The following is a 57,323-nucleotide window of genomic DNA, read 5'->3' as shown; positions in this document are numbered from 1 at the left end:
CCCCCCTCAAGATGAGATATCCCATCGCAAGAGTAAGACCCCTTGAAGACGACGAGGTAGATAGGGCAGAGGTGGAAGCACAGTAATGTGTGGAGCTGACTGTCACTAATAGGTCGAGGGCTTAACCAAGACGGTTTAGGAAATACAGAAATACGGATGATTCAATGTGCAGTTTTGAAGGTATATGAAGAGAGGAGAGCTGTGTTCCAGAGATGGAACATGGCTTTTTTTGTGTTATAAGGTGTTACAAAATGGTGTTTTGGAGCAAGGCATAACTGGACTGGTTAAAATAATAAAAACTGGATATTTTCACAATACCATTTATGCGTATAATGTAACCATCGGACGCACATCAATCCCGGGAAAAGAAAACGATGCGCCGGAGAAAGGCGAAGAGAACGATGAAAGAGAACAGATACGAACTGAACAAACAGCTGGCACAGATGCTCAAGGGTGGAGTAATTATGGACGTGACGACACCGGAGCAGGCAAAAATCGCTCAGGAAGCCGGTGCATGTGCAGTCATGGCACTTGAGAGAATCCCGGCGGACATTCGCGCCGCAGGCGGAGTTTCCCGCATGAGTGATCCGGGAATGATTCGGGGCATTCAGGAGGCGGTCAGCATTCCTGTTATGGCGAAGTGCAGAATCGGTCATTTCGTGGAGGCACAGATTCTCGAAGCGATCGAGATCGATTACATCGACGAGAGCGAGGTGCTGACCCCGGCAGATGATGTGTATCACATTGACAAGACACAGTTTAAAGTTCCGTTTGTCTGCGGAGCACGCGACCTCGGTGAGGCGCTCAGAAGAATCGCGGAGGGCGCATCGATGATCCGAACAAAGGGCGAGCCGGGAACCGGAGATGTCGTTCAGGCAGTTCGCCATATGCGTGCAATGAATTCCGAGATTCGCCGTGTGCAGAGCCTCAGAAAGGATGAGCTTTTCGAGGCAGCAAAACAGCTTCAGGTTCCGCTCGATCTTCTGACCTATGTGCATGAGAACGGCAAACTTCCGGTTGTAAACTTTGCGGCAGGCGGAGTTGCAACTCCGGCAGATGCAGCACTGATGATGCAACTCGGAGCAGAGGGCGTCTTCGTCGGTTCCGGAATCTTCAAATCCGGCGATCCGGCAAAGCGTGCGAGTGCGATCGTACAGGCCGTGACGAATTACAAGGATGCCAAGCTGATCGCAGAGCTCTCGACCGGACTCGGTGAGGCGATGGTCGGAATCAATGAGCAGGAAATCAAGATCCTGATGGCAGAGCGCGGAAAATAAGATAGAACTTCAGGTGGAATTTCAGGTAGAACTTACGCACCGGGGAAGTTGGCAGGCGAATGCCAAAACAAGTGACAAAGGAGTGGCAAAATCATGACAGTAGCAGTGTTGGCTCTTCAGGGAGCATTTGCAGAACATGAGGAAGTGCTGGAGAGACTGGGAGTCGATCATTTTCAGATTCGCCAGAAACGCGATCTGGAAAGACCGTTTGACGCACTGATTCTTCCGGGCGGGGAGAGCACGGTCATCGGAAAACTCCTTCGCGATGAGGGTATGTTTGAGGACGTGCGGACGAGAATTAAGAATGGACTTCCGGTCTTTGGAACGTGCGCCGGAATGATTCTTCTTGCGGAAAAGGTCGAGGGCGGAGTGCCCTGCCTTGGAACGATGCAGATTCAGGTAAAACGAAATGCCTACGGTCGTCAGCTCGGCAGTTTCTACACCGAAGAAGTGTTTGGAGAAATGAAAGAGCCAGTGCCGATGACATTTATCCGCGCCCCTTACGTTGAGAAGGTTTGGGGAAATGCACAGGTACTGGCTGTGGTGGATGGTCACATCGTGGCGGTGCGCCAGGGAAATCAGCTTGTCACAGCGTTTCATCCGGAGCTGAATCAGGATGTTCGGATTCATGAGTATTTCCTGAATATGGTCGCTTCTGCCGGTAATATTCCGTCCAATACTCTGAGCAAAGCCGGATGAACTCCTTAAGCGGTTTACTCAAGTAAGAACGCTTGGAGTAGCAGAAAGCGACATCCCAGTGAGGATGAGACGGAAGCGAAAACAAGCTGATGTCGTTTCGCTCAAGCGCGTAAAATTCGGGGATAAAGCCACAGCAGAGTCCGGAGGACACAAAGTAGGCGATGCTTCCGGCATTTGAAGTCTCGAAGAGAACATTTGGTGTGATGCCTGCCTCCCCGAAGATTGCATCCGTCAGGAAACGACAGCTCGATCCCGGATACATCAGAACAAATGGTTCCTCTTGAAGCGCGGAGAGCGCGATCTCGGGAATTTGACCGGGAGTTCGAGAGATCGATTTGCTCAAGGGATGGGTCGTCGGAAGTGCGACGAAAATCTCTTCTGAGTAAATCGTATGGTAGTTGCTGTTAATTTTCTGGCTGTCTCCGATCGTGAGAAAACCGAGATCGAGTTTTTCGTCGGCGATCAGAGACTGCTGGCGGTAACTGCTCATCTCAATCGGAGAGATCGAGACACCCGGAAATTTTTCCAGAAACTTCGGATAGACATGGGTAAACATGCGGATGCCACGGCCCGGAGCGATTCCGAGGGTGAAATGTCTCGATTCGCTTCCGAGCACATCGGCGATCTGGTTGTAGGCGGATTCCTTTAAACCAAGGATTTCCCGGGCAGTGCGGACATAGATTTCCCCGACTTCCGTGAGTTGCCAGTTGTTTCGTGTGCGGAAAAAGAGCGGTGCGCCGAGATCTTTTTCCAGTTTCAGGAGTTGCTGATTCAGCGCAGACTGGCTGATAAAGAGCTTTTCCGCCGCCCGCGATACATTTTTTTCATCTGCAATTTTTACGATATATTCAAGTTGTTTTAAGTCCATAATAATCTGATACTCTTTTCTGATTTTTATTATCTTTTTTCAGGTTTTTTCCTTTTTTTATTCTTTCAGGTTTTCGTTTTTTACTCTTTGTTTCAGGTCTTTTGTTTCCTTCTGAGACCTTCAGAACTTCTTTCAGAACGCTTTCATTTTTTCTTTGTCTCATCACGTTTTTTCTCCTTCAACTATATCGAAAAATGCAAGAAAAAGTCAAGTAAATCCATGTATTTTCCCTTGTATTATCGGTTTTTCTAATACCCGTATTAAAAGGATATATTTTACATCAAATTTGATGTGAGATATAATCAAACCATACAAAAGGTCAGACGCAACGAGCTTGAGAGTCGAAGAAAAAGACAGTTGCGTTTTACGAAAAAAGGAGGAGTTGAAATGTCTGCACCGCTTTACATTAAGGTAAAACCGCAGGATAACGTCGCAATCGCGGTTCATGACATCCCGCAGGGAACTGAAGTAATGCCGGGTATTCATGCAAATTGTGACATTCCGCAGGCACACAAGATTGCCCTGCAGCCGATTCCGAAGAATGAGCCGATCGTTCGTTATGGCGTTGTTCTCGGATACGCAAAAGATGACATCCAGACCGGAGACTGGATCAATGAGCATATGGTGATTCTGCCGAAGAGTCCGGCACTTGATGATATGCCGTATGCAACCCACATTGTGCCGAAGGAGGATCTCCCGGAGCCGACTGTTACGACTTGGATGGGTTACAAGAACGAGCATGGTCCGGCAGGAACAAGAAACCTTCTCGGAATTATGACGACCGTACAGTGCGTGGCTGGTGTTGCAAAGGTTGCCGTTGAGAGAATCAAGAAGGAACTGCTTCCGAAGTACCCGAATGTGGATGGTGTTGTTGCGGTCACTCATCCATACGGCTGTGGTGTTGCGATCAATGCGCCGATGGCATACATCCCGATTCGTTCCCTTCACAACATCATTCATCACCCGAACTTTGGCGGTGAGGTCATGGTTCTCGGTCTGGGATGTGAGAAGCTGACTTATGAGCGTCTCATGGACCCGGAGGACATCACTCCGGAGAACTGCCTGACGATTCAGGAGTGCCACGGACATGATGAGATGATGAATCAGATCATGGCAATGGCTGAGAAGAAACTGCAGAAGCTGAATCAGCGTAAGCGTGAACCACTTCCGTTAAGTGAGCTTGTAATCGGTATGCAGTGTGGCGGTAGTGATGCATTCAGCGGACTGACTGCAAACCCGAGTGCCGGATATGCGGCAGATATGCTGGTTCGCGGTGGTGGTACCGTGATGTTCAGTGAGGTAACTGAGGTGCGTGATGGCGTTCATATGCTGGCAGCACGTTGCGTCAACAAGGAAGTTCGCGATCGCCTTGCTCAGGAGATGAAGTGGTACGACGACTATCTTGACGAGGGCGGTGTAGACCGTGATGCAAACCCGACTCCTGGTAACAAGAAGGGTGGTCTTGCAAACATCGTTGAGAAGGCAATGGGATCGATCGCAAAGTCCGGTACTTCCCCGATCGTCGAGGTAACGGGTCCTGGTGAGAGACCGACCAAGAAGGGTCTGATCTACGCAGCAACTCCGGCATCCGACATCGTATGCGGACCGTCTCAGATTGCAGCAGGTATCGGCTTACAGTTATTCATGACTGGTCGTGGAACCCCGTATGGTCTGGAGATCGCTCCGGTTATCAAGGTATGTAGCCGTAACGAGATGAAGGACAACTGGTTTGACATGATCGATATCTCCGCAGGTCAGGTTGCAACCGGCGAAAAGACGATTGCAGAAGTTGGAACCCAGATCTTCAACTACATGATCGATGTTGCTTCCGGACGGAAACAGCCTTACAGCGATCAGTACGGATTCCACAACGACATGTGCATCTTCAACCCGGCACCGATAACCTGATGAATGATCGGATGATCGGATTGCGGATAGATAAATATTTGAAGTGATTTTGTAACAGTTCAGTATCTTCGCAGTTACATGATTTTATAAAATTTAAAGACAGCTGATTTCATGGACATCCCCACATTTATGTCCGGAAATCAGCTGTCTTTTTGTATGATAGGAATTGCGAAAATATCGGTGTCCGTTTATAATGGGGAAAGCACATTGTTTGATGACATGCAGAATCATAAGAGAAAAGCAAATTTATAAGAAAATAAGAAATGGAGGTTTCAAATGGCTGAAACAGAGAAAAAAACGCCCGTCTATGTGGAAGACAGCTTTTCAGAGACTTGCTCTGCGATTTCCAGCGGAGTCATCACCTTTTTTCTGATGTTGATCACAACGGTATTTCCGCTGATCTATCACAATTCCTATATCGATATTCTGGAGACGAAATATAAGGCGTACTACATTCCCATGCTTGCGATGCTCGGAATCCTTCTGGTTCTTGGGCTTGTCATGATGCTGATTGATTTTAAGGAATGGGAAGGAGAGCACACGAAAGAGCTTTTTTCCAGGTTGAAACCGAAGAACTGGAAGGAGACGTTCTGTATCGCAGATGTGGCAGTTCTTTTGTTCTGGGTGATTGCTCTGATCTCAACGCTTCAGTCTGACTACTTCTACGAGTCGTTCTGGGGAAATGAGGGTCGTTATTCCGGACTCTTTCTGCTGACAATCTATGTGGTTGTCTACTTTGTCGTGAGCCGTTTCTGGAAGGTGCAGGGATGGATTCTCCAGCTCTTTCTGATTTCCGGAATGATCATGTGCGTGATCGGAATCACCGATTACTTCCAGCTCGATCTTCTGGATTTCCGCGGAAAGATCAAACCGGAGCAGTCGACGATCTTCACCTCAACCGTTGGAAATATCAACACTTACACCGCCTATGTAGCGATCATCATGGGATTTTCGGGTGCGCTTTTCACACAGGAACAAAACCGTTTTAAGATGATTTGGTACTATGTCTGCATGACGGTATCGTTCTTTGCGATTATTATGGGATGCAGTGACAATGCCTACCTTGCAATCGGTGTGATGTTTGCGTTTCTGCCATTTATGGTGCTGAAGAGTCGTCGCGGAATTCTGCGCTATCTCGTGATGATTTCGACGTTTGTGACCGTGATTCAGTGTATCGACTGGATCAATCAGGCATTTGTCGATATCGTCATCGGTCTTGACAGCCTGTTTGGAATCATCTCAAACTTTAAGGGACTTTTCCCGGTCATGATTCTGCTCTGGGTGCTGACTGCGCTCTGGTACTGGTTTATGGTTAAGGGCGTGCAGAATTCGGACGAGTTTGCGCCGGGAAAACTTCTTAGACGAATCTGGGGAGGACTTCTGATTGCCGGAGCTGTGGCACTGATTTTCATGATCTACGATGCAAATGTGGGCGGAAACGGTGCGCGCTACGGCAGTCTGGCGGACTACCTTGTCTTTAGCGATAGCTGGGGAACGAACCGAGGTTATATTTGGAAGGCATCCTTCCGTATGTATCAGAAACTCAAGCCGATTCACAAGGTGTTCGGTTTTGGTCCGGATACCTTTGGTATCATGACGACCGACAAGATCATGGCAGAGATGATCGATGCGACGGGTCAGATTTTCGACAACGCGCACAATGCTTATATCCAGTATTTTGTGACAATCGGACCGATCGGAGCACTCGCCTATGTGATCTTTCTGATCTCCGGAATCGGCAGGATCACGAAGAAGCGTGCGCGAAATCCCTATGCGCTTGCATGCGCCGTAGCCGTGCTCTGCTATGTATGTCAGGCGATGGTCAATCTGGATCTCCCGATTGCGACCCCGATGATGTGGTTGCTGATGAGTGCCGGAATGGGGATTGCAGGAAAACGCAAAGGAAAATAAATCTGCCAGATATTAATAAAAAAGTAAATAAAACCTCAGAGTTTCCTAAAAAGGTGAGGTTGCGTTATTATTTACAGAATGATATACTGTATTGAGGTTTCCTGGGCTTTTCGCAGGAAAGATGCAATGGAAGGTTAGATAGAAAGAAAAGAAACATTATGAATAATTTTGAACAGTACAAAAGACTGATAAAGGTCGGATTTTCGGTGGTCCTGATTGCACTGCTTACAGGAGTATACGGAATGATCTGGACAGGCTGGTATAACAAAATCATCTGGGCCCCGTTTTTCAGGCGGGGCAACTGGATGATGATTTTTATTTATGGACTCCTGCTGGTGTTCTTCATGCAGACATACGGCGGATTCAAAGTAGGCCAGCTCAAAAAAGGAAATCTGATTTATTCTCAGATTCTGTCTGTGATTTTTGCAAATATTGTTACATATTTTCAGATTTCGGTACAGCATAAGCACTTTATCACACCGCTTCCTCTGGTTCTGGATGTAGTGGTTGGAGCGGTTGTAATTCTGGTCTGGACGCTTCTGTTCCAGTGGTTTTACAACAGCATGTTTCCGCCGAGAAGAATGCTCCTGATTTCCGGAGAACATTCGGATTATCATCTCGTGGAGAAGATGAATGCCCGAGAGGATAAGTACATGATCAGCGAGATCATCAGCTACCGCGTCGGGATGGAGCGTTTGAAACAGGAGATCGCCAAGTATGACGGAATCATCGTCGGTGATATGCCGTCCCATGAGAGAAATCTGATTATCAAATATTGTTTTTCACAGAGAATCCGTACATACAGCGTTCCGAAGATCTCGGATATTCTGCTTCGCAGTTCTGTGGAGCTGAATCTCTTTGATTCTCCGCTTCTTCTGTCCCGCAACACGGGGCTTCAGATTGAGCAGGAGTTTTGCAAGCGGGCAATGGATATCGTTGGTTCTCTGATTGCTGTGATTCTGACGGCACCGTTTTTCCTGATTATTGCGATCAGCATCAAGCTGACGGACGGCGGTCCTGTGATTTACAAGCAGACGAGACTCACAAAGGACGGAAAGACATTTGAGATTTTCAAGTTCCGCACAATGATTCAGGATGCGGAAAAATACAGTGGAGCGGTACTTGCCTCGGAGCATGATCCGCGAATTCTTCCGGTCGGACGCCTCTTGAGAGCGACCCGTCTCGATGAGCTTCCGCAGATTTACAATATTCTTCGTGGAGAGATGTCGATCGTTGGTCCGCGCCCGGAACGCCCGGAGCTTGCAGAGGAGATCGAGAAGGAGATTCCGGAATTTTCCTACCGCCTGAAGGTCAAGGCCGGTCTGACCGGTTACGCGCAGGTCTACGGAAAATACAACACGACTTCCTATGATAAGCTGAAACTGGATTTGACCTATATTCGCAATTATTCCCTTTTCCTTGATTTGAAGCTGATTATCATGACGCCGAAGATCATGTTTATGAAGGAAGCAACCGAGGGTGTAAAAGAATAGGAAGAGAAATTCATAATAAAAAGTGGTAAAGATAGCAAAGAATTTAGCAAGAAATTTAGTAAGAAAACTCAGTAAGAGAACTTAGCGAGAAACTTAGCAGGAATAAAATAAGATTTGGCAAGAAGAGATAGGGAAATAGAATAGAAAACAAGCAGGAATTAAAGAATGAGAGAGACACCTGATATTCGTATTTTTATCGCCTGCCACAAGCCGACTTATGTACCGGAGAATCCTCTCTTGTATCCGGTACAGGTGGGATCGGCGCTGGCAAAGACGCATTTCGAGGGAATGCAACGCGATGATGAGGGAGACAATATCTCCGTGAAGAATCCGGAGTATTGCGAACTGACTGCCCAGTACTGGGCGTGGAAGAATGTGACCTGTGATTATTACGGCTTTTTCCATTACCGGAGATATCTGGCATTTGACGGAGTCTGTCCGGTTGACGAGCAGGGACATTTGAAGACGGGAAAAGGAAGAAGACCGTACACCGAACTGGATTCGATCTGGGAGGACTTGGCACCGTACCGCCTGCACTCAGATTGGATGAACAGTCAGATCCGTCAGTATGATTTGCTTACGGTATTTCGGGAGAGAATCAACACGACGGTGTACCGGCAGTTTTGCCAGTATCATCCGGCGGAGACTCTCGATCGGATTTTAAATATTTTGAAGAGACGCCATCCGGAATATGCAGACTCGGCAGATGCCTATATGAATTCAAAAGAGATCTATTATATGAACATGTACATCATGAAGAAAGACCTCTTTCAGACGTATATGGCATGGCTGTTTGGAATTCTGGAGGAATTTGATCAGGAAAATAGGAGTTCCGACAGGCCGTCACAGCCTCGTCTGATGGGCTACTTAGCGGAGCGTCTGTTTGGCATTTTTTATTTTTATCAGAGGGCAAACGGCGCGAAATGCGCAGAACTGCCTTATCTGAAATTTTATAACACAGAGCCGGGAAAGGAGGCGTGCACGTCCAACGTTCGGACATTTCGGCTGAAACCCACGAAATTAGAGATTAAGATTGATATGCGCAAACTGAACCGTATGTTTCCGGCAGGAAGCCTGCGGAGAGTGATCCTGCGCAGTATCTTTTTGCGATAGTAGATAGTTGTTACCGTTTGTGCAACTCATGAACGAACGGTAACGTTAATTGTAAGAAATAAAGGAGTGCGTATGAATTTATTTTTAAAACGACTTGGCGGTTTTTACAAGTACCGTTTTCTGATGGAACAGCTTGTGACGAAGGACATCAAGCTGAAGTACCGCAGAAGTTTTCTCGGATACCTGTGGAGTATCCTGAATCCGCTGATGATCATGATCATCATGGTAATTGTATTTTCCAACATGTTTCGCAACAATATTGAAAACTTTCCGGTATATCTGATTATCGGTCAGACCCTGTATAACTTTATGAGTGAGTCGACGACGCAGGCAATCTTCTCGATCACGGGAAATGCGTCGCTTCTGAAAAAGACGTATGTGCCGAAGTATGTCTTTACCGTCTCGAAAGTGACGAGTTCTTTTGTAAACACGCTGTTTGCGCTCGGTGCCCTCGTTGTGGTATTCGTTGTGTGCAGAGTGACCCCGAATATTTATTATCTGTTGATTCCGGTGATCCTTTTGCAGGAGTATGTCTTCTGTCTGGGACTTGGAATGTTGCTGGCTCAGGGATCGGTATTCTTCCGTGATATCCAGTATATTTACAACGCACTGTTGACTGCATGGATGTATCTGACTCCAATGTTCTACCCGATTACCTTACTTCCGGATGTTCTGCGCCGTCTCGTCATGACGTTCAATCCCATGTATTTTTATATTACAGAGTTCCGCCAGATTGTTCTGGAATGTAGAATGCCAGATCCATATCTGCTTGTAGCCGGAACAGGCGCAGCGATTCTGATGCTGGTGATTGGAACAGGCGCATTTTTGAGAACTCAGGATAAGTTTATTCTGTACATCTAAGAAGGAGGGGGCATCATGGCAGAGAACAGTGATATTATGATTAAAGTGACCGATGCAACCGTCCGGTTTAACATGGCATCGGAGAAGATTGATAATTTAAAGGAATATTTTGTAAAACTGATTAAGAGAGAGCTGATGTTTCAGGAGTTTCTTGCGCTCAAGGATGTAAACTTTGAGGTAAAGCGCGGAGAGGCGTGGGGACTGATCGGAACGAACGGTTCCGGCAAGTCAACGCTGTTGAAACTGATTTGTGGAATCTTAAAGCCTTACAAGGGTACGGTTGATGTCCGCGGAAGCATTGCCCCGCTGATCGAGCTCGGTGCAGGATTCGACGGCGAGCTGACGGCGACCGAGAACATTTACTTAAACGGTGCGGTTCTCGGATACAGCAAGGAATTCATGGACAGCCATTACGATGAGATCGTCGATTTCGCGGAGCTCAAGGATTTCATGAATATGCCGATCAAGAACTATTCTTCCGGTATGGCAGCGCGCCTTGGATTTGCGATTGCGACGATTGTACAGCCGGAGATTCTGATTGTGGACGAGGTGTTGGCAGTCGGAGATGCTGCTTTCCAGGAAAAGTGTCAGGAGCGCATGCACAAGATGCTCGACAACGGAACGACACTTCTGTTCGTCTCACACACGATGGCAACCGTGCGAGAACTCTGCGATCACGCAATCTGGTTAAATAAGGGAAGTGTGATCATGCAAGGAGAAGCTGAAGGAGTCTGCGACGCATATATGAATAGCTTATCTCTTTGAATTTGATTAATAAATAGCCATTCAGTATTCTGAGGTATGTAGAATGCTGGATGGTTATCTTATAATAATTGCAGAAAAATGATAAATGTTAAGGAAGGATATACGATGGAAAAGAACGGAGAAAAAAATCCAAACATCAAAATCTATGTGGTTTGCCACAAACCCTCCTATGTGCCGGAAAATCCTTACCTGTATCCGATTCAGGTGGGAACGGCTCTTTCCGGAAAGAAGTTAGAAGGAATGCTTCACGACGATGAAGGCGACAATATCTCTGAAAAGAATAAGAGTTATTGTGAGTTGACGGCTCAGTACTGGGCGTGGAAAAATGATGATGCCGATTACTATGGCTTTTTCCATTATCGGAGATATTTCTCCTTCGACCCGAATCTCGACCGCGATGATGGTTGGGGAAATATCGCCTACGATCGGATTACCAATGAGGTGATCGAGGAGCTTCGCTTAAAACCGGAGCAGATGCGGGAACTGATTACAAAGTATGATGTAATTTCCGTGAAGGGGAGACGGTATCCGCGAATTCAGGAAGGCGGAGCGCTGATGGATGTCTATCGGGAGTACGGAGTTGTTCCGTTCCAGCATCGGGGCGATCTCGACATCACTCTGAACGTGCTGAAAGAAAAGTATCCGGAATTTGCACAGACCGCGGATGAGTATATGAGGTCCACGACGGCTCATGAGTGTAATATGTTCATCATGAAGCGGGAGATCTACAAGAAGTACTGCGAGTGGCTGTTCGACATTCTGTTTGAGGCGGAAAAGCGGATTGACATGACCTGGTACAGCGTGGAAGAGTATCGTGTGATGGGGTATTTGGCAGAGCGTCTCTGCGGAATCTATTATATGTACTTAAAGAAACAGCAGGGAATCCGCTCGTTTGAACTTCCGAAGACTCTGTTTCAGGATACCGCACCGAAGTCGATCCTTGAGCCGGTGTATGAGGACGGCGTTCCGGTCGTTCTCTCTGCGAACGATCGTTTTGCCCCGTATCTCGACATCATGATCCGCTCGATGATTGCGAATGCATCTCCGAGCCGGAATTATGATTTGATTGTCCTCTATAACGACATTTCTGAGAAAAACCGGAATTTGATCACGATGGCAGGGCGCGGAAAAGAAAATATTTCGATCCGTTTCATCCGTGTCTGCGAGTATTTTGATGCGAGCAAGCTGTTTGTCGATCAGCACCTCTCGGTCGAGACTTACTATCGCCTGATCATTCCGGAGATCATGCCGAACTATCACAAGATTCTCTATCTCGACTGTGATATGGTCGCAGATCACGATGTCGCAGAACTTTACGATATGGATTTGAAGGGAGCTGTTATCGGCGCAGGAAAAGACATCGATGTTGCCGGACAGGTCAACTTAAATCAGAACGACTGGAAAAAGTATGCGACAGAGACGCTTGGTCTTGACTGTGCATTTGACTATTTTCAGGCAGGTGTGCTGATCCTTGACCTCGATGGTCTGAGAAAGACTGCGACTTCGGAGGAAATGATCCAGATGGCGTTGACGCACTCATTCCGCTGTCACGATCAGGATATTTTGAATATCATCTGTAAGAACAAAGTAACTTACCTCCCACAGCAGTGGAATACGCTGATGAACTGGCAGGAGCCGGGACGAAGCCGGATGCAGATTTTAAAGATGGCGCCGAGACAGCTGTTTGAGGAATACAGCAAGGCTCGCAAGTGTCCGTACCTGATTCATTTTGCCGGATACCAGAAACCGTGGGATGTCGTGGACTGTGACTTCGCGGAGTACTTCTGGGAGTATGCAAAGCTGTCCCCGTACTATCCGATGCTTCTGCGCCGAATCAAGCGCTGTTTCGATGATGAGGCAAACACACCTGTTTCTGCTCCGATGATTGCAAAGATGGGGGAAGATCCGGGAATGCGCAAAATCGCAAACAAACTTCTTCCGTTTGGAAGCAGACGCAGAGAATGGGTGAAAAAGGTAGTCAAGTCGATACTGGGACGATAGATGAAAATTCACATATAAGTTGAGGAAACATAAATGGAAAATAAACCAAAGATATCAATAATTGTACCGGTTTATAATGTTAGCCGCTATATAGAAAAATGTCTTGATAGTTTGGTAAATCAAACGCTGAAAGATATTGAAATTATTTGTATTGATGATTGTTCATGTGATGGAAGTAGTCAAATTATTGATTTTTATGCAGAAAAAGATAATAGAATAAGAGTAATTCATTTAGAAAAAAACTCTGGAACAAGTTATGCGAGAAAAATTGGTGTGGCACAAGCAAATGGTACATATATTATGTTTTGTGATGCAGATGATTTATTTGCGTTGGATGCTTGTCAAAGAATTTGGGAGGAAATGTCGCAAAATCCGGTTGATATATTGCAATTTGATACAGAGGTAGTATTTCATAAGAATTATTCAAACCAGGAGAAAAAAGCGCTTAAAGATGTTTTAAAACCGTATAATAAGTCATATTCTGGGGACTTATGCAAGGCATGTTTTAAAGAAGAAAAATGGAAATTTACTTTATGGAATAAGGCATATGATTCTATTGTATGTAAAAAAGCGTATAGTGAATTAAAAGATACATATATTGTAGTATCTGAGGATTTATATGCGTTCTTTTACATTAGCCTTTATGCTACGACTTATAGAGGAATCAAAGATAAACTATATATTTATAATTTCGGTATTGGTATTACAGATAATAACCGGATTAATTTTAATCAATTTAAAAAACATTGTACAAAATTAGAGGTTTTATCCGCATTGTCAGAATTTGCAGATAAGAAATCTTTAGATGAAAGCCACAGAGAGATTATTAGAATTATTAAAAATAACATAATTGAAGATATTATCTATCAATGGTATAATTGTTTATCGCTTTCAGAAGCTAGATTAGGATATGAATTGTTAATTGAAAAATTGGGTGCAAGTGCAGTTGTTTCAGAATTAGCAAAGAAATATTGGGATAATAGTGAAGAATTATTAGATAGATTAGTTAAGCGAGATAGAGAAATTTTAATAGGTAAAAAAGTTAAAAATATAGGCGTTTATTATCATCGAATGAGAAATGGTGGAGTAGAGAAAGTACTATCTAAACTGTTATTCATGTGGATAGATATGGGATATCAAGTTATCTTATTTACAGATGAGAAAGAAACAGATGATGATTATGAAGTGCCAGAGAATATTGTTAGAATTGTTTTGCCTAAGTTTTCAGACTGCCAGAAAGAAAAATATAAAAAAAGAGCTCGGTTTTGGGAGAAAATGATAAGAAAGTACGAGCTGGATACAATTTTATATCATTCTTGCACGTGTATGACATTATTATGGGATGTCTGTTTAATTAAAGGATTGAAATGCAATCTTTTGGTGGAAACACATTCTATGTTTTGCGGATCAATGTGGTATGATGCTCATTTTTCAAGCTATCTTCCACGTATTTATCGGATGGTAGATCGAATTGTTGCATTATCGCAAGTTGATGTAGGATTCTGGAAAAATTATGCGCCGACGTATTATATCCCTAATCCGATAGATGTGATACCTGAAGAAAATATGTCTGATTGTACATCAAATAATATAGTTTGGGTTGGACGATTATCAGAAGAAAAAAACCCGTATGATATGTTGGAAGCGTTTGCTATTGTATATAAATCAATTCCGACAGCAACTTTGACAATGATTGGCGATGGAGATACGCCAGACTGGATGAATGGATTGCAGGAACGAGCAAGGAAACTTGGAATTGAGCAGGTTGTTGATTTTTGTGGATATGAGCTAGAGACAAGTCCTTATTATAAAAAAGCATCAGTATTTGCGATGACATCTTTGTGTGAAAGTTTTTCAATGGTTTTAGCAGAGAGTAAGGGGCATGGTCTTCCTACGGTTATGTATGAGTTACCTAATTTGGAATTAGTTCGCGATAATAAGGGGATTATATCGGTTCCGCAGGGAGATGTATTAGCTCTTGCAAATGGAATTATTGAATTGTTAAAAGATGATAAGAAGAGAAAGTACATGGGAAAAGAAGCACGTATTAGCTTAAATCATTTTTTGGAGTTTAATATTTCAGATGCGTGGAAAGAAATATTTGATAGTTTTGAAAGAAATATAAATTATGATGTAGATAAAAATAATGTATTAATATTAGATATGTTATTTGAAAATGTATTGCGTGGTGTTAAACGTATTGAAGAACGTTCTGGAGATTGTGCATATGGGAATGCACGATATGAAGAAGTATTGAATCGTCATGAAGAAGTATTGAATCGTCATGAGGAAGTAGTAAATCGTCATGAAGCATCTATTAATCATCAATGGGAAATTCAAAAATGGCATGAAGAACGAATCCAAAAATTGGAAAAAGAACGTTCTATATTTACAAGAATAAAAAGTAAATTTTTGAGAATTTTAAAAGATAGAAAATAGATGAGAATCTGTGTTTGACAAAATTTTTGGGAGTGTATTAGGAAATTTGTTTTTTCAATACACTCCAAAAATCAAAAATTTCAGTTGAATTTAATAATAAAGTTTTTAGATGGATTTGCAATCGGAACAGGAGTATATGAAGTGAGTATTAATATTAATAAAGAAGAATGGAAAACTTGGGGGGTGAAATTGCTTTTAATAATAGCAATTTCTCTTTTTTTGCCATATACATTATTAAGTCAGTTTTTTTTAAAGCCTTTGACGGACACGACTATTCTAATTACAGATATTGCAGAAAAAAATGAAAAATCAGGTGGCACTGATGTAAGAATAAAAGATGTATTAATTAATGGAAAGCAAATTCCTTTTGATGATATGTTACAAGAGGGTGAGTGGAAGTTTGCAGATGGCGTATTAATGACTGTAAATCCGCAAACTCCTGCATATATAAGTTATTGCACAGATAATATTCAAACACTGGAAATTAATTTTCAGAAACATGATGGATCTGGAATAGTACAAATTTCTATAAATGGAAAAGAGATAAAAAAATTAGATCTTTATTCACCAGAGTGGGATGAAGTACATTTTAGTTATAAATTAAAAAATATTTCTATATATGATCATTTTAGCATATTTATAGAACTTTTAGTTGTTATTACATTATTAATTCAGATGATTCCATATTTTTGGAGAATGATAAAGGGTAAAGATAATATAAAAAAATATATTTTAACTATAGTTGGTATATATGGAATTTTGATTATTGCAACTAAAATATTTAGAGAAAGACATTTAGTAGTAGAGTGTGGAATATTAGTGGCAATTACAATTATTCTAGGGGGTGGAGTTTTAGAGTATTTTAAAGAAAAAAAACAAAAGATATGGTTTGAAATTTTAAAAGATGGATTTTGGATGCTTTTAGGGTCAGGATATATCTTTATTGCAACGGAAATCGTAGGGCAAAATAGTAATGGTATGGCAGAGCAATACGTTATAGGAAATATTGCAATTTATTTTTCGTTAATTTTAATTTTTTATATATTAACTAGAACAATGTTTGTGTCGATAATGTTAATCTCGATAGTATCATATATATTTGCTGTCGCTAATTATTTTGTACAAATATTTAGAGGAAGTCCTATTACACCTGGAGATTTTTTAGCAGCAGGAACGGCAAAAAATGTATTTTTAAATTATCATTATGAGTTTAATTGGAATATGTTTTTAGCCTTATGGATTCTTGTAATATTTTTAATTATAACGTGTCAGAATTATGGAAAAAGGCGAGATTCGTTAAAAATAGTTATGATATGGGTGATTCCGGAGGTGATTTTAATAAGTAATATAATAGCAAGTACTTTTTTTAAGCCAGAATTGGATTTGTGGAATCTTAATCATAATATAGAACAATATGGAATAGCAATGAGTTTTGTTTCAAATGTTCGGCGAATGCATTTACAAGAGCCTGAAGGATACTTTTCTGTAACTTCTGAAGAAATGATGAGAGAATTTATAGAACCAGTGGGAAGTGATAAAGGTTTTCATCCAAATATAATTGCAATTATGAATGAAAGTTTTTCAGATTTGAGTGTAGTAGATCCAGAGCTAGATAATGAAGAATATATGTCGTATTTTAATTCTCTTGATGGAAATATTGTAAAAGGAAAAATGTTGGTATATCCCATTGGTGGTGGAACAGCGAATACGGAATATGAATTTTTGACAGGAAATTCAATGTCATTTTTACAAGGAAGTGTTCCTTATCAACAATTTATAACTAGAAATGGGACATATTCTATTGCACAGATTTTGAAGGCGCGAGGGTATCATACAATTGGAATCCATCCATATGATAAAACGGGTTATAATCGATATCAGGTATATCCTAGATTGGGATTTGATGAATTTTTAGATATTGATGATTTTAGTAATCCGGATTTAGTTAGGGATCGATATATATCTGATAAAACATCATATGAAAAAGTAATTGAAGAATTTGAAAAAAACAAAGAATCAAATCAACCAGTATTTATTTTTAATGTTACTATGCAAAATCATAGTAGTTATGATACGGGGTATTTTGGCAAACAGGTTATACAAGTACCAAATCATGAAGGAGAATTTCCTAACACAGAAGAGTATTTAACATTAATAAAAGAATCAGATAATGCGCTCCCTACACTTTTAAATTATTTTAGTTCTGTAAATGATCCAACTATTATTGTATTTTTTGGTGATCATCAACCAATGGTAGAAATGGAGTTTTATGAGAGCATTGTGGGTAAGAAGTTGGATGATTGGTCTATGGAAGAAGTTCAGCGGCGTCATATTGTACCATTTTTTATTTGGGCAAATTATGACATAGAATCAGAACAAAATTTATTTATTAGTTCTAATTATCTTTCTGAGCTTTTGTTTGAAAAAGCAGAAATGAATTTAGTACCTTACCAAGAATTTTTAAAAGAAATGCGGAAGGATATTCCAGCAATGAATGGGAACGCATACTTAGATAGAGAGGGAAACTGGCATGCATTAAATGGGACTGGTTATATAGACCCAATGGGAGAATGGCATGCTGTAAATGAAAAAAATTTATTGAGAGAAGAGTACTGGAAACTCCAGTACCGGAACATGTTTGACAAAAAGATCCACTATTGACAAGCCCTGTTCTTTTTGGCATAGTGGGGAGAGAATGTTATTTTTCAGGAGGAAAAAATCATGTATGATTATCTGATAGTAGGAGCTGGTCTCTACGGCGCTGTATTTGCCCGTGAAGCCGTGAAAAAAGGAAAAAAGGTGTTGGTGATCGACCGTAGACCGAATATCGCAGGAAACGTCTATACGGAGGAGATTGAGGGCATCAATGTTCACAAGTATGGCGCGCACATTTTCCACACGAACAATAAGAAGGTCTGGGACTATGTGAATCAGTTTGCGGAATTCAATCGTTTCACGAACTCTCCGGTTGCAAACTACAAGAGAGAGCTGTATTCCCTGCCATTTAACATGTATACATTTAACAAGATGTGGGGAGTTGTGACTCCGGAAGAGGCATTTGCAAAGATTGAGGAGCAGAAGAAGGCAGCAGGAATCACAGAGCCGAAGAACCTTGAGGAGCAGGCGATCAGTCTGGTCGGAACGGACATCTATGAGAAGCTCGTGAAGGGTTACACGGAGAAGCAGTGGGGTCGCCCATGTTCCGAGCTTCCGGCATTTATCATCAAGCGTCTTCCGGTTCGCTTTACCTTCGACAATAACTACTTTAATGCACTCTATCAGGGAATTCCGATGGGCGGATACACGAAGATGGTTGCCGGTATGCTCGATGGCATTGAGGTGAAGCTGGGCGTTGACTATCTGGAAAATAAGGCAGAGTATGATGCAATGGCGGAGAAGGTGGTTTACACCGGCGCGATTGACGCTTACTTTAATTATTCACTGGGAACGCTTGAGTATCGCTCTGTTCGCTTTGAGACAGAGGTTCTCGACAAGCCGAATTTCCAGGGAAATGCCGCTGTGAACTACACCGATGCAGAGACTCCGTGGACGAGAATCATTGAGCATAAGTGGTTTGAGTTCGGCACTCAGCCGAAGACGGTGATCAGCCGTGAGTACAGTTCTGAGTGGAAGCCGGGAGACGAGCCGTACTATCCGGTAAATGATGAGAAGAACGGTGCGATGTATGAGGAGTACCGCAAGCTGGCCGAGAAGGAGAACAAGGTGATCTTTGGTGGTCGTCTTGGCGAGTACAAGTACTACGACATGGATAAGGTAATTGAGTCTGCGCTGAACATGGCAGAGAAAGAGCTGTAAATTCATAGTTAAACTCAGAATTATAAAAAGAGAGAGCTTCAAACTGACGAATCAAAACATCGTCAATTTGAGGCTCTCTCTTTTTCTGCTTCATTGAATCATAAATTGTAAATAAATGAATCGGGTCAGGCATCTAGTGAATCGAAAATGTCGGAGTCATAGAACTCCCGGATGGAGACACCGAGTGCATCCGCAATCCGGTTGATATTGACGATACCGGGGTTCCGACTTCTTCCACTGAGAATGTTTTTGTAGGTGGTCGGTGGCATCCCGGCGAGAAAAGCATTGCGGTAGGCGCTGATTCCTTTCTGTGCACAGAGCTCTCGGATTCGGCAGTTCGTGGCTTCACAGATATTCATACAGATATCCCCCTTTATTCATTATTCATCCTGATCCAGATTGTCAAAGACATCGGAATTGTAGAACTCTCGAATGGAAACACCGAGAGCGTCCGCAATCTTATTGATATTAACAATTCCGGGATTTTTACTTTTTCCATTCAGGATGCTTTTATAAGTAGATGGGGGCATTCCAGCGAGAAATGCAGTTCGGTAAGCAGTCTGTTTCTTTTCTTCACATAGTTCCCGAATTCGGGTACTGGTTGCTTCACAAATAGTCATCCGTCTCTCCTTTTTATGGTAATTTTAGGATAAATTTCCATATGAAAGGGTCGATATATCGTCCTATTTTGCGTTTTTATGTCAAAAAACTGTATAAATATTCTATAAAAATGTCTTTAATTGCAAATCCACCTGTAAATCCGCAGATTTTTGTCTGATTATAGTTACCTTGTACTTGTCTCGCTTTCTGCTCTTGAGTAAATCTTTCTCATGATGGTTTCCACATGAGGCTGGGAAAAGTTTGTGCACCGGGAAGCGTTTTGTGCGCCCATTTCTTTTAACTTCTGAGGATCGGCAATCAGCGAGAGAAGACCTTTTGCGAAACTGTCAGCATCGTCGGCTTTGCGGATCATGATACCTCCGGAGCAGAACTCGAGGTTTCCGTCTGTGTGCGATGGAGTGCCCATCAGGTCCTGATTTCCTCGAATGTCGGAACAGAGCACGGGACAACCGCATGCCATCGCCTCAAGCAGTCCCATCGGAAGCCCTTCCTGATAGGACGGGAAGACATAGAGATCACAGGACTGACAGAGATCTAAAATATCTTTTCGATAACCGGCAAAGAGGATGATGTCCGTGATGGAAAGTTTATTTGCGAGCTCTTTGAGATAGGCGTCAAGTTTTCCATGTCCGCAGATTACATAGCGGACAGACGACGGGAGTGTGCCGTCCTGTCTGAGTTTTGCGAGTGCTCTCAGGATGGTCTCGTGGTTCTTGCGTTTGATAAGTTCACCGGAAGAGAGCAGGAAAATTGCATCGTCCGGAATCCCAAGCTCTCTGCGCTTTTGAAGATTCTTTTCTTCGCTGTATTTCGGAATTCGGTTTAAGTCGATTCCGGCTCCGGGAATGTAGTCGACGTAGCGCGCATGAAAACAGCGCTTTGCGCGGTGGTAATCTTCCTGATTGATGCAGAGCTGTTGCAGGGTGAAACGTGACAGAAAACGTTCCATCGGGTAATAAAAGAGCCAGTTGATCAGCGGTGCTCCATGAAAAAAGTGGAAGCCGTGAGCCGTATAAATCACCGGACCAGTGTGGGTGTGGTGGGAGGCGAGACGAGCCATAACGCCACCCATCGGAGTGTGACAGTGAACTAAAGAAAAAGATTCTTCTTTCATAACCTGACAGAGCTGGCAAAAAATTTTGATATTTGAGGGATCAAAGGGACTGCGGACGAAATCAATCTGATGGCGGATGATTCCAGTCCCATCAAGACGGTGATTGTCATCGCCGTAGGATGGCATGTTGTAGTTTGTGGCATAATGAACTTCATATCCCATTTCCTGAAGAATCCGGACATTGTTCATCTCAAATTGAGGAACAAATCCGCTCACTGTGGTGACGAGAAGTGCCTTCTTTTTCGCATTGGTGGTAGTTGTAGTGCTCATATATGTGGAACCTTTCTGTTGTGGTTATTGATAATCGTATCGATTGTATCGCTTGTTTTTCTATTGCGCTCATTATATCATACTTTTAAAGCAAAATAAAAGGCGGGGCGCTGATTTGAAAGTTTGTGGAAAACTTGCGTGAGACTTGCTTGTGGAAAACGACTCTGATATGATGGAATCAAAGTGTTGAGGAAAAACGAGATTCTGAAAGAAGTGGGGATAAGGAAACAGAAAAACATTTGTGGAGGACAGGATTATGATAAAAAAGTGGGAAGTGTTGGAGCGGAAAACGGTTTTGAAAGATCGATGGATCGACATTGAGGCAAGCAAGTGCAGATTGTCGGATGGAACGGTGATTGAGCCGTTCTATGTAAATCACATTCCGGATTTTGCGGTGATTGTGCCTGTGACGGAGGAGGGAAAGATCGTGCTTGTGCGCCAGTATCGTCACGGGGTTGAGGAGGTTCTTTTGGAACTTCCGGCAGGCTGTATGGAACCGGGGGAGAAGCCGGAAATTTCTGCGCACAGAGAACTTGCCGAGGAGACCGGATATACAGGTGGAGACTGGGAATTCTTGTTTAAACTCTGTCCGGACGCATCGAAATCGAGCAACTATGCGTGGTGTTTTGTGGCAAAAGGAGTCAAGAAAACGCAGGGTCAGCATCTCGATGAGACGGAGGAACTTGAGATTGTTGAGATGACGATTCCGGAGGTGAAAAAGGCATTGCGAGAGGGAAAATTTGTGCAGGCGGTTCATACCGCGGCGCTCTATGCATTTATATGCGAATGCGAGTAAAATCATTGCGCATCTAGTCCCTATTCTGATTCTGGGGATGGATATACGAGTCGAGTAAAGAAAATGCCGGTGTTCAGGCTGTATATGATGTATGTATACAACCTACTGCACCGGCATTTTGTTTTGCTCTTCCTACTTATTGTTGATTATGATCTGATCTACGTATTATTTATTTCGTATCCATATCACTTGTTTCGTAGTTACTTATCCTTTGTCTGCTTCTGCTGTTTCTGAAGCTCTTCGATTTCTGCAAGATATTTCTTCTTTTCACCGAGCAGATCCCAGATCATGTCGTGCATCCAGTCGATCGTCTCCTGCTGTTTGACTGCCTCGGATTCCATCTGGGCGATGCGATCTTTATAGTGTGCCGTGACCGCACAAAACTCACATAAATTCTTCTCCGTGATAGGAGTTTCTGATTTCAAAACCTGAACGAGCATTTCAATGAAACGGGAATTGCTTGGACGTTTCTGGTTGTCAGAATCCGGTCCGCAGAAAAATTCTCTTCCGCCACTTTTCCAGATTTTCTCGATCATCGTGCGAAGATTTCTCTCCACGCATTTCAGACTCGTGTGATGGAAATCTGCGAGCTCAGGGTAAATGCATTTAGTGATGGAATTCAAAGATTCCGGGTGATCGAGAGCAATTTCGACCGCACTGATACAGAGTTTGTATCCGCTGTAATGTTCGCCGACACCGAACTGTCGGAGAAGAGTTTCTAGTTCCGTTTTTCTTTCGTACATGATAAAGCCTCCGCTTTCTGCTATTGCAATCTTATATGGTTCATATCTGGAAATCAAACAGAAGCGATCGACATTTTTCGACTGACACTTCCGGAGCATGAAGATTGCAAAAGGAATTTTTTTGCATGCTCTGAGTCTCATTAAATCAGACCGGATCTCAAAAGATGTATCATTGATGAGCTAGTTGGGGATCGCGGGAAGAATTTTGTGTGGGAAGTGTGGAAAATGCGGATAAGGGAGCGGTGTGGAAAAACCGGATTTGGAGGGATTCCTGATTGCCATGCAGAAAGAAATAAGATATAATTATAATCAGAATTAAAACGGGAACAGTCCAAAACTGTCAGGCTTTTTTTGACATTTTAGATTGTCTGCGGAACATCGATGATGAGGGGGAGACGGATGGATAAGGTATTATATGATTTAATGGATTGGGCAGGAATTGAGGAGATTGTGTACTCAGAAGCGGGAAATCCAGAGCGTCTTCTGGGACCGCATCTGACGGAAGAGGGACTGGTGATTCAGGTATTTATTCCGCGTGCAGAGGCAGTGACAGTGAAACTCACAACAGGCGGAAAAAAATATCCGATGGAACAGCAGGATGAGGCAGGATATTTTGCAGTCCGGATTCCGAGAAAGACCATGGCGAAGTATACGCTTCTGATCACCTGGGATACGGGTGCAGAGGAGGAGATTCACGATCCTTACGCATTTGGATCTCAGTACACGGAAGAGGAGAAGAAGAAGTTCTCAGCAGGAACTTACTACAACGTTTATGAGAAGATGGGCGCGCATCCGATGGTGATCGACGGAGTGAGCGGTGTCTTCTTTTCTGTGTGGGCGCCGTGTGCAATGCGTGTCAGCGTTGTCGGAAACTTCAACACCTGGGATGGTCGCCGTCACCAGATGAAACGACAGGGAGACTCCGGTATTTTTGAGCTCTTCATTCCGGGACTCCAGAGTGGAGAGATCTACAAGTACGAGATCAAGACACATCGCGGAGAGCCGATGCTCAAGGCAGACCCGTATGCGAATTATGCGGAGCTTCGCCCGAACAACGCTTCGATTGTCTGGGATACGAATCAGTTTGCATGGACGGACGATGAATGGATGGAGAAACGCGCAAAGACGGATTCTAAGGATTTGCCGATGTCCATCTATGAACTGCACCTTGGTTCCTGGATTCGCAAGGAACTCGGAGTTGACGAGAACGGACAGGAGGTAGTTGGTTCTGAATTCTACAACTATCGAGAGATCGCTCCGAGACTTGCCGAGTATGTAAAGAAGATGGGATATACTCATGTGGAGCTGATGCCGGTGATGGAGCACCCGCTTGATGCATCCTGGGGTTATCAGGTGACGGGATACTATGCGCCGACAAGCCGTTACGGAACTCCGGATGATTTCATGTATTTCATGAACTACATGCATGAGCAGGGAATCTCTGTGATTCTGGACTGGGTACCGGCTCATTTCCCGCGTGACAGCTACGGAATGGCATGTTTTGATGGAACTTGTGTGTACGAGCATCAGGACCCGAGACAGGGCTCTCACCCGCATTGGGGTACTCTGATTTACAATTATGGTCGTCCGCAGGTTTGCAACTTCCTGATTGCAAATGCACTGTTCTGGGCGGAGAAATACCACGCAGATGGAATCCGCATGGATGCAGTCGCTTCGATGCTCTATCTGGATTATGGAAAGAATGAGGGCGAGTGGGTTCCGAATATTTATGGCGGTCACGAGAATCTCGAGGCAGTGGAGTTCTTAAAGCATTTGAACAGCATTTTCAAGAAACGTGAGAAGGGAGCTGTTTTGATCGCTGAGGAGTCAACCGCATGGCCACAGGTGACCGGAGATGTGAAAGAGGGAAGCCTTGGATTTGACTACAAGTGGAACATGGGCTGGATGAATGATTTCACCGGATACATGCAGTATGATCCGTATTTCCGCAGTCATCATTACGGAGAGCTGACGTTCAGCATGCTCTATGCGTACAGCGAAGATTTCATTCTGGTATTCTCCCACGATGAGGTTGTACACGGAAAGGCTTCGATGCTCTTAAAGATGCCGGGTGAGACGTATGAGGATAAGGCAGCAAACCTGCGCACTGCTTACGGATTCATGTACGGTCATCCGGGACGCAAACTTCTTTTCATGGGTCAGGAGTTCGGTCAGATTTCTGAGTGGAATGAGAATGAGGAACTGCCGTGGAACATTCTGGAATATCCGCTCCACAAGAATATGCAGAATTATGTGAAGGCACTCAATGAGTTCTATACTTCGCATCCGGCACTGTATCAGAAAGACTTTGAACCGGAGGGATTTGAGTGGATCAATTGCAGTTCTGCAAATGACGATATTGTCGTCTTCCTGAGAAAGACGGATAAGCCGGAAGAGACGCTTCTGTTTGTCTGCAACTTTGCACCGGTGGAGCATGAAAACTTTGGTGTTGGCGTTCCATTCCATGGAAAGTACAAAGAGATCTTCAACAGTGATGCGACTGCATTCGGCGGAAGTGGAAAGGGAAATCCGAGAGTCAAGACGAGCAAGGCGGAAGAGTGCGATGAGCGTCCGGAGTCGATTGTGGTTGATGTACCGCCGATGTCTGTGACGGTATTCTCCTGCACCCCGGTAGCAGTGAAGAAGACGACTTCCACCCGCACAACAGCGAAGAAGAGCACGAAGAGTGTGAAGAGCACCGCAGAGAAAGCAGAAAAGGCAGAGCAGACAAAAACTGCGAAAACCACGAAGACCACGAAGACAGCGAAAACCGCAAAAACTACGAAAACCACAGAAACCGCAAAGGCTGTGAAAGAACAGCCGGTAGAGAAGGAACCTGCAAAGACCACAAAGTCGGTGACAGCAGAAGCGCCAGAAAAGAAAGAGGCTCCGAAGGCTGCGACGTCAGCAAAAACAAAGACGACGAAGACGGCTGAGCCGGTGAAGGCTGAAGAAAAGTCGGCAAAAGCTGTGGAAACTCCGGCTCCGGAAAAGGAAGCAGAGGCAGTAGTTGCTCCGGTGGTAGAAGAGGAAGCAAAAGCTGAGGCGAAAGTGGAAGAGCCGGTAAAGGCTGAATCAGAGAAAGAAAAGCCAGCAGAAGTTGTGGAGGCAAAAGCCGAGACAAAAACGGAGGAGCCGAAGCCTGTTGCAAAGAAACCGGCGAGAGGAAACCGTGCGAGAGCAAAAAAGAATTTAAAGAAGCACACAAAAAAGAATAAATAATAATAAGAGAAAGCCCATCCTCTCAATTTTTTGTGAGAATGGGCTTTTAAAATGCTGGATTAAATTTTTATTGCGGTTATATTTATTGGCTGTTATAATTAAAATAAGGGTGTTACCATATAACGGTAGGCGGTTAGTCCTTCAACAGAGGGACTGTGACCCTCTGATTACATAGAAACCTGAAAAGGAATCCATGGGAAAGGAGGGCTAAGCCAATGAGTATTGTAGATTTTATCGCAGTGGTAAGTTTCGGCTTAACCTGCTTTAGTGTCGGATACACATTAGGTAAAGATAATCATAAATCACAAAAATAGCCGCCCACGTCTGGTAAACTAAGCGACTATTTTTGTTTTCACTTATACTGGACTAACCGTCTATCGGTAGCACTCTCTTTCTTTAATTATACTATCATGAGTTATTAAAAATGTCAATTAGTGAACATTTTCATTTCTTTCCCATGCTATTTAAATTTAAAAATTAAAGGAATCCGTATCTGCGCGATAGGCAATTTCTCCATTGCAGATCGTGTAATGCACTTTTCCGAAGAGGGTCTCGCCGATGAACGGGGAGTTGTTGGATTTGGAGTGGAATTTCTCGACCGTCCATGACTCATCCGGATCAAACAGGACGAGATCTGCGTCGGAACCGGCGCCGATCCAGCCCTTTGTCGCCTCTAAGTGATAGAGGGTTGCCGGGTTCAGCGTCATCTTTGCAAGAAGCTCAGAGAGGGACAGATGACCGGCGCGTACAAGACTTGTGACACCGAGTGCAAGTGCAGTCTCAAGTCCGATGATACCGCTCGGACATTCGGTCAGCGGTTTGGACTTCTCCTCTGCGCTGTGTGGGGCATGGTCAGTTGCAATGACGGTGATGATGTTCTCCTTGAGTCCGCGGATGATCTCCTCACGGTCAGACGGAGTACGCAGTGGTGGATTCATCTTTGCGAGGGAGCCATGTTTGAGAACGGCACTCTCATCAAGTGTGAAGTGGTGCGGAGTGACTTCTGCGACAACATGAGCGCCGAGATCCTGAGCCACTTCGATGAGGCGGACGGAATGACCGGAGCTGAGGTGCTGGATATCAATGACTGCGCCGGTGTCGAGTGCCAGCATGCAGTCGCGGGCAACAAGGACATCCTCTGCGACAGCCGGAGAACCGCCGATTCCGAGTTCATCGGATACTGCTCCGTGATTAATGCCATTGTTTGTGATCAGAGCCGGATCTTCCTCGTGGAAGCTAAGCGGTACGTTCAGACGAACGGCTTCCTCCATCGCCTTGCGGACGAGGGCGGAACTCTTGAGCGGGATGCCGTCATCGGTGAAGCCGACTGCTCCATGTGCTTTCAGCTCTTCCATATTTGTGAGGGTTTCGCCTTTCATGCCGATTGTGATATTGCCGGCAGTGAGAACGTTGATTCCCGTTTTCTTGCCCTCGCGGATGACGTACTCGAGCGTTTCTACGTTGTCGACCGGCGGTTTTGTGTTTGCCATGCAGACAACGGTTGTGAAGCCACCGGCAGCGGAAGCCATTGCTCCGGTGTGAATGTCCTCCTTGTAGGTCAGTCCCGGATCGCGGAAATGTACATGAACGTCAATCAGTCCCGGTGCGACCACAAGACCGCGGGCATCGATAATCGGATCACAGTTTGGATAACGATCTGCCAGATCTTTTCCCATCTCTACAATTTTTCCATTTTCAACAGCTACATCCATGACGGCATCGGTTCCTGTCTTCGGATCGATCACCCGTCCACCTTGAATCAGCATCATAATCTTTTGTCCTCCTAACAATCCAATCGTTGAAACACTGAAAAAACAGCTCTATAAAAATTCGGAAACTGCCTGTGAATTTAGCATATCACGAAATTCGGAAAATGAACAGAAAGACAGGAAGAAAAGTGAAGAAAGAAAATAGATCAAAAGAACAAAAAGAATGTTACTGTACACGGGTAAAATTTTTTGAACAGACAGAAAAGAACCGCAGTCGCCCGTAAGAAACGTCAGGCAGACTGCGGTGGGATTACTTATTGTCAGCTGTTGCTGTCGGATGCGTAAAAACTGATCAGATAGAGACCACAGAGTCCGACCAGAGCGTAGATAATCCGTGAGAGCCAGGTCATGCTTCCAAACAGAAACGCGACCAGGTTGAAATTGAAAAATCCAATCAGACCCCAGTTGACAGCGCCGATGATGGAGAGTGTCAGCGCAGTGTAATCCATAGCTTTATTCCGCATGGCAAATATACCTCCTTTTACAGACAGTATGACACGGAACAAGCAAAATTATACATACACGAAATATGGATGATTCGCAGTGATACATTTGAGTTCGTTATAGGCAGGCGAAATCAAAATCTGTGAGAACCGTTTGTCTGCACGAATGTTCTGTTTACACTCAGGATTTTTGTGAGAGATTTCCGAGATAATCGCGGATCTCGCGAATGTAGATTTCTCCCATCTGGCTTAAAATGACATTTTTTTTGACGAGATAGCCGATCTCCATCGCGCCACCCGGATTGTCACTTTCACCCTCAAGTGGAACAGCGACGTACTCATCTCCGTTGAGTTCCTCGCAGATGATGCCGGAGCAGAGCGTGTACCCATTCAAGCCGATCATCAGATTCAGCATCGTCGCACGGTCACAGGCTTTGATGATTCGTGAGTATTCATTTGTGCTCAGAATCTCCTCCGCAAAATAAAAGGAGCCGTTGTCGCCTTGCTCAAATGAGAGGCAGGGATAGTCTGCAAGCTGAGCAAATCGGATCGACGGAAGAGAGGCAAGAGGGTGATTTCGCCACAAATAAACATAGGGTTGGCAGTCAATCAATTTGTGAAATTCCAGATTGTTGGAGTGGAAGAGTTTCGTGAGCACTGCCCGGTTGAAATCATTCAGATAGAGGATTCCAATCTCACTTCGCATTGTATTCACATCGTCAATGACATCGCGCGTCTTCGTCTCGCGGATCGCGAACTCATAGTCAGAAGTGTTGAAGTGTTTGACCATCTCCACGAAAGTCTTTACGGCAAATGAATAGTGCTGGGTGGAGACACCGAACTTTTTCTTCAGGTTTCCATTTTTTCCATATTTGCTCTGGAGAATCTCGTACTGGTGATAGATCTGGCGGACATAGCTCAAAAACTCCGCGCCATCATTTGTCAGCGTCACTCCGCGTCCGCTCCGGTGGAAGATCAGGATGCCGGTTTCGCGCTCCAATTCCTGAATTGCGCTTGTCAGGGACGGCTGTGCGACGTAGAGAAGTTCTGCTGCCTTATTGAAAGACCCTGTCTCGGAGATCGTGATCACATAATGCATCTGTTGAAGTGTCATAGAAAACTCCTTTCGTAAAAAATTCTTTTCATAAAAAAACGTCCCGCCCCGGTCATATGCCATGTATGGATATTCAAACCGGAGTGGGACGGATTGTGTAACAGTCTACTGTCAGCTAACGTGACGGACAGAAAGACGAGACGATGAAGCAAAAAATTTATTTGGATTTAACCTCTTTCCATGCCTCGTTGTAGAGATTATCTACCTCATCGCCGAGATATTTGAGAACTTCGCAGTTTTTCAGAGAATCCACATCCGGGAAGATCGCCTTGTTGTTCTGAAGATCTGCATCGAGCAGGTCAAATGCGCCCTTGTTCGGGGTGGAGTAGGTGATATACTCAAAGTTCTTTTTTGCAATCTCCGGACGGCAGAGGAAGTCGATCCATTTCTCTGCATTTTCCTTGTGCTTTGCATTCTTCGGGATCACCCAGCAGTCGATGAAGAGGTCGGTTCCCTCTTCCGGAATTACATAGATCAGGTTGTCGCCCTCATCGGCTTCGTTCTGAATGTAAAGCATTTCACCGGAGTAAATAATGCCGACAGCAGCCTCTCCGCCGATCATCTTATCGCGAACCTGATCGACAACATAAGCCTGAACAAGAGGTTTCTGTGCGATCAGATCGTCTTTTGCTTTTGTGATCTCATCCGGATTTGTGCTGTTCATCGAGTAACCATTCTTCTTGAGTCCGGTCATGAATGCACTGCGGATGCTGTCCTGCATCAGGATCTCACCGTCAAGGTGTTCATCCCAGAGATCCGACCACTTTGTCGGCGGTTCTACACCAAGTTCCTCAAGACGCTCCTTGTTGTAGAGGATGCCGATCGTGCCCCAGGTATACGGAACTGCGTACTTGTTTTCCGGATCGAAGGACTGTGCAAGCTCAAGATAGAGCGGGTCAATCTCCTTGAGATTCGGGACGTTGTCGAAGTTGATCTCAGCGAGAAGATCATGCTCACGCATTTTCTGAATCATGAAATCAGAAGGGCAGACTGCATCGTAGGCGATACCGCCAGCCTCGATAACCGGGAACATTTCCTCGTTTGTCTCATACATATCGTAGACAACTTCGATGCCGGTTTCTTTTTCGAAATCATCGATGACGCTCTCATCGATGTACTCGCCCCAGTTGTATACATAGAGCTTGTTATCATCATTACCATCTTTTCCCTGAGAAGATGATGAAGAGGAACCACAGCCTGCGAGAAGAAGGCAGGGGATAGTCAGTGCAGATGCAACCAGAAGCAGTTTTTTCATAATGTTTTTTCCCTTCCTAGTAGGATATATACTTTCGTATTTTCAATTTAATGTTGATATAACTCAGAGCGGATGTCCTCTCCTCTGATAGGTGGAGGAATCACGCGCTAAGTCTTTGTAAGCATCGACTTGAAATGAGATAGGCGACGGAGGTGAAAAAGTCAGGGCAAACCCGTGTGAGACGTCAGTGCTTAGATCGCGTAGTTTGCGATCTTATGCACTGCTACGTCGAACCCGGAGCGAGAGCGAGTTTGCACGACCTTTTTTCACCGTAGGAGCCGGGAGCTGGTAGTCAACCAGCCAATAAGTCAACCAGCTAACCAGCAAACCTTGCTCAAGAACAACTTAGTTCGACTTAACCTCTTTCCACAGCTCATTGTAAACAGAGTCAACCTCATCACCGAGATATTCATAAACTTCGCTGTTCTTGAGAGAATCGATATCCGGGAAGACAGCCTTGTTGTTCTGGATCTCCTCATCGAGCAGATCGAACGCGCCCTTATTCGGGGTGGAGTAGGTGATGTAGTCAAAGTTCTGCTTTGCGATCTCCGGACGGCAGAGGAAGTCGATCCACTTCTCTGCATTCTCTTTGTTCTTTGCGTTCTTCGGGATTACCCAGGAGTCGATCCACAGATTCGTTCCCTCCTCAGGAATCACATACTCGAGATCGTAGTCAAGACCGAGATCTTTCACCTCGTTCTGGATGTAGAGCATCTCACCGGAGTAGACAACGCCGACAGCAGCCTCACCGCCGATCATCTTGTCACGAACCTGATCGATGACGTAAGCCTGAACAAGCGGTTTCTGATCAATCAGATCCTGCTTTGCCTGCTGAAGCTCATCCTCATTATCCGTGTTCATCGAGTAGCCGTCTTTCTTTAATGCGACCATGAAGGCATCGCGCACGCTGTCCTGCATCAGGATCTCGCCGTCAAGGCGCTCATCCCAGAGATCTGACCACTTTGTCGGAGCATCCATGCCGAGCTCCTCAAGCATCTTCGTGTTGTAGAGGATGCCGACCGTGCCCCAGGTGTAAGGAACGGAGTACTTGTTTTCCGGATCAAAGGACTTGGACATCTCGAGGTAGGCCGGATCAATCTGATCAAGGTTTGGAACATTGTCGAAGTCAATCTCAGCGAGAAGATCATTCTCACGCATCTTCTGGATCATGTAATCGGACGGGCAGACAACATCGTAGTTGACACCGCCTGCCTCGATAACCGGGTACATCTCCTCGTTCGTCTCAAACATATCGTAAATAACTTTGATTCCGGTCTCTTCCTCGAACTGATCGATCACATCCTCATCGATGTACTCGCCCCAGTTGTATACATAAAGCTCATTAGAACCACTTCCGTTTCCGCTATTATCTGCGGAGGAAGAACCGGTTGCGTTTCCGCCACAGCCAGAAAGAAGCAGGGCAGAGCATGCAGTCAGGGAGGTAAGGGATACTGCAAGTACTTTTTTCTTCATAATTCAAATCTCCTCAAAAAATTAAAAATATATTTATTGCTCCTCTTTCTTGCGCGGGGCAAAGTTGCTGATAATCAGCAGGATGAGAACCGTAGCAAAGATTACGGTGGAAAGTGCGTACATCGACGGCTTGATGCCTCGGCGCACTTCACTGTAAATCAGGGTCGACAGGGTGTTGATGCCCGCACCTCTTGTGAAGTGGGTGATGATGAAATCATCGAGGGACATCGTGAATGCGAGCAAAAAGCCGGAGAGCACACCCGGAAGAATGTCCGGGAAAACGACCTTGAAGAAAGCGCGAATCGGGCTTGCGCCGAGATCGAGAGCCGCCTCATAAGTGAATTTACTCGTCTGTTTAAGCTTCGGCATGACGCTCAAGATCACATATGGAATGTTGAAGGTGATGTGAGCGATCAGAACCGTCTGAAATCCGAGTGAGATGCCAAATGCGATGAACGCGAGCATCAGAGAGATACCGGTCACGATGTCGGCATTGAGCATCGGGATATTCGTGATTCCCATCAGAATCGTGCGCGGAACTGGCTTCATGCTGTTGATCGCGATCGAAGCCGCAGTTCCGATGATGACGGCGATCAGTGCAGATAAGAAGGCGATCAGAAGCGTGTTCTGAAGAGCATCCATAATGTTACGGCTTGCGAACATTTCCGTGTACCAGCGAAGCGTAAATCCACCCCACTGGGTACGGGACTTGGAGCTGTTGAAGGACAGCACGACCATCGTCGCAATCGGCGCGTAGAGGAAGATCATGATGATGACAAGATAAAAATCCTGCCAGATTCGCCGGAGATTCCATTTTGAGTTTTTCATGATTAGAATCCGCTCCCTTCTCCATTTTTGTCATATTTTGCAATCAGCGCCATGCTGATCAGGATAAAGATCATCAGTACGAGGGAGAGACCGGAACCCATATTCCAGTTGCTTCCCTTTGTGAATTCCTGCTCGATGACATTTCCGATCAGAAGGATCTTACTTCCACCGAGGAGGTTGGAGATGACGAAGGTCGTCAGTGCCGGCACGAACACCATCGTGATTCCACTGATGATTCCCGGAATGCTGAGCGGAAACCATACCCAGAGAAGTGTCTGGAAGAAGTTTGCGCCGAGGTCGCGGGCGGCATTGATCGTGTTGTCGTCAATCTTGCATAAAACGTTGTAAATCGGAAGAACCATGAACGGCAGGAAGTTGTAAACCATGCCGAGGACGATGGCTCCCGGGGTGTTAATCAAATTCTGCTTCGGAAGATGAAGCATGCCGAGGATGCCGTTGATAACACCGGCTTTCTCAAGCAGAGTCTGCCACGCGAGTGTGCGGAGCAGGAAGTTCATCCACATCGGAAGGATGAAGATGAAGACGATGAAACTACCGCTTCCGACATTTCGGTTTCGCAGAATCATTGCGAGCGGATAGGCGAGCACGAGACAGATGATGGTGCTCACAAAGGACAGTCCGAGGGACAGCCAGAGTGCCTTGATGTGCTCCGGCGTAGAGATCGAGAGGACGTTTGCGAGTGTGAACGCTCCGCTCTTGTCGGTCAGTCCGTAGTACACGATCAGGGCAAGCGGGATGATCGTAAAGCCGATCATCCACAGAATGTAAGGTCCGGATAATAATTTCTTATTCATTGACTCCAACCGCCTCCTCATCTTCAGAAGCAGGTTTGTTCATGATCTGGATGTTGAACGGATCAACGCGCAGTCCCACTTTTTTGCCGACCGGGCAGAGCGTGGTGGAGTGAACCAGCCACTCAAAACCGTCCGGAGTTGTGATTTCCATCTCATAGTGAACGCCCTTGAAGATCAGGTGCGTGCAGGTTCCGGTCAGAGTTCCCTGTTCCGGCTCGACAAGCTCGATATCTTCCGGACGAATCACGACGTCGACCGGTTTGTTGGTTCCGAATCCTTTGTCGACGCAGGCGAACTTTGCACCGAAGATCTCAACAAGCTCATCGTGAAGCATCACGCCCGGAACAATGTTGCTCTCGCCGATGAAGTCAGCGACGAATGCATTTTCCGGCTCGTTGTAGATCTGCTCCGGAGTACCCATCTGCTGAATGTAACCCTGGTTCATGACAACGATCGTGTCGGACATCGTAAGTGCCTCCTCCTGGTCATGGGTGACGTAGATGAAGGTGATGCCGAGCTCATTTTTCAGGCGAATCAGCTCGTACTGCATGTCCTGGCGCAGTTTCAAGTCGAGAGCGCCGAGAGGCTCATCGAGGAGCAGAAGACGAGGCTCATTTACAATCGCGCGCGCGATCGCGATTCGCTGTTGCTGACCGCCACTCAAGGAGTCAACGGTGCGCTTCTCGTAGCCGTCGAGGTTTACGAGCTTGAGTGCATACTTGATTTTGTCGTTAATGTAGGCCTTGGACTTGCCCTTGATCTTCAGACCGAAGGCGATGTTCTCTGCAATGTTCATGTGGGTGAACAGCGCGTATTTCTGGAATACGGTGTTTAACTGGCGCTTGTTCGGCGGAAGATCATTGATCTCGGTGCCGTCGAAAATGACTTTGCCGGTGTCTGCTTTCTCAAAACCGCCGATGATTCTGAGGGTTGTAGTTTTTCCGCAACCACTCGGACCAAGAAGCGTGACAAATGTGTTTTCTTTTACGGAAAGATTTAAGTCATCCAGAACCATTGTCCCGTCAAAGCTCTTGGAAATATTCACTAAATCGATTAAAGACTGACCCATGTACGTCTCCTCCTCATGTATGTGATCTTCTGTGATCTATCTGTCCTGTCTATCCTATCTATCTGTCTTATCAGTCGATATGAAAGTTGAAAGTTAAAAACTTGGCGGAGAGCTGACCCAGATCAGGGTTGCGCCCGTCTTGCTCGTCAAAAAGTGTTGTTTGTCCGCAGTGAAGTAGAAGGACTCGCCTTTCTTTGCGCGGTAGGTTTTCTTCCCTATGTGGATGGCGATACTGCCTTGCAGAACATATCCGAATTCCTCGCCCTCATGGGGAGTATCCGGGTATGTGGAACCGCCGGCTTCCAGCGTGAGGAGGATGGGTTCCATCACATTTTTCTGTGCATTTGGAATGATCCATTTGATTGTGTTTTTTAAGTCTGCCTCATATTTCTCAAAATAATCCGCTTTTCCGAATACGATCTGCTCCTCGGGCGTCTCGTTGAAGAATTCTCCCAGAGAAGTGCCGAGACACTGTAAAATATCGGTCAGGGTCGCAATCGAAGGGGAAGTTAAGTTCCTCTCTAACTGGGAAATAAAGCCTTTGGACAGTTCCGCACGGTCAGCAAGCTCTTCCTGTGTGAGTCCTTTTAAGACTCTCAGCTCTTTCAGCTTTAAACCGATATCCATACAGATGCCTCCTAAAAATCCGAATATTTCCGGATGCTTTTTGTTGCTTTGCATATCGAAGACGCGCCGAAAACACGCCTAATGATTAACCAAAAAGTTTAGAAATATTAAATCAATGTAAAATTAATCTCAAAGTTTAGTATTAATAAACACAAAACAACATTCATTATACAGAAAAATCTCGGTATGTCAATAGATTCTCAATAGATTTTTTCAGTAGAGTGTGGTAAGATAGAAACAGTGTTGTGAAGATAAATGAGAGACCAATCAGGGGATTCAAGGAGGAATGAAAAATGGCTGTTTCAGGAAAATATATGGCATATGTAGGTTCCTATTCTTACACAGGAAAAGCGAAAGGCATTACCGTTTATGATGTGGATGTGGAGAAGGGTGTTTTCCATAAGCGCTGTGAGGTGGAAGTGGACAACTCTTCCTATGTAATTGCCTCCAGTGACGGAAAGACGCTTTACTCGATCGCAGATGAGGGCGTTGTGGCATTCCGGATTCTCGAGAACGGAAGCCTTTCCAGACTGAACAGTGCAAAGATCAATGGCATGAGAGGATGTCACCTCTCGACCGATGCCGATGACAAATATATCTTCGTATCCGGTTATCACGATGGAAAAGCGACGGTTCTGCGCCTTGGAAAAGACGGAGCAGTCGGCGAGATCGTGGACGGTGTCTTCCACAAGGGACTCGGAAGCGTTGCAGAGAGAAATTTCCGCCCGCATGTAAGTTGCTGTCGTCGTACTCCGGACAACAAGTTTGTTCTGGCAGTTGACTCCGGTCTGGATCAGGTAAAGATCTACAAGTTCGATGAGAAGGACGAGCATCTGGTACAGGTTGACATGATCCCGTGCGACATCGAGTCCGCACCGCGTTGCTTCCGTTTCAGCGCTGATGGAAAGTTTGCATACCTGCTGTCCGAGCAGAAGAACACGATCGATGTATTTACTTACGAGACCGGAAATCGTGTGCCGAAGATCGAGAAGATCCAGACGATCTCGACGACCGGAAAGAAGGCAAGCCAGCAGACTGCTGCGTGTGCGCTGAGATTTTCGCCGGATGAGAAGCATATGTTCTGTGGAAATGCCGGAGATGAGACCGTTTCTGTATACAACCGTGATCCGGAGACGGGTCTGCTGACCCAGATTTGCTGTCTGCCGATCAGCGGAGAGTATCCGAAGGATATCGCCGTATTCCCGGATGACAAGCACATCGCCTGCATCAACCATGGAAGTGGCACGATCACGTTCTTCAAGGTGGACTACGAGAAAGGTCTGCTGATCATGAGCGCAAATGAGATCAAGTGCAACGAGCCGAACAGCTGTGCAATCGTCAAGGTCAGCGACTAAGCGATTACGAGATTAAAAGATTAAGTAATTAAGAGAGACGGCGACTTAAAATTTCAAGTAAGTAATTAGGAGTGAAAAGAGAATGGCAGGATCAACATTTGGAACGGTATTCCGTGTTATGACCTGGGGCGAGTCGCATGGAAAGGGCATCGGCGTCACGATTGACGGATGCCCTGCGGGACTTCCGCTGAGCGAGGAGGATATTCAGCCTTATCTGAATCGAAGAAAACCGGGACAGAGCCGTTATACGACAGCGAGACAGGAGAGTGATCTTGTAGAGATCCTGTCCGGCGTTTTCGAGGGAAAGACGACGGGAACTCCGATTGCGATGATGGTGAGAAATACGGATCAGAGATCCAGAGATTATGGAAACATCATGAACGTGTATCGTCCGGGACATGCGGACTTCGGGTTTGATACAAAGTATGGATTCAGAGATTATCGAGGTGGTGGACGTTCGTCCGGAAGAGAGACGACGGCGCGCGTAGCGGCAGGTGCAGTCGCGTGCAAACTGCTTGAGCATTTTGGAATCAAGGTGACGGCGTATGTGAAGAGCATCGGGGAATTCGAGATCGATCCGGAGCGTTTTGACATTGCGGAGCGCGATCGAAATCCATTAAACATGCCAGATGCGGTCTGTGCAGTTGAGGCAGGAGAGTATCTTGCGCGCCTGATCGAGAAACAGGATTCTGCCGGTGGTGTCGTCGAGTGTGTTGCAGACGGAGTTCCGGCAGGAGTCGGAGAGCCGGTCTTTGACAAGCTCGATGCCTGTCTTGCGAAAGCGATCATGTCGATCGGGGCAGTCAAGGGATTTGAGATCGGAGATGGGTTTGCAGTCGCAAAGATGCGTGGCTCGGAGAACAATGATCCGTTCCGGATTGCGGAGGACGGAAGTGTTGAGAAGACATCCAACCATTCCGGTGGAATCTTGGGCGGAATCAGCGATGGAAGCCAGATTGTTCTGCGCGCGGCATTCAAGCCGACACCGTCGATCGCGAGACAGCAAAATACAGTGAACCGTTCCGGCGAGAACACGGAGATCGAGATTCACGGAAGACACGACCCGGTGATCGTGCCGAGAGCCGTTGTCGTTGTCGAGTGCATGACGGCGCTGACGATCGCAGATCTTCTGCTTCAGAATCGCTGTGCGAAGCTGTGATACATTTTATTTATTAACATTGTTGTATTATTATATATTGTGTATTGTATAATTATTGTTTATTATAATTTTTTTGGAGGAGACAGGAAAATGAAAATTGCAATGGCAAATGATCACTCAGCAGTGGAAATGAAAAACGAGATCAAGGCATATGTGGAGTCAAAGGGATATGAGGTCATTGACTTCGGAACAAACTCTTCTGAGAGCTGTGATTATCCGGCATACGGAGAGAAAGTCGGACGTGCGGTTGCTTCCGGTGAGGCAAAGTACGGCATTGCAATTTGCGGAACAGGAATCGGAATCGGCATTGCAGCAGGCAAGGTAAATGGTGTGCGCGTCTGCACCTGCAGTGAGCCGTACAGCGCTCGTATGTCGAGAAAGCACAACGATACAAACGTGCTGACCTTCGGTGCCCGCGTGATCGGTGTCGAGATGGCAAAGATGATCGTGGACGAGTGGCTTGACAATGAGTACGAGGGTGGTCGTCACCAGCGCCGTGTCGATATGCTGATGGAGATCGAGAAGAACGCATAAAATGTGCGGGCGAGAGATTTGATTTATAGAAATTTAAATTTATAGATATGAGAGAAAAAGAAGGAGCCTCGCGGGCGATTGCGAGGCTCCTTCTTTTGTGGATGCCCCCTGCCTTGATTGGAGGGGATATCCACTCTGGATTATAAAAAGTTAGTGGTAAAGGAATTTTGCAGTTGTAGTTTCATGGCTTTCTTTGCATATCTATTTATATAAAGCCAAAGTGTATTAGGCTTTATATCACTTATGTAAATAACGGACTTAGAAATCAACTTCCGTTCCGTAGTAGGTGCAGGTGAACAGTTTCTCCATCTGCTCCGGGGTGATAGATCTCGGGTTCGATCCGGTGCAGGCATCACCGACAGCGTTGACTGCGATCGTTGCAACCTTCTCCTTAAACTCAGCCTCATCGATACCGAACTCTTTCAGAGTGTGCGGGATGTTCAGCTTCGTGTTGTATGCGCTGATCAGATCGCACAGAGCGTTGACCTGAGAGTCCTCGGATACTCCGCCAAGACCGATTCTTCTTGCGATATCGGCATAACGACGCTTTGCCTCCGGCTCATGTGCATTGTACTTGATAACGTATGGCAGATAAATTGCATTTGCACAGCCATGCGGGATGTGTCCGGTTGAGAATGCTGCGCCGGTCTTGTGTGCCATCGAGTGAACGATGCCGAGCAGGGCATTGGAGAATGCCTGACCTGCAAGACACTGTGCGTAGTGCATCTGCTCTCTTGCGTCCATGTTGCACTTGTAGGATGCCGGCAGGTTGTCGACAACCATCTCGATTGCCTTGATTGCAAGAGCATCGGTGAACGGGGTGTGCAGGGTGGAAACGTATGCCTCGATTGCGTGGGTCAGAGCATCCATACCTGTGTAAGCAACCTGCTTAACCGGAAGGGAAGCAACGAGATCCGGGTCGAGGATCGCAACATCCGGGGTGATCTCAAAGTCTGCCAGCGGATACTTGATACCCTTTGCATAATCGGTGATAACGGAGAATGCGGTTACCTCGGTTGCAGTTCCGGAAGTGGAAGGAATTGCACAGAAGTGAGCCTTTGTTCTCAGCTTCGGGAAGTTGAACGGAACGATCAGATCTTCAAAGGTCGTATCCGGGTACTCGTAGAATGCCCACATAGCCTTTGCTGCATCGATCGGAGAACCACCGCCGATGGCAACGATCCAGTCAGGCTGGAATTCAGTCATTGCCTGTGCGCCTCTCATAACGGTCTCAACAGACGGATCCGGCTCAACACCCTCAAAGAATTTGACTTCCATGCCAGCCTCTTTCAGGTAAGCCTCAACACGATCGAGGAATCCACCCTTTCTCATGGAGTGACCACCGGATACAACGATTGCCTTCTTGCCCTGCAATTTCTTCAGATCTTCAAGTGCACCTTTACCATAGTACATATCTCTCGGTAATGTAAATCTCATCATAATAACATATCCTCCTGTTCTAAGTTCTAAAATGTTATTGGTCTGAGCTCATGTTCCTTGTTTCATTCATCACATTTGTATTTTCATCATCTCTGATTTCGTTAATATTTTAACGCTAAAAATTCTCAATGTCAAGAGTAAATATAGGAAAAATGAAAGAAATGTGCAAAAAAGCGGGCAATTCATAGGAAAAACCGGCAAGATTCCTATAAATGCCCGCGTAAAGTTGATACAAAGAATGTGAAAATATCTACAATTTCAACAATATTCGACAGCGCTTATCGATGATTTTCCTCATTCCACTCGTTTAAACGGAAGAGACCGTCACGGCTTCCGCAGAGAATGATCGTGTCATTCTTCTGGAACACATAGTCCGGACGGATGTTATCGGTCACCGTCTGTCCACTCTCGATTGCGATGATGTTTAAGCCGAAACGGGAGCGCAGGTTCGCCTCGAGGATGCTGACTCCGGCGAGACGGTCGGGAATGACAAGTTTTGAGATGTTGATTTCCTCGCTCAGCTGAATCGAATCAAGAACCCGGCTGTTGTCGAGACGGTTTGCAAGGCGAATTGCCATGTCGCGCTCCGGATAAACAACCTTTGCGCCGAGCTTTTCAAGGATCTCACCGTGCTCCGGGCTGTTTGCCTTTGCGATGACGGTCGGAACGCCGAGACTGACAAGGTTTAAGGTGGTCAGAATCGAGACCTCCATCTGGCTTCCAATGCAGACGACAACGACGTCACAGTTCTGGATGCCGGTGTCCATCAATGTTTTCTTGTCGAGGTTTCCGACGACGAGGGCGTTCTCGGTCAGTTCTCGTGCCTCACGGACTTTGTCCTCATCGCGGTCGAGAACGAGAAGATCGGCATCTGCCATCGCAAGCTCTGCGGTCAGAGCGGAGCCGAATCGTCCAAGACCGATGATTCCGTAAGAGGTTTTTTCTGGTTTATGTTTTCCAAAGATCATGAATAAAAGTCCTCCATAGGACAGGCAGTTTTACCTGTCAGCCGATTGAAATATTGCCTTCTGGATAGCGGACGCGCTCTCCAAGGGTGTAGTGCCAAATAGAAAAGATCGTCAGCGGACCGAGTCGACCGATGTACATGACAACGATGCACAGCAGTTTGGACGCAGTGCAAAGCTGGGTCGTGATTCCGGTGGAGAGTCCGACGGTACCGAATGCGCTCACGGACTCAAAGAGGAGATCGGTGAGTGGAATCTGTGGTTCTAAAATCGAGAGCAGATAGGTACAGACAAAGACGATGCTTCCGCCGAGAATCGTGATGACCGAAGCTTTGCGGAATGCGCCTTTCGGGATTGCGTAGTGAAAGACTTTTTCTGTGTGGTTCGTTGCCGCCGACTTGATTCCCTGGATCAGGACGAAGACCGTGCTTGTCTTGATACCGCCGGCAGTCGAACCCGGTGACGCGCCGATGAACATCAGCACCATCATCACGAGGAGACCCGGTGTGTGGAAGTCTCCGAGCGGATAGGTGGAAAATCCTGCGGTTCTCGCGGAGACGCTGTGGAAAAATGCGACGAGCCAGGAGAAATCCTCTGTCATTTTTAAGAGAATCATGCCCCCGAATGTCAGAACAAAGCTGACGGAGAGGACAACGCGGGCGTGCATCGACATTTTGTTCCAGTGGAGCCGTGTCTGCACGAGCTCACAGATCACAAGGAAGCCGATGCCTCCGAAGAAGATCAGTGCACAGGTCACGAGATTTAAGAATACATCATCCCGGTAGGGAATCAGGTTCTGCATTCCGCCTAAGATGTCGAAACCGGAGTTGTTGAATGCGGCGATCGAGTGAAAGATACTGATTCCGAGTGCCTTGAGTGGGGGATAATTTCGTGAAAAGACAAAGAAACTGAGGATAGCACCGATCGATTCAATGAGGATGGTCGTGAAAAATACGGCGCGGATAAAGCGGATCATTCCTTTTCCGGAGTCGAGGTTCATCGCCTCGCGGATCAGGATGCGTCCCTTTAAGTTGATTTTGCGTCCGATCGCAAGGATGATTCCGGCACCGATCGCAGTGACGCCGAGTCCGCCGACCTGAATCATGACAGCCAGAAAAAACTGACCGAGTGGGGTAAAAGTATCACCGGCATCGACAGCGATCAGTCCGGTGACGCAGACTGCGCTTGTCGCGGTGTAGAGGGCGTCGATGTAGCGCAGGTGGACACCGGCTTTGAGGCTACATGGTAACATCAGAAGTCCGGAACCAGCCAGAATCGCGAGCGCGAAGCCGAGGGAAATGATTCTGACCGGAGTGGTGCGCTTAATCATTCGGATTAAAAAATCCATCATTAAATTTACTCCTTTATTCCTTATAACTCAGAATGGATGCCCCCACCTGTGGAGGCGGGGGTATCACAAAAGAGTATTTTTTGAGAAAATTTACAGCAGGAAAATGTTGTGCTCACGGCAGGTCTTGCGCATCTCCTCCGGCCACAGGCTTGCCTGTACCTCGCCGACATGGGCGCGGTCGAGAAGAAGCATGCACAGACGAGACTGACCGATACCACCGCCGATCGTGCACGGAAGCTCGCCGTTTAAGAGCATCTTGTGGTACGGAAGTTCACGGCGCTCCTCACAGCCGGCTTTCTTTAACTGCTCTGCGAGAGATTTCTCGTCAACACGGATACCCATGCTGGAGATCTCGAGAGCGCAGTTTAAATGCTCGTACCAGAACAGGATATCACCGTTTAACTGCCAGTCATCGTAGTCCGGGGCACGTCCGTCGTGTGGCTCACCACATTTCAGTTTGTCACCGATCTTCATCAGAAATACACAGCCGTATTTCTTTGTAATCAGGTTCTCGCGCTCCTTCGGGGTCTTGTCCGGATAAAGTTCCTCAAGCTCCTCGGAGGTGATGAAGGTGATGTCGTTCGGAAGCTCTTTTACTGCCTGCGGGTATTTGTACCACACCTCATGTTGCATGTGCTTGATGATCTTGAAGATTGTGCGAACGGTCTCCTCAAGTGTCTCGATCGTGCGTTCCTCGCGGGTGATGACGCGCTCCCAGTCCCACTGGTCGACGTAGCAGGAGTGCAGGTTGTCGAGCTCCTCGTCACGGCGGATTGCGTTCATGTTCGTGTAGAGACCTTCACCTGGCTGGAAGCCGTACTCTTTGAGGGCCATACGTTTCCACTTTGCGAGGGAATGAACGACCTCAACCGTCTGTCCCGGGATGCCGGCGATGTCAAAAGAAACCGGGCGCTCCACGCCGTTTAAGTTGTCGTTTAAACCGCTCTCGCGGGTGACGAACAGCGGTGCAGAGATACGCTCGAGATGCATCTCGCGTCCGAATTCTTTCTGAAAGGTGTCGCGGATGTATTTGATTGCCTCCTGGGTTTCCCGAACACTCAGGTGCGGGTCATAGTTTTCTGGAATAATCAATGCCATAGGGGTTCCTCCAAATTAATGAGTCGTTTGTAGCTGGCTGATCTTTCTTGAAGATTTAGGTTTAAAATGTAATAATGCGGATCAGTAGCTACTATTCTTTATGGTATCATTTTGCAGGAATCTGCACAAGAGAAAATTTTATTTGGGGCTCCCTCAGCGCAAGAATTCCGTGCAAACGCGCTCTCGCTCCGGGTTCAGCGTAGCGGTGCATAAGACCGTAAAACACACGGTCTAAGCACCGACGCTTCACACGGGTTTGCCCTGGAACTTCTTCGCCGAGGGAGCCATCCTTTAATTAAGAAAAAATCAGGCAACTGTAAGTAAAATACAGTTACCTGGTTGGATACGGGATTAAATAATTGTGTTACATCAAATGCAATTTTCTGCACAGGCGGACGATTCGCATTCCAAACGGCATATCGCGGAGCTCGTCTTCGGTGACAGAGCGGGTCAGGATAATCATCAGTCCATAGATGACCATAGCGACCGGAACTGCAACGAGGAAGCCGAGGCGATAGCTGTGAGTTACGGTACGGATTCCGACGTAAACTCCCCATGCACAGGCGCCCATGACGGCGGAGGAGAGCAGAGGAAGAAGGAAGGTCGTGCGGATTTCCTGATGGTAACGCAGGCGCTTGCCGATCGAGATCCAGTTCAGGATGCAGACGACGAGGGCGAAGGTGACGTTTCCGATCACGAGTCCGTATACACCGAGATTCAGATGCTCAATCATCACATAGACGAGAGCGATGTGAATCACAAGTGAGATTGCGGAGTGGGTGACGGATTTGCGCATCAGGTCAATTCCCTGAAGAACAGCGTTTGTGACGGTCGACAGGGAGAAGAAGACGACGGCGGGTGCGCCGATCATCATCAGCTGGGCGGTCAGTTCTCTGCTGTCACCGAAGATGATCTGCATGATCGGTGCGGAGAGAACGCCCATGCCGACGCTACACGGGATCGCGATCAGCATGTTGAACTTGACGGTCAGACCGATTTTATATTTGACCTCGCGGTGCTTTCTCTGGGTGCGAGAGTGGACAATGCTCGGGATCATCGAAGTTCCGAGAGCCGAGGCGATTGCGACCGGCACATTGGAGAGCAGACGGTACTTGTTGCTGTAAATACCAAACAAGGTTGCGCGCTCTTTCTCGGTCAGTCCCTTTGCACTCATCAGATTTCCGAACATTGCATTGTCGACGGTTCCGCTGAGCTGGTAGACGAACTGGCTGAGAATGATCGGAGTCAGCGTCATGAAGAGGGCGACGTAGATCGTTTTCCATGTCTCAACCGGGACAGTCTGTGGCTGAGAGAGACGTCTCTTGTTTCTCTTCTGATAGCGGATCATCAGGATCGTCAGAAAGACGAAGGCGGAGAGTGCACCGCAGAGAGTTCCGAGGGTTCCGCCGGCTGCGCTGTAAGAACCTACGTTGTCACGGCTGGCGAACCATACGGTGAACGTGTAGGAAGCGCCGATGCTGACGCCTGCGTTGACGATCTGCTCGATGACCTGGGAGATCGAGGTCGGAACCATGTCTCCGAGACCCTGGAAGTATCCGCGGATTACGCCCATGATCGAGAAAACGAGGATCGTCGGTGCCATGACTTTTAGTGGCAGGGCACTGTTCGGGCTCTTGAAGACGGTCGAGGTGATCGCATCTGCGCCGAAGAACAGGATCATCGTCATGATTCCGCCGGCGATTGAGCCGAAGATCAGTCCGCTCTTGAAGACTCGTTTTGCGTCCTGATACTGACCGCGCACGCGTCTTGCCGCGATCAGTTTGGAGACCGCTAAAGGCAGGCTGTACGAGGAGAGAATCAGACCGATGTTGTAGATTTCATAGGCAGTGCTGTAATAACCGTTTCCATCACCGCCCAGAATGCGGGTCATCGGGATTCGGTACAGCAGTCCGATGAAACGGACAATGATTCCGGCTACGGCCAGAATACTTCCCTGCACCAGAAATCCGGCATTCCCGCCAGAGGCTGATTTGTTTGCTTTTTCATTCATAATAAAAAAATCTCCTGGTAATTTCCCGAGGTGTGTTGTGAAGACACCACGGAGTATGATGATATTATTTTGTTACCGTGTATAAACAGTAACAGTATTTTTGCTATTCCATAGTATAACGCATTTGTGGAGGAGACACAACCAGATTGAAAAACAGATTCCTTATTACTGTGTAATGGATGAATGGGAATGATTCCGCGCAGACATGGCAATCTGTTCGAGGATGTGATAAAATGTTTCTGTATACGCTCTGCATGGATGTGCAGTGATTCTGATAAGAAGATGTCAGCAGAGCTGACCGAAAACGCGCGCCAAGTCGATACTTGCGTCGACTTTCATACCATGGCGGGAGCAGATTTGTCGGAAAGAAATGAAAGCAGAAATAATCAGAGTTTGCGATAAGAGAGGAGAAAAAATTATGCTGAAGAAGATTGGATTTATCGGAACCGGAATTATGGGAAAGGGAATGATCCGCAACCTGATGAAAGCCGGATTTGAGGTTGCTGTGTATAATCGCACGAAGGCGAAGGCGGATGACATTGTCGCAGAGGGCGCTGAGTGGAGAGATTCTGTGAAAGAGTGCGTTGCTGACCGCGATGTCGTGATCTCGATTGTCGGTTACCCGAAGGATGTCGAGGAGACGTATTTTGGCGAGAATGGCGTGATTGCAAATGCAAAGAAGGGAGCTTACGTCATTGATATGACGACGAGCAGTCCGAAACTCGCAGTTCAGATTCATGAGAAGGCGAAGGAGGCAAGACTTCATGGATTGGATGCACCGGTGACCGGCGGAGATTCCGGAGCAAAGGCGGGAACGCTGACGATCCTTGTGGGCGGAGATCAGGAGGATTTTGAGGCTTGTCATCCGATTTTTGAGGCGATGGGAAAGAATATTAATTATGAAGGAAAAGCTGGAAATGGTCAGCACACAAAGATGTGCAACCAGATTGCAATCGCAGGAGCAATCTCCGGTGCGTGTGAGGCAGTTGCCTACGCGAAGGCAGTCGGACTCGACACGAAGACGATGCTTGATTCGATCTCGACCGGAGCAGCGGGAAGCGCGCAGATGAGCAACGTCGTTCCGAGAGCACTGAATGGAGATTTTAATCCGGGATTTTTTGTGAAGCATTTCATCAAGGACATGAAGCTCGCAGACGGGGAGGCAAAGGACGCGGACCTTCATCTTGGCATGCTTGAGTATGTGCTTGGCATGTATGAGGAGATGGAAAAGGAAGGAATGGGAGATTTGGGAACCCAGGCACTCCTCAAATATTATGAAAAATAAAAATGTTTCGCAGAGATTCTGATTATAAAGAAGAATCATACGTTTTGCGAACATTGACTTAGAATAAAAAGAAGAACGTTTACATGACGACAGGGAAGGACAATAGAGATAGTGAAAAAGGAACATCAGCCTAAGCGCCAGAGTGTCTGGATGCTTCAGACGAAACGGGCGGATTTTAATGGGATTGCGTCACGGTTTCATATCAGCCCGGTGACGGCACGGATTATTCGAAATCGAAATGTGGAGGGAGAGGAGGAGATTCGCAGATACTTGTACGGAACCCTCGATGACCTCTACAATCCCCATCTGATGAAAGGAATGGATCTTGCAGGAGAGATCATGGAAAATAAGATTCGCGCGGGCGTGCATATCCGGATTGTCGGAGACTACGACATTGATGGAGTCTGCTCGACCTATCTTCTCTATAAAGGAATCTCGCACTGTGGCGGTCATGTGGATTACCAGATTCCGGAGCGAATCAAGGATGGGTATGGAATCAACGAGCAGATTATTGAGAAGGCGAAGGCGGATGGGGTGGATACGATCATCACCTGCGACAATGGAATCTCTGCGATCAGTCAGATTGAACGTGCAAAGGAACTTGGAATGACGGTGATTGTGACGGATCACCATGAGGTCGTCCGTGGTGAGAATGGGGAGCAGTGTCTTCCACCTGCGGACGCCGTCGTGAATCCCAAACAGGATGACTGTTCCTATCCGTTTCCGGAAATCTGTGGTGGTGTTGTCGCCTACAAATTTGTGCAGGTGCTCTATGAGCGATTTGGAATTTCGCGTCAGGAGTGGCTTGATATGCTTGAGTTTGCCGGGATTGCAACCGTCGGCGATGTGATGAAACTCCAGGATGAGAACCGCATTCTTGTGCGGTTTGGACTTAAACAGATCGCAAAGACAAAGAGTGCTGGTTTGCGCGCGCTTGTTGAGGCCTGTGGTCTCGATATTACGTCATTGACGGCATATCACATCGGGTTTGTGATCGGTCCGTGTCTGAATGCGAGTGGTCGTCTCCAGACTGCAAAACTCGCGCTTGAGCTTTTACTCTGCGATGATTATGTCCGCGCAGGACGGATGGCGGAGGAGCTTCGCGAGCTCAATGAGGAGCGAAAAGAGATGACGCGGGATGGAGTGGAACTTGCGCTTGAGCAGGTGGAGGAGCACTATGCAAATGACTCGGTTCTCGTGATTTTTCTTCCAGACTGTCATGAATCTCTGGCGGGAATTATTGCCGGAAGAGTGCGGGAGGCGTGGAACCGTCCGACACTTGTGCTTACGCGGAGTGAAGGATGTGTCAAGGGTTCCGGGCGTTCGATTGAGGCGTACCACATGTATCAGGGCCTCTGCGGGGTCAAGGATCTGCTGTTGAAGTTTGGTGGTCATCCGATGGCGGCAGGATTTTCACTGAGGGAGGAAGATGTGGATGAGTTTCGGCGCAGGCTCAATGAGCAGGCGAACCTCAAACCTGCGGATTTTATCCCGAAAATCTGGATCGATGTGCCCCTTCCGCTTGAGTATGTCTCAGAACCGCTGATTCAGGAACTTGGGAAACTGGAGCCGTTTGGAAATGGAAATGAGAAACCTCAGTTTGCCCAGAAAGATCTGATGATCCGGAGTGTGCGTGTCCTCGGGAAAAACCGGAACGCAGTGAAAATGATGCTTGTGACCCCACAGGGTCTCCCGATGGATGGAATGTTGTTCACCGAGGGTGATCGGTTCTTAGAGGAACTCGGTGACCGGCGAACGATCGATGTGATCTATTATCCGGATATCAATGAGTACAACGGGAGAAGAAGTCTGCAAATTATGATAAAAGAATATAAGATCCACTAATTTATCCTGTTCAGCGCGGGATTAACAAATGAAAATGATCTGTCATGCACGGGAATGCGTACTTGACAGGTCATTTTTTGCGTACTATAATCGGGATTAATAATTCTGACAATAAGAGAAAATCAGTGCAGAATACAGAGAGGAGAATTGCCATGGTAAACGAAGTGATGAAATTCATTACGGAACATGACCCGGAAGTGGGAGCCGCTATCGAAAAAGAAGCAATGCGTCAGAGAGGAAATCTTGAGCTGATCGCATCAGAGAATATCGTCTCAGAGCCGGTTATGATGGCAATGGGAAGCGTGCTGACGAACAAGTACGCAGAGGGATATCCGGGAAAGCGTTATTACGGTGGATGTCAGAATGTGGACGTGATCGAGTCCATCGCGATTGAGCGTGCAAAGAAGCTGTTTGGCTGTGATTATGCCAATGTTCAGCCACATTCCGGTGCTCAGGCAAACATGGCAGTTTTTCTGGCAATGTTAAAGCCGGGCGACACGGTTATGGGTATGAATCTGAGTGATGGTGGTCATCTGACTCACGGAAGCCCAGTCAACTTCTCCGGTCTGTATTTCAATATCGTTCCTTACGGAGTAGATGACAACGGATTTATCGATTATGACAAGCTCGAAGAGATTGCAATGGAGGCAAAGCCGAAGCTGATCGTTGCAGGTGCAAGTGCTTACGCGAGAACGATTGATTTCAAGCGTTTCCGCGAGGTTGCAGATAAGGTTGGCGCTTATCTCATGGTAGATATGGCTCATATCGCTGGTCTTGTTGCAGCAGGAGAGCATCCGAGCCCGATCCCGTATGCAGATGTTGTGACGACTACGACTCACAAGACTCTGCGTGGACCGAGAGGTGGACTGATTCTGGCAAACAAGGAAGCAGCAGAGAAGTTCAACTTCAATAAGGCAATCTTCCCGGGAACTCAGGGTGGTCCGCTTGAGCATGTGATTGCAGCAAAGGCAATCTGCCTCGGTGAGGCTTTGAAGCCGGAGTTCAAGGAGTATCAGAAGCAGGTGAAGAAGAATGCAGCAGCTCTGGCTGATGCCCTTCAGAAGCAGGGATTCAAGGTTCTGACCGGTGGTACAGACAACCATCTGATGTTGCTTGATCTGCGCGGAATGGATGTTTCCGGAAAAGAACTCCAGAACCGTTGTGATGAGGTTTACATCACCCTGAACAAGAATACCGTTCCGAATGAGCCGAGAAGCCCGTTCGTTACCTCCGGTGTGCGTATCGGTACCCCGGCGATCACAACTCGTGGTCTGAAGGAAGAGGATATGCCGAAGATCGCAGAGTGCATCTGGCTGGCAGCAACCGACTTCGAGAACAAGGCTGATTATATCCGTGCCGAAGTTACCAAGCTGTGCGAGAAGTACCCGATTTACGAGTAAGGAAATCTGGATACAGAAAAGAAAATAAAGAAAATTAGAAAAATTAAGAAGAGACGGAAAGTGATCTGAGAGGGGATCTTTCCGTCTTTTTTTTTAAACGAAAGACTTTACAAATGAAAGTGCGATTGGAAATAACTTTACTTAGATTTTACAAATAGGCTTGTTGTATTTTACAAAACTGTTATATGATACAAAATAGAGAGAATGAAACAAAACTGTATGAGAATAAAGGGAAAAACACAGAAAGATTGGGTCATGGGTACGGACAGAAATGATGACAGAGCTAACTGTGTGAGGGATGGAGGAAAAAACGATGATTTATTTAGTGGAGGATGACAACAGTATCCGGGAGCTTGTGATTTACACACTTCAGACGACAGGATTTGAGGCAAAAGGTTTTGCATGTGCGAAGGATTTCTGGAATGAGATGAAAAAGGAGGAGCCGTCTCTGGTGCTTCTCGACATTATGTTGCCGGATGAGGATGGTCTTTCGATTTTGAGAAAACTTCGAGATTCCGGTCATACCTCGAGACTGCCGGTGATCATGCTGACGGCAAAGGGAACCGAGTATGACAAGGTGATTGGGCTTGACAGCGGAGCAGACGACTATATTCCGAAGCCGTTTGGAATGATGGAGCTGATTTCGAGGGTGAAGGCACTTCTTCGCCGGACGGAGCCGGAGCGCAGAGGTGGAATCCGCACGCTCGGTTCAGTTACAGTGAACCTTGACAAGCACACCGTGACGGTGAAGGATGAGCCGGTTGCCTTGACGTATAAGGAGTTTGAACTGCTCTGTTATCTGATGGAAAATGAGGGGATTGTGTTGACGAGAGATCAGCTTCTCTCCAAGATTTGGGGATATGATTTTGACGGTGAGACACGCACGGTGGATGTCCATATCCGGACGCTTCGTCAGAAGCTTGGAAGTGCGAGTGGCTATATTGAGACGATTCGCGGAGTGGGATACAAGATGGAGGAGCACGCATGAAACGGCGAATTTTCAGAAGTATCTGTATCGTAGCTCTCTTCTCGATTCTGATTGCTACCTGGACGACGACATCGCTTCTCGGACAGGAGGCAAACCGGCAGACGCGCGAGGAGGTAAAGCGAGAGATCTGTTATCTCTCAGCCGGTCTGGAAGAAAGTGGTGCAGAGTATTTTGATGAGCTTGACAAGATTGAGAGTCATATTGCGAGAGATTCTGATCGGCAGATCAATCGGATCACCTGGATCGCAGAAGATGGAAACGTCATCTATGACAGCTATGCAGAACCGTCCACGCTTCCAAATCATAGCGATCGACCGGAAGTAAAGGAAGCGATGGAGACGGGCGAGGGGGAGACATTTCGTGTCTCTGACACGCTTGCAGAGCAGACGTATTATTATGCGAAACGACTGAGCGGTGGAACGATCATCCGTGTTGCGAGTACAACCCGCACAGATCTGGCAAGTGTGATTCACACGGTTCCGGCAATGCTCATGATGGCAGGTGTTATTTTTGTAATCACGATGATTTTTGCGGACACGCAGACGAAGAGGATTGTCAAACCAATCAATGAGATAGACCCGGATAATCCGCAGATTGATCAGGTATATGAGGAGTTAGATCCGCTTGTGCGGAGTCTTCAGAGGCAGAAGCTGACGATAAAACAGCAGATGCAGACGCTCAAGGAAAAACAGGAGGAGTTCACAGCGATTACGGAAAATATGAAAGAGGGATTTATTGTTGTAGACAGCAAGGCAAATGTGATTTCGTACAATAGCAGTGCAGTGAGAATTCTCGGTGTGGATATCAGCAAGATCGAGAATCAGGGGGGTGAGCCGGAACATCGAAATGTGCTCAATTTTAACCACTCTGCAAGTTTTCGGGAAGTGGTAAGCGATGCGCTTCACGGAGAGCGCGGACAGCAGAATCTTGAGTTGAATGGAAAGTATTATCAGCTGATTGCGAGTCCGGTTGTGGAGTCGGGAGACAAGAGAGGAGCCGTTGTGGTCATCCTCGATGTGACGGAAGAGCAGAATCGCGAGGAACTGCGAAGGGAGTTCACTGCGAATGTATCGCATGAGCTCAAGACACCGCTGACTTCGATCTCGGGATATGCGGAGATCATGAAGGATGGACTTGTGCGTCCGGAGGATATGGGACGTTTTTCAGAGAAGATTTACACGGAGGCACAGCGACTGATCACATTGGTCGGAGATATCATCAAGTTGTCGCGTCTTGATGAGGAGAAGGTGGAGATTGAGAAGACGGATGTGGATCTGTGCCAGATCGCAGCAGGAGTTGTCACTCGCTTGAAGGAGACGGCGCGCACTGCGGGAATTGAGATCTCACTCACCGCAAAACCGGCTGTCGTGAATGGGGCATCGCAGATTCTTGATGAGATGATTTTCAATCTCTGTGAAAATGCAATCAAGTACAATCGCCCACATGGAAGAGTGGATGTCGTTGTGGATGAAATCAACCATCATCCGACTGTGATCGTAAAAGATACGGGAATCGGAATCGCGGAGAAGGATCAGGATAGGATCTTTGAGAGATTCTACCGGGTGGATAAGAGCCATTCCCGCCAGATCGGTGGAACAGGGCTTGGACTTTCGATTGTGAAACACGGGGCAATTTATCATAAGGCGAAGGTAGAGATGGAGAGTAAGATGGGAGTTGGAACGACGATTAAGATTATATTTCCGTGAGTTTTTCTAAAAGAGCATGAAGAGCATAAAGGGTATAAAAAGTATAAAGAGTATAATGGGGGCGCCGACGATGAGTAAAGTCCTGCAAACTCGTTCTCACTCCGGGTTCAACGTAGCGGTGCGTAAGATCGCAAAATACGCGATCTAAGCACCGACGTCTCACACGGGTTTGCAGTGACTTTCTCACCGCGGCGCCCTGCTAGTGTATACATAAAAGCTGTTAGGTGCCCTTCAACAACGTATTCGATATAGCTGGCGCCCCATTTTTGGTATGAAATAAAAGCGTGTAGTATGTTTTGGTCACTGATTGGACTAGAATGTAGAAAAAAAGTACACTTCGTATAGGTAGCTGTGTGATAGCGGAGAAATGTTTGGCAGGAATTTGAGTTTGCAGGAGCAGAGAAACTCCTGCATTTCGCGGAAGACACATTAGGGGAAGATATGCACTTGTTTGAGCGAAGCGAGTTTGCATATCTTCCCCTGTTTTTTGTGGATTCCCGAAATGGTTTGGAGTTTCCTGCTCCGAAACCCCGAGAATTCCGCCAAATATTTCGGAGCTATCGAAACTACTATTACTATTCAAGATATTAAGTCAAGATATTAAGCTATCAAACCCTTTACCTTTGAACCCTTAGAGTTCTCAGCGACTTATTTCTTAGATTTATCTCTTACAGCTCGCAGTTACCTACGGTACGCGGGAACGGGATCACGTCTCTGATGTTGCCCATTCCGGTCAGGTACATAACGCATCTCTCGAATCCCAGTCCGAAACCGGAGTGACGGGTGGAACCGAACTTGCGCAGATCCAGATAGAACTGGTAGTCTTCCTGCTTGAGTCCGAGCTCGTTCATGCGGGCAAGCAGTTTCTCGTAATCGTCCTCACGCTGGCTTCCTCCGATGATCTCACCGATACCCGGTACGAGGCAGTCCATAGCGGCAACGGTCTTGTTGTCCGGATTCATCTTCATGTAGAAGGCCTTGATCTCCTTCGGATAGTCGGTTACGAATACCGGGCGCTTGTAGATCTCCTCGGTCAGGTAACGCTCATGCTCGGTCTGAAGATCGCATCCCCAGGATACCTTGTAATCAAACTTATCATTGTGTTTCTCAAGAATCTCAATAGCCTCGGTGTAGGTCACATGACCGAACTCAGAGTTCAGCACACCATTTAAGCGCTCTAAGAGTCCCTTGTCAACGAACTGGTTGAAGAAGTTCATCTCCTCCGGTGCGTTCTCGAGAACGTAGCGGATCACATACTTGAGCATGCTCTCAGCGAGGTTCATATCGTCCTGAAGATCAGCGAATGCGATCTCCGGCTCGATCATCCAGAACTCAGCCGCATGACGGGTCGTGTTGGAATTCTCTGCGCGGAAGGTCGGTCCGAAGGTGTAAACGTTGCGGAATGCCATTGCATAGGTCTCAACATTCAGCTGTCCGCTTACGGTCAGGTTTGTTGGCTTTCCGAAGAAATCCTTGGAGAAGTCGACAGAGCCGTCCTCGTTCTTCGGAATGTCGTTCAAATCCATGGTTGTTACCTGGAACATCTCACCTGCGCCCTCGCAGTCACTTCCGGTAATCAGCGGAGTGTGAACGTAAACGAAACCGCGCTCCTGGAAGAACTGGTGAATTGCGTAAGCGATCAGGGAGCGAACGCGGAATACAGCCTGGAAGGTGTTGGTGCGTGCTCTTAAATGCGGGATTGTGCGAAGATACTCTAAGGTGTGACGCTTTTTCTGAAGCGGATACTCCGGAGCAGATGCGCCCTCGACGAGAATCTCAGTTGCCTGAATCTCAAACGGCTGTTTTGCCTGCGGGGTAGCGACAAGCGTACCCTTTACGATGATTGCAGCGCCAACGTTGAGCTTGCTGATCTCGCTGAAGTTTGCCATCGTATCGTGGTAAACAACCTGAAGAGTCTCAAAATAGCTTCCGTCGCTGACAACAATAAATCCAAATGCTTTGGAATCACGGACACTGCGCACCCATCCACCGATGGTGATCTCCTTGTCCATGTAGGTTTCTCTGTTTCGGTAAAGTTCCCGAACCGTAACTAAATCCATGATAAATCTTTCGCTAAAAAATAAAACTTTTTAGCTTTTCCTTTCTTAAAAAATTTTTCAGCCTATCTAAGAGTATACTTTATTTTTTTCTGTGATTCAAGGGAAAAGCCATGTTTTTGTGGGTGGAATTCCGAAAAATGAAAATATTCAGAGGCAGAATAAGCACCTAAAAAATGAAATTAGAAGAACTTAGGTCTTGTGGTTAATATAAGAAAAAACACTATATATAGACAAAAAAGTTTTGAACCCGAAAAATGTCGGAAAATGCACAAAAAACTCACAAATTAATTTCAATATTTGTTCACTATTTGAGAGATGTGTGGTATAATAAAAATCACCAAGAAAATACACAGCGAGGTGATAGCGTGATTAAGAAAGAGATGATCGCCATGCTTTTGGCGGGAGGACAGGGAAGCCGTCTTGGCGTGCTGACACAGAAGGTAGCAAAGCCAGCGGTTTCATTTGGAGGTAAATATCGGATCATTGATTTCCCACTCAGCAACTGTATCAACTCCGGAGTTGACACGGTTGGAGTTTTGACGCAGTATCAGCCATTGAGGCTGAATGCACATATCGGAATTGGTATTCCGTGGGATCTGGACCGCAATGTAGGCGGTGTAACCATTTTGCCACCGTATGAGCGCAGTAAAGGAAGCGACTGGTATACCGGAACTGCAAATGCAATTTTCCAGAATCTGGAGTATATGGAAGCCTACAATCCGGACTATGTTCTGATTCTTTCCGGTGACCATATCTACAAGATGGATTACGAGGTAATGCTGGAGTATCACAAGGCAAACAATGCGGATGTGACGATTGCAGCGATGCCGGTTCCGATTGAGGAAGCAAGCCGTTTCGGTATTGTTATTACTGACGACAACAACAGGATTACAGAGTTCGAGGAGAAACCTGCAAATCCGAGAAGCAATCTTGCAAGTATGGGTATTTACATATTCAGCTGGCCGGCATTGAAGGAGGCTCTGCTCAGCCTGGCTGATGTACCTGGCTGTGATTTTGGAAAACATGTGATTCCTTACTGCTTCGATAAGGGTGAGAGAATCTTCGCTTATGAGTACAACGGATACTGGAAGGATGTCGGTACTCTCGGTTCTTACTGGGAGGCAAATATGGAGCTGATCGACATCATTCCGGAGTTCAACCTGTATGAGGAGTACTGGAAGATCTACACGAAGAGTGATATCATTCCTCCTCAGTATGTAGCACCGGATGCAATCATTGAGAGAAGCATCATCGGAGAGGGAACAGAGATTCACGGCTCTGTTTATAATTCCGTAATCGGTGCAGGTGTCACGATTGAGCCGGGCGCAGTCGTTCGGGATTCCATCGTGATGCGAGACAGTGTGGTGAAAGCCGGAGCTAATGTCAACAAGGCGATCCTCGCAGAGGACACCGAGATTGGTGAGGGCGCAGAACTGGGTGTCGGCGAGTATGCACCGAGCAAGTATGATCCGAAGGTTTACCAGTTTGATCTCGTGACCGTCGGGGAACACAGTGTGATCCCGGATCATGTGAAGGTTGGTAAGAATACCGCCATATCCGGAAAGACGGAGAAAGAAGATTATCCGGATGGACAGCTGGCAAGCGGAGACTACATTATAAAGGCAGGTGGCGTACGATGAGAGCGATTGGTATTGTATTAGCAGGCGGAAACAGCAAGAGAATGAGAGAACTGTCCAACAAACGGGCGATCTCCGCAATGCCGGTTGCAGGAAGCTACCGAAGCATCGATTTTGCGCTCAGCAACATGAGCAATTCCCATATTCAGAGTGTGGCAGTGTTCACGCAGTACAACTCCCGCTCCCTCAATGAGCATTTGAGCTCCTCAAAGTGGTGGGATTTCGGAAGAAAGCAGGGAGGTCTCTTTGTCTTCACTCCGACGATCACAGCAGAGAACAGCGACTGGTACCGTGGCACCGCAGATGCCCTGTATCAGAACCTCTCTTTCTTAAAGAACAGTCATGAGCCGTATGTAGTCATCGCTTCCGGTGACTGTGTGTACAAGCTCGACTACGGCAAGGTTCTCGAGTATCATATCGAGAAAAAGGCAGATATCACCGTTGTCTGCAAGGACATGCCGGAGGATATGGATGTGACCCGTTATGGTCTCGTAAAGACGAATGATGACGGTCGTATCACCGAGTTCGAGGAGAAGCCGATGGTTGCAACCTCCAACACCGTTTCCTGTGGTATTTATGTCATCCGTCGTCGTCAGCTGATTGAGCTGATTGAGCGTTGTGCAGCTGAGGACAGAGTGGACTTCGTAAGAGACATTCTGGTTCGCTACAAGAACCTCAAGCGTATCTACGCATACAGACTGGACAGCTACTGGAGCAACATTGCTTCCGTGGATTCTTATTATCAGACAAACATGGATTTCCTGAAGCCGGATGTACGTCGTTACTTCTTCCGCGAGTATCCGGACATTTACTCCAAGGTGGATGATCTTCCGCCGGCAAAGTATAATCCGGGAGCATCCGTGAAGAACAGTCTGATTTCAAGTGGATGTATCATCAACGGAACCGTAGAGAATTCGGTTCTGTTCAAGAAAGCCTATGTTGGCAACAACTGTGTGATCCGCAATTCCATCATTCTGAATGATGTCTATATCGGAGACAACACCGTTATTGAAAACTGCATCGTCGAAAGCCGGGATACAATCCGTGCGAATACGACTTACATCGGTACGCCGGATGATATCAAGATTGTAGTGGAAAAGAACGAGAGATATACATTGTAGGACAGGCTATGCAGCAGCCTGAATGCTGAAAAATACAAGAGAGCGTAGTGTGGGGGAC

The 57,323-nt window shown here is 46.5% G+C and carries 46 protein-coding genes and 1 rRNA gene; 25 read left to right on the top strand and 22 right to left on the bottom strand.

Annotation, left to right across the window (positions count from 1 at the left end):
* The 3 genes from ACR0QT_RS06765 to pdxT form a co-directional block, all read left to right on the top strand.
* Nucleotides 1-129, top strand: a 23S ribosomal RNA gene (locus ACR0QT_RS06765); the annotation flags it as partial.
* 272 nt (nt 130-401) lie between these two features.
* Complete coding sequence (gene pdxS, locus ACR0QT_RS06760) at nt 402-1,277, top strand: pyridoxal 5'-phosphate synthase lyase subunit PdxS (RefSeq protein ID WP_432630065.1); 876 nt, start codon at nt 402-404, stop codon at nt 1,275-1,277.
* Nucleotides 1,278-1,370: 93 nt separating this feature from the next.
* Nucleotides 1,371-1,976 carry a pyridoxal 5'-phosphate synthase glutaminase subunit PdxT gene (gene pdxT / locus ACR0QT_RS06755; protein ID WP_432630064.1) on the top strand — a complete coding sequence of 202 codons (606 nt, stop codon included), beginning with the start codon at nt 1,371-1,373 and terminating at the stop codon, nt 1,974-1,976.
* Here pdxT and ACR0QT_RS06750 read toward each other — a convergent pair.
* Together ACR0QT_RS06750 and ACR0QT_RS06745 are read right to left on the bottom strand one after the other, a co-directional pair.
* Nucleotides 1,864-2,844, bottom strand: a complete 981-nt coding sequence (locus tag ACR0QT_RS06750; protein ID WP_432630063.1) for a LysR family transcriptional regulator — start codon at nt 2,842-2,844, stop codon at nt 1,864-1,866. The genes pdxT and ACR0QT_RS06750 overlap by 113 nt on opposite strands.
* A complete protein-coding gene (locus ACR0QT_RS06745) occupies nt 2,825-3,007 on the bottom strand; it encodes a hypothetical protein (protein ID WP_432630062.1) in 183 nt (60 codons plus the stop codon). Before ACR0QT_RS06745 ends, ACR0QT_RS06750 begins: the two co-directional genes overlap by 20 nt.
* Before the next feature lie 224 nt (nt 3,008-3,231).
* On the opposite strand from ACR0QT_RS06745, the gene garD reads away from it, so the two are divergent.
* Nucleotides 3,232-4,752: a galactarate dehydratase gene (gene garD / locus ACR0QT_RS06740; RefSeq protein WP_432630061.1), complete on the top strand. Its 1,521-nt coding sequence runs from the start codon at nt 3,232-3,234 to the stop codon at nt 4,750-4,752.
* Between the two features lie 127 nt (nt 4,753-4,879).
* Here the strand turns inward: garD and ACR0QT_RS06735 are convergent, their stop codons facing one another.
* The gene (locus tag ACR0QT_RS06735) at nt 4,880-5,041 is read right to left on the bottom strand and encodes a hypothetical protein (RefSeq protein WP_432630069.1); all 162 of its coding nucleotides are present in this window, start codon (nt 5,039-5,041) and stop codon (nt 4,880-4,882) included.
* On the opposite strand from ACR0QT_RS06735, the gene ACR0QT_RS06730 reads away from it, so the two are divergent.
* From ACR0QT_RS06730 to glf, 9 genes are all read left to right on the top strand, one after another.
* Nucleotides 5,029-6,663, top strand: coding sequence for an O-antigen ligase family protein (locus ACR0QT_RS06730; protein WP_432630060.1), 1,635 nt, complete (start codon nt 5,029-5,031; stop codon nt 6,661-6,663). The genes ACR0QT_RS06735 and ACR0QT_RS06730 overlap by 13 nt on opposite strands.
* A gap of 158 nt (nt 6,664-6,821) precedes the next feature.
* A complete protein-coding gene (locus ACR0QT_RS06725) occupies nt 6,822-8,156 on the top strand; it encodes a sugar transferase (protein ID WP_432630059.1) in 1,335 nt (444 codons plus the stop codon).
* 165 nt (nt 8,157-8,321) lie between these two features.
* Nucleotides 8,322-9,269 (top strand): DUF4422 domain-containing protein, encoded by a 948-nt coding sequence (locus ACR0QT_RS06720; protein WP_432630058.1) that lies wholly within the window; start codon nt 8,322-8,324, stop codon nt 9,267-9,269.
* A 72-nt stretch (nt 9,270-9,341) separates the two neighbouring features.
* Complete coding sequence (locus ACR0QT_RS06715; protein ID WP_432630057.1) at nt 9,342-10,130, top strand: ABC transporter permease; 789 nt, start codon at nt 9,342-9,344, stop codon at nt 10,128-10,130.
* A 15-nt stretch (nt 10,131-10,145) separates the two neighbouring features.
* Nucleotides 10,146-10,895 (top strand): ABC transporter ATP-binding protein, encoded by a 750-nt coding sequence (locus ACR0QT_RS06710; protein WP_432630056.1) that lies wholly within the window; start codon nt 10,146-10,148, stop codon nt 10,893-10,895.
* A gap of 105 nt (nt 10,896-11,000) precedes the next feature.
* The gene (locus ACR0QT_RS06705) at nt 11,001-12,896 is read left to right on the top strand and encodes a DUF4422 domain-containing protein (protein WP_432630055.1); all 1,896 of its coding nucleotides are present in this window, start codon (nt 11,001-11,003) and stop codon (nt 12,894-12,896) included.
* A 33-nt stretch (nt 12,897-12,929) separates the two neighbouring features.
* Nucleotides 12,930-15,335, top strand: coding sequence for a glycosyltransferase (locus ACR0QT_RS06700; RefSeq protein ID WP_432630054.1), 2,406 nt, complete (start codon nt 12,930-12,932; stop codon nt 15,333-15,335).
* Between the two features lie 141 nt (nt 15,336-15,476).
* The gene (locus ACR0QT_RS06695) at nt 15,477-17,996 is read left to right on the top strand and encodes an LTA synthase family protein (RefSeq protein ID WP_432630053.1); all 2,520 of its coding nucleotides are present in this window, start codon (nt 15,477-15,479) and stop codon (nt 17,994-17,996) included.
* A gap of 60 nt (nt 17,997-18,056) precedes the next feature.
* Complete coding sequence (gene glf / locus ACR0QT_RS06690; RefSeq protein ID WP_432630052.1) at nt 18,057-19,151, top strand: UDP-galactopyranose mutase; 1,095 nt, start codon at nt 18,057-18,059, stop codon at nt 19,149-19,151.
* 125 nt (nt 19,152-19,276) lie between these two features.
* Here glf and ACR0QT_RS06685 read toward each other — a convergent pair whose 3' ends face one another.
* The 3 genes from ACR0QT_RS06685 to ACR0QT_RS06675 form a co-directional block, all read right to left on the bottom strand.
* Nucleotides 19,277-19,510 (bottom strand): helix-turn-helix domain-containing protein, encoded by a 234-nt coding sequence (locus ACR0QT_RS06685; RefSeq protein ID WP_432630051.1) that lies wholly within the window; start codon nt 19,508-19,510, stop codon nt 19,277-19,279.
* Nucleotides 19,511-19,531: 21 nt separating this feature from the next.
* Entirely contained in the window at nt 19,532-19,771 is a 240-nt protein-coding gene (locus ACR0QT_RS06680) for a helix-turn-helix domain-containing protein (RefSeq protein ID WP_432630050.1), read from the bottom strand.
* Nucleotides 19,772-19,935: 164 nt separating this feature from the next.
* On the bottom strand, nt 19,936-21,156 hold the full coding sequence (locus ACR0QT_RS06675; protein WP_432630049.1) for a glycosyltransferase family 4 protein: 1,221 nt from the start codon (nt 21,154-21,156) through the stop codon (nt 19,936-19,938).
* Nucleotides 21,157-21,412: 256 nt separating this feature from the next.
* Here ACR0QT_RS06675 and ACR0QT_RS06670 point away from each other — a divergent pair, with 256 nt between their 5' ends.
* Nucleotides 21,413-21,952, top strand: coding sequence for an NUDIX hydrolase (locus ACR0QT_RS06670; RefSeq protein ID WP_432630048.1), 540 nt, complete (start codon nt 21,413-21,415; stop codon nt 21,950-21,952).
* Between the two features lie 200 nt (nt 21,953-22,152).
* On the opposite strand, the gene ACR0QT_RS06665 is transcribed toward ACR0QT_RS06670, so the two are convergent.
* Nucleotides 22,153-22,695, bottom strand: a complete 543-nt coding sequence (locus ACR0QT_RS06665; protein ID WP_432630047.1) for a sporulation initiation factor Spo0A C-terminal domain-containing protein — start codon at nt 22,693-22,695, stop codon at nt 22,153-22,155.
* 399 nt (nt 22,696-23,094) lie between these two features.
* On the opposite strand from ACR0QT_RS06665, the gene glgB reads away from it, so the two are divergent.
* The gene (glgB, locus tag ACR0QT_RS06660; RefSeq protein ID WP_432630046.1) at nt 23,095-25,917 is read left to right on the top strand and encodes a 1,4-alpha-glucan branching protein GlgB; all 2,823 of its coding nucleotides are present in this window, start codon (nt 23,095-23,097) and stop codon (nt 25,915-25,917) included.
* Between the two features lie 470 nt (nt 25,918-26,387).
* Here the strand turns inward: glgB and ACR0QT_RS06655 are convergent, their stop codons facing one another.
* The 9 genes from ACR0QT_RS06655 to ACR0QT_RS06615 all read right to left on the bottom strand — a co-directional run bounded on the left by ACR0QT_RS06655 (nt 26,388) and on the right by ACR0QT_RS06615 (nt 35,310).
* A complete protein-coding gene (locus ACR0QT_RS06655; protein WP_432630045.1) occupies nt 26,388-27,686 on the bottom strand; it encodes a dihydroorotase in 1,299 nt (432 codons plus the stop codon).
* 260 nt (nt 27,687-27,946) lie between these two features.
* Nucleotides 27,947-28,150, bottom strand: a complete 204-nt coding sequence (locus ACR0QT_RS06650) for a DUF378 domain-containing protein (protein WP_177977198.1) — start codon at nt 28,148-28,150, stop codon at nt 27,947-27,949.
* 160 nt (nt 28,151-28,310) lie between these two features.
* Nucleotides 28,311-29,243, bottom strand: a complete 933-nt coding sequence (locus ACR0QT_RS06645) for a LysR family transcriptional regulator (protein ID WP_432626945.1) — start codon at nt 29,241-29,243, stop codon at nt 28,311-28,313.
* Between the two features lie 157 nt (nt 29,244-29,400).
* Entirely contained in the window at nt 29,401-30,498 is a 1,098-nt protein-coding gene (locus ACR0QT_RS06640; protein WP_432630044.1) for an ABC transporter substrate-binding protein, read from the bottom strand.
* A 345-nt stretch (nt 30,499-30,843) separates the two neighbouring features.
* A complete protein-coding gene (locus ACR0QT_RS06635) occupies nt 30,844-31,971 on the bottom strand; it encodes an ABC transporter substrate-binding protein (protein WP_432630043.1) in 1,128 nt (375 codons plus the stop codon).
* A 33-nt stretch (nt 31,972-32,004) separates the two neighbouring features.
* On the bottom strand, nt 32,005-32,799 hold the full coding sequence (locus ACR0QT_RS06630; protein WP_432630042.1) for an ABC transporter permease: 795 nt from the start codon (nt 32,797-32,799) through the stop codon (nt 32,005-32,007).
* A 2-nt stretch (nt 32,800-32,801) separates the two neighbouring features.
* Nucleotides 32,802-33,614: an ABC transporter permease gene (locus ACR0QT_RS06625; RefSeq protein ID WP_432630041.1), complete on the bottom strand. Its 813-nt coding sequence runs from the start codon at nt 33,612-33,614 to the stop codon at nt 32,802-32,804.
* The gene (locus ACR0QT_RS06620; protein WP_432630040.1) at nt 33,607-34,683 is read right to left on the bottom strand and encodes an ABC transporter ATP-binding protein; all 1,077 of its coding nucleotides are present in this window, start codon (nt 34,681-34,683) and stop codon (nt 33,607-33,609) included. Before ACR0QT_RS06620 ends, ACR0QT_RS06625 begins: the two co-directional genes overlap by 8 nt.
* 93 nt (nt 34,684-34,776) lie before the next feature.
* A complete protein-coding gene (locus ACR0QT_RS06615) occupies nt 34,777-35,310 on the bottom strand; it encodes a helix-turn-helix domain-containing protein (RefSeq protein WP_177977203.1) in 534 nt (177 codons plus the stop codon).
* A 293-nt stretch (nt 35,311-35,603) separates the two neighbouring features.
* On the opposite strand from ACR0QT_RS06615, the gene ACR0QT_RS06610 reads away from it, so the two are divergent.
* The 3 genes from ACR0QT_RS06610 (at nt 35,604) to rpiB (ending at nt 38,358) form a co-directional block, all read left to right on the top strand.
* The gene (locus ACR0QT_RS06610) at nt 35,604-36,665 is read left to right on the top strand and encodes a lactonase family protein (protein ID WP_432630039.1); all 1,062 of its coding nucleotides are present in this window, start codon (nt 35,604-35,606) and stop codon (nt 36,663-36,665) included.
* 82 nt (nt 36,666-36,747) lie between these two features.
* Nucleotides 36,748-37,824 (top strand): chorismate synthase, encoded by a 1,077-nt coding sequence (gene aroC / locus ACR0QT_RS06605; protein ID WP_432630038.1) that lies wholly within the window; start codon nt 36,748-36,750, stop codon nt 37,822-37,824.
* A 90-nt stretch (nt 37,825-37,914) separates the two neighbouring features.
* A complete protein-coding gene (gene rpiB / locus ACR0QT_RS06600; RefSeq protein WP_177977206.1) occupies nt 37,915-38,358 on the top strand; it encodes a ribose 5-phosphate isomerase B in 444 nt (147 codons plus the stop codon).
* A 258-nt stretch (nt 38,359-38,616) separates the two neighbouring features.
* On the opposite strand, the gene ACR0QT_RS06595 is transcribed toward rpiB, so the two are convergent.
* The 5 genes from ACR0QT_RS06595 to ACR0QT_RS06575 all read right to left on the bottom strand — a co-directional run bounded on the left by ACR0QT_RS06595 (nt 38,617) and on the right by ACR0QT_RS06575 (nt 45,223).
* A complete protein-coding gene (locus ACR0QT_RS06595; RefSeq protein ID WP_432630037.1) occupies nt 38,617-39,798 on the bottom strand; it encodes an iron-containing alcohol dehydrogenase in 1,182 nt (393 codons plus the stop codon).
* Nucleotides 39,799-40,076: 278 nt separating this feature from the next.
* Nucleotides 40,077-40,766: a potassium channel family protein gene (locus ACR0QT_RS06590; RefSeq protein WP_432630036.1), complete on the bottom strand. Its 690-nt coding sequence runs from the start codon at nt 40,764-40,766 to the stop codon at nt 40,077-40,079.
* A gap of 37 nt (nt 40,767-40,803) precedes the next feature.
* Nucleotides 40,804-42,099: a TrkH family potassium uptake protein gene (locus ACR0QT_RS06585; RefSeq protein WP_432630068.1), complete on the bottom strand. Its 1,296-nt coding sequence runs from the start codon at nt 42,097-42,099 to the stop codon at nt 40,804-40,806.
* 105 nt (nt 42,100-42,204) lie between these two features.
* Complete coding sequence (gene asnA / locus ACR0QT_RS06580; RefSeq protein WP_432630035.1) at nt 42,205-43,212, bottom strand: aspartate--ammonia ligase; 1,008 nt, start codon at nt 43,210-43,212, stop codon at nt 42,205-42,207.
* Nucleotides 43,213-43,576: 364 nt separating this feature from the next.
* Nucleotides 43,577-45,223 (bottom strand): putative polysaccharide biosynthesis protein, encoded by a 1,647-nt coding sequence (locus ACR0QT_RS06575; RefSeq protein WP_432630034.1) that lies wholly within the window; start codon nt 45,221-45,223, stop codon nt 43,577-43,579.
* A gap of 421 nt (nt 45,224-45,644) precedes the next feature.
* On the opposite strand from ACR0QT_RS06575, the gene ACR0QT_RS06570 reads away from it, so the two are divergent.
* The 5 genes from ACR0QT_RS06570 to ACR0QT_RS06550 all read left to right on the top strand — a co-directional run bounded on the left by ACR0QT_RS06570 (nt 45,645) and on the right by ACR0QT_RS06550 (nt 52,447).
* Nucleotides 45,645-46,508 carry an NAD(P)-dependent oxidoreductase gene (locus ACR0QT_RS06570; protein ID WP_432630067.1) on the top strand — a complete coding sequence of 288 codons (864 nt, stop codon included), beginning with the start codon at nt 45,645-45,647 and terminating at the stop codon, nt 46,506-46,508.
* A 150-nt stretch (nt 46,509-46,658) separates the two neighbouring features.
* Nucleotides 46,659-48,353, top strand: a complete 1,695-nt coding sequence (gene recJ, locus ACR0QT_RS06565) for a single-stranded-DNA-specific exonuclease RecJ (protein WP_432630066.1) — start codon at nt 46,659-46,661, stop codon at nt 48,351-48,353.
* Between the two features lie 152 nt (nt 48,354-48,505).
* Nucleotides 48,506-49,753 carry a serine hydroxymethyltransferase gene (gene glyA, locus ACR0QT_RS06560; RefSeq protein WP_432630033.1) on the top strand — a complete coding sequence of 416 codons (1,248 nt, stop codon included), beginning with the start codon at nt 48,506-48,508 and terminating at the stop codon, nt 49,751-49,753.
* Nucleotides 49,754-50,066: 313 nt separating this feature from the next.
* Complete coding sequence (locus tag ACR0QT_RS06555; RefSeq protein ID WP_432630032.1) at nt 50,067-50,741, top strand: response regulator transcription factor; 675 nt, start codon at nt 50,067-50,069, stop codon at nt 50,739-50,741.
* Nucleotides 50,738-52,447, top strand: a complete 1,710-nt coding sequence (locus tag ACR0QT_RS06550) for an ATP-binding protein (protein ID WP_432630031.1) — start codon at nt 50,738-50,740, stop codon at nt 52,445-52,447. The genes ACR0QT_RS06555 and ACR0QT_RS06550 overlap by 4 nt, the downstream gene beginning before the upstream one ends.
* Nucleotides 52,448-53,115: 668 nt before the next feature.
* On the opposite strand, the gene asnS is transcribed toward ACR0QT_RS06550, so the two are convergent.
* A complete protein-coding gene (gene asnS / locus ACR0QT_RS06545; protein WP_432630030.1) occupies nt 53,116-54,507 on the bottom strand; it encodes an asparagine--tRNA ligase in 1,392 nt (463 codons plus the stop codon).
* Nucleotides 54,508-54,872: 365 nt separating this feature from the next.
* On the opposite strand from asnS, the gene ACR0QT_RS06540 reads away from it, so the two are divergent.
* Together ACR0QT_RS06540 and glgD are read left to right on the top strand one after the other, a co-directional pair.
* Nucleotides 54,873-56,147: a glucose-1-phosphate adenylyltransferase gene (locus tag ACR0QT_RS06540; RefSeq protein ID WP_432630029.1), complete on the top strand. Its 1,275-nt coding sequence runs from the start codon at nt 54,873-54,875 to the stop codon at nt 56,145-56,147.
* Nucleotides 56,144-57,265: a glucose-1-phosphate adenylyltransferase subunit GlgD gene (glgD, locus tag ACR0QT_RS06535; RefSeq protein WP_432630028.1), complete on the top strand. Its 1,122-nt coding sequence runs from the start codon at nt 56,144-56,146 to the stop codon at nt 57,263-57,265. The genes ACR0QT_RS06540 and glgD overlap by 4 nt, the downstream gene beginning before the upstream one ends.
* Nucleotides 57,266-57,323 lie beyond the last annotated feature (58 nt).

Source organism: Brotaphodocola sp., from assembly GCF_050873365.1.
Taxonomy (GTDB): Bacteria; Bacillota; Clostridia; order Lachnospirales; family Lachnospiraceae; genus Brotaphodocola.
This window is presented reverse-complemented; position numbering and strand designations above follow the sequence as displayed.

Excerpts from the sequence above, each read along its gene's own strand:
- pdxS (WP_432630065.1), top strand. The coding sequence starts at position 402 with ATGAAAGAGAACAGATACGAACTGAACAAACAGCTGGCACAGATGCTC.
- pdxT (WP_432630064.1), top strand. The coding sequence starts at position 1,371 with ATGACAGTAGCAGTGTTGGCTCTTCAGGGAGCATTTGCAGAACATGAG.
- ACR0QT_RS06750 (WP_432630063.1), bottom strand. The coding sequence starts at position 2,844 with ATGGACTTAAAACAACTTGAATATATCGTAAAAATTGCAGATGAAAAA.
- ACR0QT_RS06745 (WP_432630062.1), bottom strand. The coding sequence starts at position 3,007 with ATGAGACAAAGAAAAAATGAAAGCGTTCTGAAAGAAGTTCTGAAGGTC.
- garD (WP_432630061.1), top strand. The coding sequence starts at position 3,232 with ATGTCTGCACCGCTTTACATTAAGGTAAAACCGCAGGATAACGTCGCA.
- ACR0QT_RS06730 (WP_432630060.1), top strand. The coding sequence starts at position 5,029 with ATGGCTGAAACAGAGAAAAAAACGCCCGTCTATGTGGAAGACAGCTTT.
- ACR0QT_RS06725 (WP_432630059.1), top strand. The coding sequence starts at position 6,822 with ATGAATAATTTTGAACAGTACAAAAGACTGATAAAGGTCGGATTTTCG.
- ACR0QT_RS06720 (WP_432630058.1), top strand. The coding sequence starts at position 8,322 with ATGAGAGAGACACCTGATATTCGTATTTTTATCGCCTGCCACAAGCCG.
- ACR0QT_RS06715 (WP_432630057.1), top strand. The coding sequence starts at position 9,342 with ATGAATTTATTTTTAAAACGACTTGGCGGTTTTTACAAGTACCGTTTT.
- ACR0QT_RS06710 (WP_432630056.1), top strand. The coding sequence starts at position 10,146 with ATGGCAGAGAACAGTGATATTATGATTAAAGTGACCGATGCAACCGTC.
- ACR0QT_RS06705 (WP_432630055.1), top strand. The coding sequence starts at position 11,001 with ATGGAAAAGAACGGAGAAAAAAATCCAAACATCAAAATCTATGTGGTT.
- ACR0QT_RS06700 (WP_432630054.1), top strand. The coding sequence starts at position 12,930 with ATGGAAAATAAACCAAAGATATCAATAATTGTACCGGTTTATAATGTT.
- glf (WP_432630052.1), top strand. The coding sequence starts at position 18,057 with ATGTATGATTATCTGATAGTAGGAGCTGGTCTCTACGGCGCTGTATTT.
- ACR0QT_RS06685 (WP_432630051.1), bottom strand. The coding sequence starts at position 19,510 with ATGAATATCTGTGAAGCCACGAACTGCCGAATCCGAGAGCTCTGTGCA.
- ACR0QT_RS06680 (WP_432630050.1), bottom strand. The coding sequence starts at position 19,771 with ATGACTATTTGTGAAGCAACCAGTACCCGAATTCGGGAACTATGTGAA.
- ACR0QT_RS06675 (WP_432630049.1), bottom strand. The coding sequence starts at position 21,156 with ATGAGCACTACAACTACCACCAATGCGAAAAAGAAGGCACTTCTCGTC.
- ACR0QT_RS06670 (WP_432630048.1), top strand. The coding sequence starts at position 21,413 with ATGATAAAAAAGTGGGAAGTGTTGGAGCGGAAAACGGTTTTGAAAGAT.
- ACR0QT_RS06665 (WP_432630047.1), bottom strand. The coding sequence starts at position 22,695 with ATGTACGAAAGAAAAACGGAACTAGAAACTCTTCTCCGACAGTTCGGT.
- glgB (WP_432630046.1), top strand. The coding sequence starts at position 23,095 with ATGGATAAGGTATTATATGATTTAATGGATTGGGCAGGAATTGAGGAG.
- ACR0QT_RS06655 (WP_432630045.1), bottom strand. The coding sequence starts at position 27,686 with ATGATGCTGATTCAAGGTGGACGGGTGATCGATCCGAAGACAGGAACC.
- ACR0QT_RS06650 (WP_177977198.1), bottom strand. The coding sequence starts at position 28,150 with ATGCGGAATAAAGCTATGGATTACACTGCGCTGACACTCTCCATCATC.
- ACR0QT_RS06645 (WP_432626945.1), bottom strand. The coding sequence starts at position 29,243 with ATGACACTTCAACAGATGCATTATGTGATCACGATCTCCGAGACAGGG.
- ACR0QT_RS06640 (WP_432630044.1), bottom strand. The coding sequence starts at position 30,498 with ATGAAAAAACTGCTTCTGGTTGCATCTGCACTGACTATCCCCTGCCTT.
- ACR0QT_RS06635 (WP_432630043.1), bottom strand. The coding sequence starts at position 31,971 with ATGAAGAAAAAAGTACTTGCAGTATCCCTTACCTCCCTGACTGCATGC.
- ACR0QT_RS06630 (WP_432630042.1), bottom strand. The coding sequence starts at position 32,799 with ATGAAAAACTCAAAATGGAATCTCCGGCGAATCTGGCAGGATTTTTAT.
- ACR0QT_RS06625 (WP_432630041.1), bottom strand. The coding sequence starts at position 33,614 with ATGAATAAGAAATTATTATCCGGACCTTACATTCTGTGGATGATCGGC.
- ACR0QT_RS06620 (WP_432630040.1), bottom strand. The coding sequence starts at position 34,683 with ATGGGTCAGTCTTTAATCGATTTAGTGAATATTTCCAAGAGCTTTGAC.
- ACR0QT_RS06615 (WP_177977203.1), bottom strand. The coding sequence starts at position 35,310 with ATGGATATCGGTTTAAAGCTGAAAGAGCTGAGAGTCTTAAAAGGACTC.
- ACR0QT_RS06610 (WP_432630039.1), top strand. The coding sequence starts at position 35,604 with ATGGCTGTTTCAGGAAAATATATGGCATATGTAGGTTCCTATTCTTAC.
- aroC (WP_432630038.1), top strand. The coding sequence starts at position 36,748 with ATGGCAGGATCAACATTTGGAACGGTATTCCGTGTTATGACCTGGGGC.
- rpiB (WP_177977206.1), top strand. The coding sequence starts at position 37,915 with ATGAAAATTGCAATGGCAAATGATCACTCAGCAGTGGAAATGAAAAAC.
- ACR0QT_RS06595 (WP_432630037.1), bottom strand. The coding sequence starts at position 39,798 with ATGATGAGATTTACATTACCGAGAGATATGTACTATGGTAAAGGTGCA.
- ACR0QT_RS06590 (WP_432630036.1), bottom strand. The coding sequence starts at position 40,766 with ATGATCTTTGGAAAACATAAACCAGAAAAAACCTCTTACGGAATCATC.
- asnA (WP_432630035.1), bottom strand. The coding sequence starts at position 43,212 with ATGGCATTGATTATTCCAGAAAACTATGACCCGCACCTGAGTGTTCGG.
- ACR0QT_RS06575 (WP_432630034.1), bottom strand. The coding sequence starts at position 45,223 with ATGAATGAAAAAGCAAACAAATCAGCCTCTGGCGGGAATGCCGGATTT.
- recJ (WP_432630066.1), top strand. The coding sequence starts at position 46,659 with ATGCTTCAGACGAAACGGGCGGATTTTAATGGGATTGCGTCACGGTTT.
- glyA (WP_432630033.1), top strand. The coding sequence starts at position 48,506 with ATGGTAAACGAAGTGATGAAATTCATTACGGAACATGACCCGGAAGTG.
- ACR0QT_RS06555 (WP_432630032.1), top strand. The coding sequence starts at position 50,067 with ATGATTTATTTAGTGGAGGATGACAACAGTATCCGGGAGCTTGTGATT.
- ACR0QT_RS06550 (WP_432630031.1), top strand. The coding sequence starts at position 50,738 with ATGAAACGGCGAATTTTCAGAAGTATCTGTATCGTAGCTCTCTTCTCG.
- asnS (WP_432630030.1), bottom strand. The coding sequence starts at position 54,507 with ATGGATTTAGTTACGGTTCGGGAACTTTACCGAAACAGAGAAACCTAC.
- glgD (WP_432630028.1), top strand. The coding sequence starts at position 56,144 with ATGAGAGCGATTGGTATTGTATTAGCAGGCGGAAACAGCAAGAGAATG.